The organism is Nesterenkonia rhizosphaerae (genome assembly GCF_039544555.1).
Taxonomy (GTDB): domain Bacteria; phylum Actinomycetota; class Actinomycetes; order Actinomycetales; family Micrococcaceae; genus Nesterenkonia; species Nesterenkonia rhizosphaerae.
In genome coordinates this window covers 215,163-265,732 of the sequence record NZ_BAABLW010000005.1, presented here as the reverse complement: position 1 = coordinate 265,732, position 50,570 = coordinate 215,163, and the positions used below count along the sequence as shown (strand labels likewise).

Annotated in this window: 40 protein-coding genes (1 of these 40 only partly in view); 9 read left to right on the top strand and 31 right to left on the bottom strand. The window is 61.7% G+C overall.

Going from position 1 to position 50,570, the window contains the following annotated elements; translation table 11 throughout:
• The 16 genes from ABEA23_RS05550 to ABEA23_RS05475 all read right to left on the bottom strand — a co-directional run.
• The coding region (locus ABEA23_RS05550; protein WP_345477079.1) for an NAD(P)-binding domain-containing protein at positions 1 to 611 on the bottom strand (611 nt) is incomplete at its 3' end.
• Positions 612 to 663: 52 nt separating this feature from the next.
• The gene (locus ABEA23_RS05545) at positions 664 to 1,191 is read right to left on the bottom strand and encodes a gluconokinase (RefSeq protein WP_345477078.1); all 528 of its coding nucleotides are present in this window, start codon (positions 1,189 to 1,191) and stop codon (positions 664 to 666) included.
• Positions 1,192 to 1,223: 32 nt separating this feature from the next.
• On the bottom strand, positions 1,224 to 2,459 hold the full coding sequence (manD, locus tag ABEA23_RS05540) for a D-mannonate dehydratase ManD (RefSeq protein ID WP_345477076.1): 1,236 nt from the start codon (positions 2,457 to 2,459) through the stop codon (positions 1,224 to 1,226).
• 18 nt (positions 2,460 to 2,477) lie between these two features.
• Positions 2,478 to 4,277 (bottom strand): beta-glucuronidase, encoded by a 1,800-nt coding sequence (gene uidA, locus ABEA23_RS05535; RefSeq protein ID WP_345477075.1) that lies wholly within the window; start codon positions 4,275 to 4,277, stop codon positions 2,478 to 2,480.
• A 284-nt stretch (positions 4,278 to 4,561) separates the two neighbouring features.
• Positions 4,562 to 6,490, bottom strand: a complete 1,929-nt coding sequence (locus ABEA23_RS05530) for an ABC transporter ATP-binding protein (protein ID WP_345477074.1) — start codon at positions 6,488 to 6,490, stop codon at positions 4,562 to 4,564.
• Complete coding sequence (locus tag ABEA23_RS05525; protein ID WP_345477073.1) at positions 6,487 to 8,226, bottom strand: ABC transporter ATP-binding protein; 1,740 nt, start codon at positions 8,224 to 8,226, stop codon at positions 6,487 to 6,489. Before ABEA23_RS05525 ends, ABEA23_RS05530 begins: the two co-directional genes overlap by 4 nt.
• 10 nt (positions 8,227 to 8,236) lie before the next feature.
• Positions 8,237 to 9,673 carry a family 43 glycosylhydrolase gene (locus tag ABEA23_RS05520; protein ID WP_345477072.1) on the bottom strand — a complete coding sequence of 479 codons (1,437 nt, stop codon included), beginning with the start codon at positions 9,671 to 9,673 and terminating at the stop codon, positions 8,237 to 8,239.
• Positions 9,670 to 10,464, bottom strand: coding sequence for an alpha/beta fold hydrolase (locus ABEA23_RS05515; protein WP_345477071.1), 795 nt, complete (start codon positions 10,462 to 10,464; stop codon positions 9,670 to 9,672). The genes ABEA23_RS05520 and ABEA23_RS05515 overlap by 4 nt, the downstream gene beginning before the upstream one ends.
• A 38-nt stretch (positions 10,465 to 10,502) precedes the next feature.
• Positions 10,503 to 11,330: an ATP-binding cassette domain-containing protein gene (locus ABEA23_RS05510; RefSeq protein WP_345477070.1), complete on the bottom strand. Its 828-nt coding sequence runs from the start codon at positions 11,328 to 11,330 to the stop codon at positions 10,503 to 10,505.
• Positions 11,327 to 13,069 (bottom strand): ATP-binding cassette domain-containing protein, encoded by a 1,743-nt coding sequence (locus tag ABEA23_RS05505; RefSeq protein ID WP_345477069.1) that lies wholly within the window; start codon positions 13,067 to 13,069, stop codon positions 11,327 to 11,329. The genes ABEA23_RS05510 and ABEA23_RS05505 overlap by 4 nt, the downstream gene beginning before the upstream one ends.
• A gap of 62 nt (positions 13,070 to 13,131) precedes the next feature.
• Positions 13,132 to 14,073: an ABC transporter permease gene (locus ABEA23_RS05500; RefSeq protein WP_345477068.1), complete on the bottom strand. Its 942-nt coding sequence runs from the start codon at positions 14,071 to 14,073 to the stop codon at positions 13,132 to 13,134.
• A 57-nt stretch (positions 14,074 to 14,130) separates the two neighbouring features.
• Positions 14,131 to 15,678, bottom strand: coding sequence for an ABC transporter substrate-binding protein (locus tag ABEA23_RS05495; RefSeq protein WP_345477067.1), 1,548 nt, complete (start codon positions 15,676 to 15,678; stop codon positions 14,131 to 14,133).
• 164 nt (positions 15,679 to 15,842) lie between these two features.
• Complete coding sequence (locus tag ABEA23_RS05490; RefSeq protein ID WP_345477066.1) at positions 15,843 to 18,296, bottom strand: glycoside hydrolase family 3 N-terminal domain-containing protein; 2,454 nt, start codon at positions 18,294 to 18,296, stop codon at positions 15,843 to 15,845.
• Between the two features lie 139 nt (positions 18,297 to 18,435).
• Entirely contained in the window at positions 18,436 to 19,965 is a 1,530-nt protein-coding gene (locus tag ABEA23_RS05485) for an ABC transporter substrate-binding protein (RefSeq protein WP_345477065.1), read from the bottom strand.
• A gap of 72 nt (positions 19,966 to 20,037) precedes the next feature.
• Entirely contained in the window at positions 20,038 to 21,087 is a 1,050-nt protein-coding gene (locus ABEA23_RS05480; RefSeq protein WP_345477064.1) for a D-2-hydroxyacid dehydrogenase, read from the bottom strand.
• Positions 21,084 to 21,977 (bottom strand): 2-hydroxy-3-oxopropionate reductase, encoded by an 894-nt coding sequence (locus ABEA23_RS05475; protein ID WP_345477063.1) that lies wholly within the window; start codon positions 21,975 to 21,977, stop codon positions 21,084 to 21,086. Before ABEA23_RS05475 ends, ABEA23_RS05480 begins: the two co-directional genes overlap by 4 nt.
• A gap of 182 nt (positions 21,978 to 22,159) precedes the next feature.
• On the opposite strand from ABEA23_RS05475, the gene ABEA23_RS05470 reads away from it, so the two are divergent.
• The gene (locus ABEA23_RS05470) at positions 22,160 to 24,202 is read left to right on the top strand and encodes an alpha-amylase family protein (RefSeq protein WP_345477062.1); all 2,043 of its coding nucleotides are present in this window, start codon (positions 22,160 to 22,162) and stop codon (positions 24,200 to 24,202) included.
• Positions 24,199 to 24,906 carry a FadR/GntR family transcriptional regulator gene (locus ABEA23_RS05465; protein ID WP_345477061.1) on the top strand — a complete coding sequence of 236 codons (708 nt, stop codon included), beginning with the start codon at positions 24,199 to 24,201 and terminating at the stop codon, positions 24,904 to 24,906. The genes ABEA23_RS05470 and ABEA23_RS05465 overlap by 4 nt, the downstream gene beginning before the upstream one ends.
• Before the next feature lie 22 nt (positions 24,907 to 24,928).
• Here ABEA23_RS05465 and ABEA23_RS05460 read toward each other — a convergent pair whose 3' ends face one another.
• On the bottom strand, positions 24,929 to 26,275 hold the full coding sequence (locus tag ABEA23_RS05460) for a mannitol dehydrogenase family protein (RefSeq protein ID WP_345477060.1): 1,347 nt from the start codon (positions 26,273 to 26,275) through the stop codon (positions 24,929 to 24,931).
• On the bottom strand, positions 26,272 to 27,669 hold the full coding sequence (gene uxaC, locus ABEA23_RS05455) for a glucuronate isomerase (RefSeq protein WP_345477059.1): 1,398 nt from the start codon (positions 27,667 to 27,669) through the stop codon (positions 26,272 to 26,274). The genes ABEA23_RS05460 and uxaC overlap by 4 nt, the downstream gene beginning before the upstream one ends.
• A 128-nt stretch (positions 27,670 to 27,797) precedes the next feature.
• Here uxaC and ABEA23_RS05450 point away from each other — a divergent pair, with 128 nt between their 5' ends.
• The gene (locus tag ABEA23_RS05450) at positions 27,798 to 28,832 is read left to right on the top strand and encodes a LacI family DNA-binding transcriptional regulator (RefSeq protein WP_345477058.1); all 1,035 of its coding nucleotides are present in this window, start codon (positions 27,798 to 27,800) and stop codon (positions 28,830 to 28,832) included.
• Positions 28,833 to 28,855: 23 nt separating this feature from the next.
• On the opposite strand, the gene ABEA23_RS05445 is transcribed toward ABEA23_RS05450, so the two are convergent.
• From ABEA23_RS05445 to ABEA23_RS05425, 5 genes are all read right to left on the bottom strand, one after another.
• Positions 28,856 to 29,281: a universal stress protein gene (locus ABEA23_RS05445; protein ID WP_345477057.1), complete on the bottom strand. Its 426-nt coding sequence runs from the start codon at positions 29,279 to 29,281 to the stop codon at positions 28,856 to 28,858.
• Positions 29,282 to 29,413: 132 nt separating this feature from the next.
• Positions 29,414 to 31,960 carry a phenylalanine--tRNA ligase subunit beta gene (gene pheT, locus ABEA23_RS05440; protein ID WP_345477055.1) on the bottom strand — a complete coding sequence of 849 codons (2,547 nt, stop codon included), beginning with the start codon at positions 31,958 to 31,960 and terminating at the stop codon, positions 29,414 to 29,416.
• A 7-nt stretch (positions 31,961 to 31,967) separates the two neighbouring features.
• Positions 31,968 to 33,059 (bottom strand): phenylalanine--tRNA ligase subunit alpha, encoded by a 1,092-nt coding sequence (gene pheS / locus ABEA23_RS05435; protein WP_044496334.1) that lies wholly within the window; start codon positions 33,057 to 33,059, stop codon positions 31,968 to 31,970.
• A gap of 109 nt (positions 33,060 to 33,168) precedes the next feature.
• Entirely contained in the window at positions 33,169 to 33,774 is a 606-nt protein-coding gene (locus ABEA23_RS05430) for a TIGR03085 family metal-binding protein (protein WP_345477054.1), read from the bottom strand.
• Positions 33,775 to 33,821: 47 nt separating this feature from the next.
• Positions 33,822 to 34,346, bottom strand: coding sequence for a gamma carbonic anhydrase family protein (locus ABEA23_RS05425; protein ID WP_345477053.1), 525 nt, complete (start codon positions 34,344 to 34,346; stop codon positions 33,822 to 33,824).
• A gap of 289 nt (positions 34,347 to 34,635) precedes the next feature.
• Here ABEA23_RS05425 and ABEA23_RS05420 point away from each other — a divergent pair, with 289 nt between their 5' ends.
• The 4 genes from ABEA23_RS05420 (at position 34,636) to ABEA23_RS05405 (ending at position 40,973) form a co-directional block, all read left to right on the top strand.
• Positions 34,636 to 37,083, top strand: a complete 2,448-nt coding sequence (locus ABEA23_RS05420) for a right-handed parallel beta-helix repeat-containing protein (RefSeq protein ID WP_345477052.1) — start codon at positions 34,636 to 34,638, stop codon at positions 37,081 to 37,083.
• Between the two features lie 182 nt (positions 37,084 to 37,265).
• Positions 37,266 to 39,200 (top strand): HNH endonuclease signature motif containing protein, encoded by a 1,935-nt coding sequence (locus tag ABEA23_RS05415; protein WP_345477051.1) that lies wholly within the window; start codon positions 37,266 to 37,268, stop codon positions 39,198 to 39,200.
• A gap of 352 nt (positions 39,201 to 39,552) precedes the next feature.
• On the top strand, positions 39,553 to 40,377 hold the full coding sequence (locus ABEA23_RS05410; protein WP_345477050.1) for an aldo/keto reductase: 825 nt from the start codon (positions 39,553 to 39,555) through the stop codon (positions 40,375 to 40,377).
• Positions 40,378 to 40,409: 32 nt separating this feature from the next.
• Complete coding sequence (locus ABEA23_RS05405) at positions 40,410 to 40,973, top strand: GNAT family N-acetyltransferase (protein WP_345477049.1); 564 nt, start codon at positions 40,410 to 40,412, stop codon at positions 40,971 to 40,973.
• 12 nt (positions 40,974 to 40,985) lie between these two features.
• Here ABEA23_RS05405 and ABEA23_RS05400 read toward each other — a convergent pair whose 3' ends face one another.
• A complete protein-coding gene (locus ABEA23_RS05400; protein ID WP_425577124.1) occupies positions 40,986 to 41,591 on the bottom strand; it encodes a YitT family protein in 606 nt (201 codons plus the stop codon).
• Positions 41,592 to 41,741: 150 nt separating this feature from the next.
• On the opposite strand from ABEA23_RS05400, the gene ABEA23_RS05395 reads away from it, so the two are divergent.
• The gene (locus tag ABEA23_RS05395) at positions 41,742 to 43,157 is read left to right on the top strand and encodes an L-serine ammonia-lyase (protein WP_345477047.1); all 1,416 of its coding nucleotides are present in this window, start codon (positions 41,742 to 41,744) and stop codon (positions 43,155 to 43,157) included.
• A gap of 60 nt (positions 43,158 to 43,217) precedes the next feature.
• A complete protein-coding gene (locus tag ABEA23_RS05390; RefSeq protein ID WP_345477046.1) occupies positions 43,218 to 44,900 on the top strand; it encodes a DUF885 domain-containing protein in 1,683 nt (560 codons plus the stop codon).
• A 66-nt stretch (positions 44,901 to 44,966) separates the two neighbouring features.
• On the opposite strand, the gene ABEA23_RS05385 is transcribed toward ABEA23_RS05390, so the two are convergent.
• The 7 genes from ABEA23_RS05385 to ABEA23_RS05355 form a co-directional block, all read right to left on the bottom strand.
• A complete protein-coding gene (locus ABEA23_RS05385; RefSeq protein WP_345477045.1) occupies positions 44,967 to 45,908 on the bottom strand; it encodes an NADP-dependent oxidoreductase in 942 nt (313 codons plus the stop codon).
• Positions 45,909 to 45,946: 38 nt separating this feature from the next.
• Positions 45,947 to 46,882, bottom strand: coding sequence for an aldo/keto reductase (locus ABEA23_RS05380; RefSeq protein WP_345477044.1), 936 nt, complete (start codon positions 46,880 to 46,882; stop codon positions 45,947 to 45,949).
• Between the two features lie 34 nt (positions 46,883 to 46,916).
• Positions 46,917 to 47,297 (bottom strand): CBS domain-containing protein, encoded by a 381-nt coding sequence (locus ABEA23_RS05375; RefSeq protein ID WP_345477043.1) that lies wholly within the window; start codon positions 47,295 to 47,297, stop codon positions 46,917 to 46,919.
• A gap of 54 nt (positions 47,298 to 47,351) precedes the next feature.
• Positions 47,352 to 47,984 carry a DUF2238 domain-containing protein gene (locus ABEA23_RS05370; RefSeq protein ID WP_345477042.1) on the bottom strand — a complete coding sequence of 211 codons (633 nt, stop codon included), beginning with the start codon at positions 47,982 to 47,984 and terminating at the stop codon, positions 47,352 to 47,354.
• Positions 47,981 to 48,793 carry a glycosyltransferase family A protein gene (locus ABEA23_RS05365; protein ID WP_345477041.1) on the bottom strand — a complete coding sequence of 271 codons (813 nt, stop codon included), beginning with the start codon at positions 48,791 to 48,793 and terminating at the stop codon, positions 47,981 to 47,983. Before ABEA23_RS05365 ends, ABEA23_RS05370 begins: the two co-directional genes overlap by 4 nt.
• Before the next feature lie 127 nt (positions 48,794 to 48,920).
• The gene (locus tag ABEA23_RS05360) at positions 48,921 to 49,649 is read right to left on the bottom strand and encodes a sulfite exporter TauE/SafE family protein (RefSeq protein WP_345477040.1); all 729 of its coding nucleotides are present in this window, start codon (positions 49,647 to 49,649) and stop codon (positions 48,921 to 48,923) included.
• A gap of 45 nt (positions 49,650 to 49,694) precedes the next feature.
• Positions 49,695 to 50,570: the 3' portion of an MFS transporter gene (locus tag ABEA23_RS05355; protein ID WP_345477039.1), read on the bottom strand. Its footprint extends 327 nt past the window's final position; only the last 876 of its 1,203 coding nucleotides appear in the window; the start codon falls outside the window, past its right edge — the gene reads right to left on this strand; the stop codon is at positions 49,695 to 49,697.

Genomic DNA, 50,570 nt, shown 5'->3' with positions numbered 1-50,570 from the left:
CGCATCAGATCATAGGCCTCACCGATGACCTGCATATCGGCATACTCAATGCCGTTGTGCACCATCTTCACGTAGTGCCCAGCACCATCAGTGCCCACCCACGCGCAGCAGGGCTCACCGTGGTATTCGGCAGCGATCTTCTCCAGCATCGGGCCCAGCGCCTGGTATGACTCACGAGATCCACCGGGCATAATCGAAGGCCCGTTGAGTGCGCCCTCCTCACCACCGGAGACACCCACACCGACGAAGTGCAGCCCCTTCTCCCGCAGAGCCGCTTCGCGCCGTCGGGTCTCTTCATAGAAGGAGTTACCGGCATCAATGATGATGTCGCCTTCTTCCAGCAGCGGGAGAAGTTCATCAATCACCGCATCCACCGGGGCACCGGCCTTGACCATGATCAGCACCCGGCGCGGACGCTCCAAGGACTGGACCAACTGGGCCAGGGACTCAGTGCGCACAAAGTTGCCCTCGTGCCCATAGCTGTTCAGCAGAGAGTCCGTACGTGCCACAGAACGATTATGCAAAGCTACGGTGTAACCGTTTCGAGCCAGGTTCCGGGCCAGGTTCGCGCCCATGACAGCAAGACCGGTAACTCCAATATCAGCGCTCATGATGAGCTCCTTGATTCATAGATCCGACACTCTAGCCAATTCGTTTGTTCCCTCAGACCATGTGGCTGAGAGATTGCAGGGCGACGGCCACGATCTTCTCGGGCGGGTCTGCGATGTCCACGCGCGCGCCCGGCTCATCCTTCTCAAGCGGCTCCAGGTCTGCCAACTGCGAAATGAGCAGTCCCGGGGGCATGAAGTGCCCTTCGCGGTGTTCTGCTCTGTGCCGCAGCAGCTCATCTGTGCCGTGGAGATGAAGGAATACCGTCGCCGGGGCCTGCTCTCTGATGGCGTCGCGATAACGCCGCTTCAGCGCCGAGCATGCGATCACGCCCCCTGTGTGGGAATCTGCAAGAGTGCGGCCCACAAGCTCCAGCCAAGGCGCACGGTCCTGGTCGTTCAGCGGCATTCCAGCACGCATCTTCTCCACGTTGGCTTTGGGGTGGAGGTCATCAGCATCGTAGAAGGGCACCTTCAGTCGCTCGGCCAACTGGCACCCTACCGTGGACTTCCCTGCTGCAGAGACGCCCATCACCACGATCTGCACCGGGGGCGATTCTTCGGGTGCACTGGTCTCAAGCATGAACCCGCCCATTCTGAGAGACACCGCCGCACTCACCAATCATGAATGGTGCCGTCGGCAAGCCGGTTATACGGAAGATACGCGCGCACATAGGGATATTTACCGGCTTCATCAGTTTCCAGCTCCACACCCAGACCAGGATTGTCGCCGGGGTGCAGCAAGCCGTTGTTCCAGGTAAATGACTGCTGGAAGACCTGGTTCGTCCTCCCCCCGTGCATCATGTACTCCTGGATCCCGAAGTTATGGATCGCCAGCCCCAAGTGCATCGCCGCGGCCATACCCACTGGTGAGATATCGGTCGGCCCATGCATCCCGGACTTGATCTGGAACAGGGAGGCGTAGTCAAGTACCTTCTTGAGGTGTGTGATACCCCCGGTGTGAGTCACGGCACTGCGGACATAGTCAATCAACTGCTCGCTGATGATCTGTTTGTAATCCCAGACCGTGTTGAATATCTCGCCGATGGCCAACGGTGTGGTGGTGTGGTGGCGCACCCAGCGCAGCGCGTCCTGATTCTCCGCCGGGGTGCAATCCTCGAGCCAGAACAGGTCATAGGGCTCCAGCGACTTGCCGAGCTTAGCGGCTTGCATCGGTGTCAGCCGGTGATGGGCGTCGTGCAGCAGCGGCAGCTCAGGACCAAACTCGTTGCGGACAGCTTCGAAGACCCCGGGCACATGACGCAGGTAGGACCGAGTGTCCCAGTCCTCCTCATTGGGCAAGTCTCCCCGCACTGCCGGCTCATGATCGTAGCGCACGCCCTCAGGCTTATCGGCAGTGACCGAGGCGATGCCGTAGATCGACTTCAAGCCCGGCACTCCGGTCTGGATCCGGATGGCCCGGTAGCCGAGCTCAAGGTGCCTATGGACGCTCTCAAAAAGCTCCTCGGTGGTCTTTCCGGATGCGTGCCCGTAGGCGAGCAGCCCGTCCCGGGACGCCCCGCCGAGCAGCTGGTAGACAGGCATGTCCGCTTTTTTGCCCTTGATGTCCCATAACGCCATGTCCACTGAAGCGATTGCCGCCATGGTGACCGGGCCGCGCCGCCAGTAGGCACCGCGGTAGAGGAACTGCCAAGTGTCCTCGATCTTGTCTGCGTCCCTGCCGATCAGCAATGGGACCACGTGGTCCTTCAGGTAGGCGACCACAGAGAGTTCTCGACCGTTGAGAGTGGCATCTCCGAGACCGGTGATTCCCTCGTCCGTGGTGAGCTTCAGAGTGACAAAGTTACGGTCCGGGCTGGTGACGATGACTTCAGCATTGGTGATCTTCAATGGAGGTTCTTTCTGTGCTTAGTCGGTCGGTTCTGTGCTGGTGGGCTTGGCATTTCCTGCGCGGGTCCACCGTTCACGCAGATAGTGCGCAGCCGCTTTGGGCTGCCGGTCCCTGGTGAAGATTCCCTTCTTGTTCCCTCCCACCCGGTGGATCCCGGGCCCGGTCTGGAAGTCAGCGAAGTTCCACACCTGTTCACCGACGAACTGCGGGAAGCTGTCAAAGACCCGATGGTTCATCTCCAGGTACTTGGTCTGGTACTCCTCGGTCCAGGGCGAGTCCCAGACGGAATGCAGACCGGGCTGAGTGTCTGCTCCGTACTCGGTCATCATGATGGGCTTGTCTGTCTTCTTCAGCCAGCCTTCAATCTCCATTCGGAGGTACTGCTCGGCCTTGTCGAGCTGGCCGGAGAAGATGTACCAGCCGTAGTATCGATTGAGGCAGATGACGTCGGCGAGGTCGCTGCACTGGTCTCTATCCGGGGTGGCGAACATGACTGCCGCATAGGTCAGGGGGCGGGTGGGGTCCAGTTCGCGGACCATGTCGAAAAGTGGCTCGAAGTACTCATGCGCTCCGTCCTCATTGGAGGCCGGCTCATTCGCAATGCACCACATGACCACCGAGGGATGGTTCTTGTCCCTGGCGACCAGCTCCCTCAAGTGTTGGGCGTGAGCAGCCTGGGTGTTCTCATTGGCGTAATGCTCAGAGAACGTCGGGAACGGCGGCTTGCCGGTGAGTCCGCCCACCACGCCCATGTTCAGGCCCACTGCGGCAGTCTCGTTGATCACCACGATGCCCTGTCGGTCTGCGTAGTCCAGCACTTCTTCCGCGTAAGGGTAGTGGGAGGTGCGGAAGGAGTTCGCTCCGATCCACTTGATGAGTTCGAAGTCGTGTACCAGGTAGGCGCTGTCGTGCCCTTTGCCGCGCACCGGGGTGTCTTCGTGCTTGCCGAAGCCGGTGAAGTAGAACGGCTCACCGTTGATGAGGAACTCGTGGCCACGCACCTCCACGGTCCGGATGCCCACGTTGAGCGAATAGCTGTCGAGGACGCCGCCGTCCACCAGCTCGGCGGTGAGCTCGTACAGGTACGCCGCGCCGGGCTGCCAGAGGGTGGCGTCCTGGACGGTGAGCTTGCCCTCTGAGCCTTCTCCCTCGGCCACCACGGCGCCCGATTCGTCCCGCAGAGTCACCTTCACCGGGGCGTCGCCGGTCTGTACCACCGTGTAGTTGACGATTCCGGCGGAGCCGGCACGATCAGTGGTCACCGTGATGTCGCTGATGTGCTGCTGGGGCGTGGAGTAGATCCACACGGAGCGTGCAATGCCGCCGTAGTTGTAGAAGTCGTGGAAGTACTTCTGCTCCCTGCGCCCGTCTTCGTGGACTGTCAGCTCCCCCGGGGGGATGGTCTCATTGGTGAGCTCAGCACTGGCCCCAACCGTCAGCCGGAACTCTTCGCCGGCCGATACTCGGTCCGTGATATCGACGTCGAACGGCGTGTACCCTCCAGTGTGCTCGCCCACCAGATCGCCGTTGAGGTAGACGGCGGCCTGGTGCTGCACTGATTCGAAGCGAATCATAATACGTTCGCCCGCCCACCCTCTGGGCACACGTACAGTGCGCTGGTAGTACACCCAGCCGACGTGATCTCGAATCTCTGCGTCTGTAAAGAGGTCATTGAAGCTTGCCGGCACGGCAGCCTCCCGCGATGTCTTGAGCCGCCCCGCCCAGGGTTCGCGTCCGAGATTCGGCTCGGTGTCGAACTGCCAGAGGCCGTCGAGGTTGACCATCTCACGGGTGGCGGTGACTTTGGGTTTCAGCACGTCGGGGTCTCCTACTTGTGTCGCAGAGGGATGGACGGGAATCCAGTGGTGCGTCGATCGGACTCAGCCTAGGTCTAATGCTCCGCTGAAGCTCTCACATCATGGCCAGAAGTCGAGGCAACCGTTTGCTCATCCAGAGCGGGAGACCTTTCGACACGCGATACAGCACTTCAAACCAAATGCCCTGTGTGCCGCATCACACCTTGTCTCAGTAAATCTACAGATTAATAGGACCGGATGTCAATCGGTTGCCAACCCAGGGTGCTTCCCTGCTTAAATATCGCTCATGACGGTTCGCTCTGATCCGTATTCACGGAATCCTGGCTCGCGTATAAGCGAGCATATGCACCTCCGCGCTCCAGCAGCTCACGATGACTCCCCTGCTCCACGACCCGACCGGCGTCCATGACCACAATCAGGTCAGCATCCCGGATCGTGGAGAGCCGGTGGGCGATTACGAAAGCCGTCCGGTCTCTACGCAGGGTGGCCATGGCTCGCTGGATGAGCAGTTCCGTACGCGTGTCTACTGAACTGGTGGCCTCATCCAGGATGAGGATCTCCGGCCCGGAGAGGAAGGCCCTGGCGATGGTCAGCAGTTGCTTCTCCCCGGCTGAAAGCGCCGAGGCGTCGTCGTCGATCAATGTGCCATAGCCCTCAGGGAGGGAACGGACGAAATGGTCCACATACGCTGCGCCGGCGGCCTGCAGGAACTCCTCTTCCGGGGCCTCTGGGTGCCCGTAGCGGATGTTCTCCTCGATGGTGCCAGTGAACAAACAGGTATCCTGCAGCACCATGCCCATCCTGGAGCGCAGCTGTTCGCGTGTGAGATGCCGGATATCGATCCCGTCCACTGTGATGCGCCCACCGGTGACCTCGTAGAAGCGCATCAGCAGATTCACCAGGGTCGTCTTCCCCGCTCCACTGGGGCCGACGATGGCCACCGTCTGCCCAGGCTCTGCCACTAGGCTCAAGTCCCTGATCAGCGGCTGCTCCGGATCGTAGTCAAACTCCACGTCCTCGAAACTCACCCGCCCCTTCAACCCCGCGGGCACCAGCTCTGGACGAGACGGCTGATCCGGCTCCTCCTCCGGACCATCAAGGAGTTCGTACACCCGCTCCACTGAGGCGACGCCGGACTGCAGGAGATTCATCATGGAGGAGATCTGAGCGAGCGGCTGGGAGAACTGGCGCGAGTACTGCAAGAACGCTTGGACCCCTCCGATGCTGAGCCCGCCGGCGATCACATGGAGGGCCCCGAACACTGCCACCAGCACAAAGGTGAGGTTGGAGAGGAAGCTCAGGCTCGGATGCATCGTGGCTGAGATGAACTGGGATGTGGCTGTGGCGGTCCTGACCTCTGCGTTCTTCAGCGCGAAACGCTCAGCCTCTGCTTTCTGCCGCCCGTAAGCGGTGACCACGGCATGCCCAGTCAGCACCTCCTCCACCTGGCCGTTCAGCTCGCCGGTGGTGCGCCACTGATAGACGAAGTGCGGCTGCGCCTTCTTGGCGATGAACACTGCCACCACCACGGAGAGGGGAACCGTGGCCAGGACAACCAGTGCCAGGGACCAGGACATGCTGACCATCATCGCCAGCACGCCGACCACAGTCAGTGCGGCGGTGATGATCTGAGTGAAGGTCTGGTTCGTGGTCTGGGCGATGTTGTCGATGTCATTGGTGACCCGGGAGAGGATGTCTCCCCGGGACTGCTGGTCCAGGTGGCTCAGCGGCGTCCGATGCAGCTTCTCCTCCACGCTGGAGCGGAGACGACGCATGCTTCGTTGGACCACAACCGCCATCAGGCGCCCCTGAATGACACCGAGGAGAAAGGCAACAAGGTAGACCGCCGCGGCGGCGAGAAGGATCCCAGCCAGCTTCTGGTGATCCACTCCTTGTCCCACCAGAAGGCCCGGCATCGCGGCAACCATGTCTGCCTGGCTGTGCTCTCCGGCGGAGCGGAGCGCCTCAGCGGCCGCCTCAGCGCTGAGCCCCTCAGGGAGGTCCCGAGCAAGCTGCCTGCCCATTGCTCCTTCGAAGACGGTATCCGTTGCCCAGGCCAGAATCCTGGGGCCCACCACCGTCATAGCGACGGCGCACACACCGCATACCAAGAGCAGGCCGATAAGTGTTCGTTCCGGGCGCATCGAGGAGAGGAAGCGCTTCAGCGAACGGCTGAACTGCATCGGCTTGTCAGAAGGTCTCAAACCTTTCATCCCAGAGACTCCTCTGCGGGCGCCTGAGATGTGACGATCTCCTGATAAACCCGATTGGTCTCCAAGAGCTCCTGATGCGTGCCCCGCCCTGCGATGACACCATTGTCCAGCACCACGATCTGGTCACAGTCACGCACTGCTGTGATGCGCTGGGCTACCAGCAGAACGCTGGAGTGCCGCGTCCAGCTCTTCAAAGCGCTGCGGAGCAGAGCATCAGTTGTGGCGTCCAACGCAGAGAAGGAGTCGTCGAACAGGTACACCAGCGGCTGGCGAACCAGTGCCCGGGCGATCGCCAGGCGTTGGCGCTGGCCACCGGAGAACGTGGCACCGCCTTGGGCCACCGTCGCGTTCAGCCCTCCGGAAAGACTTCGGACAAAGTCTGCTGCCTGCGCCGCTTCCAGAGCGGACCAGAGCTCCTCATCGGTGGCCTCAGGCTTGCCGTAACGCAGGTTGGAGGCGATAGTGCCGGAGAAGAGAAACGCCTTCTGCGGCACCAGACCGATGTGACTGCGAAGATCCTGAGCAGGAATGTCCCGCAGGTCCACGCCGTCGAAGGTGATACTGCCCGCTGTCACGTCATAGAGCCTGGGAATGAGGCTGAGCAGCGTGGTCTTTCCAGCCCCGGTGGATCCGATGACGGCAGTGGTCGTGCCAGGCTCAACACTGAAGGTGATCCCCGAGAGCACCGGAGATTCGGCCCCCGGGCGGCTCAGCTGAACGTCACTGAACTCCAGCCGCCCTCTGCGCGGCTGCCGGTTCCACGTCGGATGAGGCGCGGAGGGGTTCTTCACGGAGCTGGTGGTGCGGAGCACCTCATCGATCCTGCCGGCAGCCACAGCGGCCCGCGGTATCATCATGAACAGACCGGTGGCCATGGTGACTGCCATGAGGATGAACATGATGTAGCTGAGGAAGGCGATCAGCGAGCCCACTTGGAGGTCCCCGGCGTCGACCGCGAGTCCTCCGAACCAGACGATGGCCACCTGGGAGAGGCTCATGATGAACAGCACTGTGGGAGCGTTCAGAGCCATCAGCTTTCCGGCACTGAGCGAGGTGTCGTAAAGCCTCTGATTCGCTTCCTCAAACCGCTCTGCCTCCCTGCGCTCCTGGGTGAAGGCTCGCACCACCCGCAGCCCAACTACCTGCTCGCGGAGCACCGTATTGACAGTGTCGAGGCGCTGCTGCATCTGTTTAAAGTGCGGAACCATCTTCCAGAGGATCAGGCCGACGCAGACGCCCAGTATGGGGGCCGTGACAATCATGAGCCCAGAGAGGCGCAGGTCTTCGCGCACCGCCATGATGATGCCGCCGACCAACATGATCGGCGACATCACCATGATGTTGAAGACGGAGAGAGTCACCATCTGCACCTGCTGCACATCGTTGGTGCTGCGGGTGATCAGCGTAGGGGCTCCGAACTGCGTCAGTTCCGCGGCTGAGAAGCTCTGTGTGCTGGCGAATAAGTCACGGCGCAGGTCATGCGCCATGGCAGTCGCCACCCGAGAGGAGAGATAGACGGCAGTGAAGGAGCAGGCCACCTGGAAGACGCTGATGAGCAGCATTACACCGCCCAACCGGATGATCAGATCAGGTTGGCCTTCGGCGATCCCCTCATCCACTACGGCGGCGTTGATCGCAGGCAGGACCAAGGAGGTCATAGTCCCCACCACATGGAGGGCCAGCAGCAGGACAACACGTCCTGAGTAGGGCCTGAGGTAACTCGCAACCAGCTTCAACGCTTCAGGGTCAGCTCATCTCAAGTGCTCGAAAGTCAATTGCTCCGGACCCCCGGTAGGTGAAGAACAGGGCCGACACTCCGCTAGGTGCAGCGAAGCCGGCAGATGCCTCGTACCAGTCCTCCGAAGGCTTCACCTGGATCGACGCGATCGCTGGTGCATCCTGGTCTGCTGAGACTTCCAGAGTCCCTTCGCCCGTTCCACGAACGGTAACGGCGATGTGGCTCTCCCCCTGGAAGTCGAAGTGTTTGAAGCCAACCCAAGCGCCGTCCCTCAGGTTTGCGATGTACTGGTCTCCGTCACCTTCACGGTCGTCCCCACTCTGAGTGAAGTAGGGATAGTGCTGCTCATCCTCTTCGGCTTGTTTCGAGTGGGATAGCTCTTTTCCGGAGTTGGAAAGATTGCTGGCTATCCGCGCCTCGTAGCGGCCAGTTCCGGCCAACGGCCCCCCGTTGAGCCCGCAGCTGGTGACTTCCACCTGCGGGATCGTTCCATCCTCACGGACTTCGATCCGTTCAGCGGCAGCTTGCCTGCTGTAAGGGGTTCTGTTGGTGTGCCGATGGTAGAACACGTACCAGCGACCAGCGATCTCAGCCAGACCGCCGTGGGTGTTGCCCAGTGTGTTCCTCGCCTCCTGGTTGCCTTCGAACCCGATGTCACCGATGCTGACGATCGTCCCGCCGAAGGTGAATCCGCCGTCGGGCCTGTCGCTGACGGCATAGCAGAGCTCGTGGCTCATACTCGAGGAGTAGACCAGGTAGTACCGATCGCCGATGCGTCGAGGACTGCTCGCCTCGAAGAACGGATGCTCCTCGAAGCCCGTGCCCTTGGCCGCGGTCGGACCGGGCAATACTGCAACGGGCTCTCCCGATACCGTGAGCATGTCCGACTCCAACTTGATGCAGTAGGCAGCGTCGACGCGCTTCCCAGTGCTGCTGAGCAGCTCAAGCATCCTCCCCTCAGGCGCGAATCCCGAATAGAGGAAGACATGTCCTTCGTCGACCAGTACCCCCGGGTCGAAGTTGTACACCTGTCCCCGCTGCCTCCCATACAACTGCCCAGACGGAGTCCTGACGTGGCCATAGAACTGATACTCGCCCGCTGGAGTGTCGCAGACCGCTACCGAGATGACGGACTCTTTGTGCAGCGCGTAGAAGAGGTAGTACCTGCCATCCGCTCCTTGCACTACGTCCGGAGCGTTCATGCGCTGCTCCCCAGCGGGGTTCAGGGGATCCTGAATCTTCCGGTAGATCACTCCTTCATAGCGCCAGTCAGCCAAATCGCTCACTGGTGCTGACCAGGCCACGTAATCGTTGAGGCAGTAGACGTCGCCTCCGAATCTATCGTGGCTGCCGAAGGCATACACTCGGTCTCCGAAGACGCGCGGTTCTGCGTCGGGGATGTACTCCCAGCTCGGCAGATACGGATTGACTGCTTGTTTCGTCATCGACTAAATGTCTCCTTACGGCACTGCTGAACCAGCAATTCAGCGATCTCTGCAGAATGACTGGCCGGTGCCAGGTGTGCAGCGCCTTCGACTACTACGTGACGCGAACCCTCGATAGCTGAGGCGATGAGCTCCTGCTCTCTCACCGGATTGGCCGGATCGTGTTCTCCGCTAATCAACAGCGTCGGACAGCTGATCGCGCTCAGTGAGGGACGTAGGTCGGATGCGGCCAGCACATCACACGCATTGGCGTAGCCGGCGTCATCGGTGGACAGAAACATCTCGCGGTAGAAATCAATAGTGCCAGGATGGCTGCTGGCGAACTCATCGGTGAACCATCGTTTCATCACGGCATCCACCAGCGGGGCGGCACCGTGTTCGCGAACCTGGGCTCCGCGGTCGATCCACGACTGCTCGTCAAAGCGGGCTGCACAGCACATCGCCGTCACAGACCGCACCCGTTCCGGGACCTGAATCGCCGCTTGCAGCGAGACAAGACCGCCCAGAGACACTCCAGCAACATGAATGTCTCCTGCTCCGGCGATATCTGCGGCCTCGAACACATCATGTGCCAGTGATTTGAGGCTGAACGGCCGCTGCCCGGCCGGGCCACCCCTGTCCCGCTGATCGAACCGGATCACTCGGACGGTCTCCGGCAGATGGCGGACGACGTCGTTCCACAAGTCACTGGTGCAGGCGAGCGAGTTGACCAAGACCAGGTTCGCCTCCGGACTCGCAGCCGAGTTGGCAGGGTCAATCCGAACTGTTCCGGTTCCCACGTGTTCTTCCATTGTTCTCCTGGAGAGTAAGTTCTGTATGTCCTGCCGCATCAAGCATTAGCCGCCAACAGCTCACGGCGCTTCTGACGTTTCTCCTTCTGCTTCACAGGGTCCGCCACCGGTGAGGCCAGCAGCAGCCGCTTCGTGTAGTCGTGCTCTGGTGTCGAGGTCACCTGGGGGGCCGGTCCCGTCTCGACTAGATCACCGCGATAGAGCACTCCTACACGGTGACTGATGTGGCGAATCACTCCTAGGTCATGGGAGATGAAGAGGTATGAGACACCCGTCTCGCGCTGGATGTCGAGGAACAGATCGAGAACACGAGCCTGCGTGGAGAGGTCCAGCGCGGAGACCGGCTCATCGCAGACGATGAGCTTTGGCCCCGGTGCCAGGGCCCGGGCGATGGCCACCCGCTGACGCTGTCCGCCAGAGAACTCCCGTGGCATCCTGTCGATCGAGTCGCTGGGTAGACCCACCTGGTCAAGAAGGGTGCGCACCCTTCCTCGCGCGTGCCCGCTGCTCGCCCCGTGGACGATGAGAGGCTCTGAGAGGATATCCCCGATCGTCATCGAGGGATTCAGCGAGGTGTACGGATCCTGGAAGACCACCTGCAAATGACTTGCCAAGCCGCGCCGCTCCGCTCCCTTCAGCGAGCTGATCTCCTGTCCAGCGAAACGGATGGACCCGCCGGAGGGTCTGACCAACCCCAGGACCGCACGGCCGATCGTGGTCTTTCCTGAACCTGACTCCCCCACCAGTCCCATAGTCTCGCCGTGGCCCACTTCCATGGAGACCCCGTGGAGAATCTCAATCGGCTTGGCCCGAAAGCCTTTCACCGGGTAGCTCACCCTGAGGTCTTCGATTTCCAGCAGGCTCATGATCTTCCACCTTCGACTAGCTGAGCAGGAGCATCCTCGCGCACGGAGTCCTCGTCCAGGATCGAGTCGAGCAGCATCCGTGTGTAGGGGTCCTGGGGATCAGAGAAGATCCTCTCGGTCTTTCCTCTCTCGACGATCTCCCCCTTCTTCATCACCGCGACCTGGTCGCAGATGTCCGCGACGACGCCGAAGTTGTGGGTCACCATCAGGATCGCCATGCCGAACTCCTCCTGGAGGTCGCGAAGCAGATCCAGGATGTCGGCCTGAACCGTCACATCGAGGGCTGTCGTTGGCTCGTCCGCGATCAAGAGCTTAGGACGGCTAGCGACGGCACCGGCGATGAGTACTCGCTGAGCCATACCACCTGAGATCTCGTGCGGGTAAGCATTGAATGTTCGCTCCGGATCAGCGATACCGCATCGCTCCAGCAGCTCCAGCGTTCGTTCTTTAGCCTCTTTGCGCGACAGACCGGAAGAGGAACGTAGTCCCTCCACCAACTGCGCACCCACCTTGAAGGACGGATCCAGATTCGACATGGGCTCCTGGGGGATGTATCCGATCGCGCTCCCCCTCAGAGTCCTCATACCTTTGTCTCCGAGTCCGAGAAGCTCCTGCCCGTCGAACCGGATCGACCCACGTGTGATGACTGCTTCAGGCGGTAGGAGCCCCAAGGTGGCAAAAGCGGTTTGCGATTTACCCGATCCGGACTCGCCTACGAGCCCCAGAATCTCGCGGGGCTTGAGCGAAAGGCTTACCCCGCGGACCACTTCAGAGACTTCATCATCCACACCTGGGTAGGCGATGCCCAGATCGAGAACAGAGAGAATCGCCTCAGGATCCTCCAGTTCGACCTCGGTGGACTTCTCCACCACTTCTGGTGCCGACCCGATTTTGGAGGCTTTCGGCTTGGATCCCTCAAGCGTGTCACGCAGCGAGTTGCCCAGCAGCACCAGGGATGCCGTAATGACTCCCAGCAGCAAGCTGGGCCACAGGAACTGCGTGGGAGCGATATACAGGTTACGGAAGCCCGATGCGATCATCGCGCCGAAGCTGGGGATCTCTGTGGAGCCGACGCCGAGGAATGCGAGCCCTGACTGCACAGAGATAGCAGAACCTGCCATGAATGCTGCGGCAATGATGATGGGGCCGCGAACCACCGACAGAACGTGCCGCCCCAGGATGCGAACGTTCCCCAGACCAGAGACTCTGGCGGCGTCCACATACAGTTCGTTCTTCACTCCGACCACGAGGTTACGGACGATGCGGTAGATCCCCGGAGCCAGCAGGAAGCCGAAGATGAACATGGTGGACCGGTAGTCACCACCGGTGATCGGCATCAGGATGATCAGAAGAAGGACACCGGGCAGAGTCATCAGGAGAGCGAATATCCACTCTGTGACGGTCTGGGTGGTGCGCCCGAAGTAGCCACCGATCAGACCGGCGGCCACTCCTACCACGAGTGCGACGCTTGTACCGATCAGCGCTGATATGGCCGCCGTGTTTATTGAGTGCAGCAGCCGGCTAAATATGTCTCGCCCTGACTCGTCGGCCCCCAGAAGGTGACCCTCAGTGCCAACCGGTGCGTTCACCATGCTGAGGTTAGACTCATTAGGCCCGTACGGGGCGATGAGCGGCGTCAGCGCACCGAAGATGAAGATCACGGCGAGGATAGCCAGGGCAATGGCGGCCTGTGGGTCCCGGAGGATCTTCTTCCAGATCGGCGTGCGCTGAGAACTCACCGACTGAGAGTGCTCAGCATCATCAACACCGGGAGTCGGCAGGTGATTCAATGGGCTCTCGCTCAATGGACTCTCGCTTTCGGATTGAGCCAGCCGTTGACAATGTCAGTGGCTAGATTGACGACTGTCACAAGCACCACGCCGAAGACCGCGATCCCAAGGATCACCGGGATATCGCCTTGCAGCGATGCGTTGAAGGCATAACTCCCGAAGCCTGGCAGAGCGAAAACGTTCTCAATGATCAGAGCGGCTCCGAACATCTGAATGAACTCGAGCGACATCACGGTCAGGGCAGGGCTGCCTGCGTTCCGTAGAGCATGTTTCAGCACAACCTTCCGAGGAGACAGCCCACGCGACCGAAGAGTCCGCACATAGTCCTTATTGAGTTCATCGATCATCTTTCCGCGAACCTGTGCCGCCATGTTCGCGACTCCGGGGATGACGAGGACGATGACAGGCATGATCAGACTGCGAGCCCATCCGGCCGGATCGTCTCCGAACCGCACATAGCCCGTAGCGGGGAGCCACCCCAGCTGCACACCGAATATCGCCACCAACGCAATGGCGATCAGCAGCCCGGGCAGCACGTGGCCCACGAGAGAGATGAGCTGGGCGATCCTGTCCACAATTCCGCCTCGCGACGCTGCCCACACTCCGAGCGACACGGATAGCACGGCTGTGAGAAGCAGCGCAGGGACGATGAGCGACAGGGTCACGGCCAGACGTGCCATGACCTCCGGCAAGACAGCCAGCGAGGTGAAGACCGACTGGCCCAGGTCGCCCTGGACCGCTTGCATGATCCATTCGCCGTACTGCACCAGGATCGGCCTGGCCCATCCTCGGTCCTCCATAAGGGCCTCGGTGGCCTCCGCTGTGGCGCCCTGACCAAGAATGGAACGTGCAGTGTCCTCGAAGGAGCTGCTTATTAGCATGAAGACAATCAGCAAGATAGTCAGCGCAAGCACCAAGCCTGCGGCTAATCGCCTGAATATGTAGGAAGTCATGTCCACGGCTTTCTGGAGTGGAGTACTGAATCTGGAGAATCAGCCCTAGGGGCAGGGTCAGTCTTCGAAGTCGAACGCCAGAATGCTGGACGGGTATCCACCTATATCTGTATGGGTCACGCCGTCACGAGACGCCCAGGTCTGAGACCCGAAGGCAATTGGCGCTTCCAAGGCCTGCTCCACTGCGTGACGGTTGATATCACGGTAGTAGGGCACCGCGTCCTCGTACTCGACGGTGCTGTGAACCTGCTCAAACAGCTCGTCAAGCACGTCGTCGGTGTAATTCTGCGGGTTCGAGAAACCGCCGGGCGCAAAGTGAGACAGCGCATCCGAGGGCTCGCTACCGAATCCTGCCACCTGGAAGTACAGCGGATACTGACCCGAAGACAGGGCTGATTGCACCTGCTGCGGAGGAACAGATACCCACTCGAGCTGCAGTCCCACATCCTGGAAAGCCTGGGACAGCATGGACTCGAAAGTGCTGGTCAGGTAGGTGCTGGGAATCGGAAAGCTCTCACCTTCATACCCGGATTCCTCCACCAGTTCCCGGCCACGTTCTGGATCGTAATCGTAGATGTCCTCCAGCTCAGGATCGTAGACTTCGCCCGAGGGGTTGAAGATCTGGGCGCTCGGTACTCCGCTGCCGAAGAGCAGATTATCCACCACAGCTTCCCGGTCGATCGCGTGGTTGACAGCTTGCCGGACGCGTTCGTCGGCGAGGGCCGGGTACTCCTCACCTGCCCTGTCAAGGAAGTTCAGGGTGAACACAGTGTGCGCCTCGATACTGCTGATGGTGAACGTATCCTCATCCAGCTGGGGAACCAGCCGACTCTCCACGTTGGTCGCGTCGATCTGGCCGGCCTGGAGCGCGTTGAATCTTGCGGTGGAGTCAGGCATGACGTTGACGGTGAAGGTCGAGACCGGAATGTTCTCCGCGTTCCAGTGGTCCTCTCGCTTCCGCATGACGTAGCTGTCACCGAATTCGGTGCTCTGAACGTCGAGCTCAAAGGGACCCGAGCCAATAGGGTTCGTCGCGGTGCCCTCATCCTCTAGAGACTCTGGGTGACCGATCACGCCCGCAGACAGCGACATCTGGGAGATGAACGCCGGATCGAAGCTCTCGAAATGCACCTCGAAGGTGAGATCATCGACGGCCACTATTTCGGAGACCTGCGAGAACTTGCCTGCAGGAGGACCAGGTGTCTCCATGGTGCGCTGCATCGCTGCCACCACTGAATCGGCGTCAACGGGCGAGTCATCACTGTAGGTCATGCCCTCACGCAGGACGAAGGTGAGCACGGTTCCGTCTTCGTTGTACTCCCAGCTTTCTGCGGCGTGAGGAACTAATTCGCCAGTCTCCGAATCCTGAGTCAGCAGGGTGTCGAAAAGCCCGGACCACACGAACATGCCCTGTCCGTCATTGAGCTGGGCCGGGTCCAGACTGTTGGGGCCCGATTGAGTAGCAATGGTGAACTCACGATTCTCATTGCTCTCGGCAGCCTCGGGGGTCCCCCCGCACGCGCTCAAGGTCAGTGCTGCGACAGCCAGAGCAGCCGTGACGGCGGGCGCCTTGGCCCGGCCGGTGTTGCGTCGAACAGCATCCATCAGTTGTCCCTCTTCTTCTCAGTGACTTCACTCTGCGCAACCGATTTCATGTACCGACTGCTGCCTGGCGCATATGACTCATGTCACATTCCCTTTCGACGATATTACCTGGGTCACACAATCTGTCAACCGGTTGCACAAAATCCATCTTGCGGGCCTGACGCTTACTTCGGGTTGGGCAGCCCGACGCCAGCATGCTCCGGCCTTATCGTCACCCTAGGAAGCGACGCGTGCGGCTCCAGGACCTCAAGCCGCCCACCGCCCACGCTCGCCTCTGCACGCAGCGAGAGGTCTTCGGAAGACGTGCCTGCGCGCAGTACATACACACCGGGGTCCACAACGAAGCGTCCGTCTTCACAGGTGTAACCCAGCTGAGCCATCTCAACCTCGAACTCCACTAGTCGACTCTCTCCCGGCAAGAGAGGCACTCGAGCGAACGCGATGAGCTGCCGCTCAGGTCGAGTGATGAGGCGTGCCGGCGCGGAAGCGTATATCTGCACCACTTCCGTGCCGAGAACATCCCCAACGTTCCGGACCAGGACTGATCCCTGGATTGTGCCTGAGGTTTCAAGCGAAGAATCGACAGAGAGTTCGCTGACCTCAAAAGTCGCGTAGCTCAGTCCGTAGCCGAATGGATAGAGAGGGGTGTTCTCCAAATCGACATAAGCAGTGAACTGGTCAGCCGATGTCCTCCTATGACCACTGCCGGTCTTCTGCGCATGATGAATGGGCACCTGTCCCGCATGGCGAGGAACGGTGAATGGCAGCTTTCCGGAGGGATTAGTCTCCCCCACCAGTGCCGAGGCGAGGGCAGCACCGCCCTCCGGGCCCGGAATGAAACCGGTCAGCATCGCCTTGAAACGGCCCTCCAGGTGGCCCAAAGCATACGGCTTGCCCATATAGAGGACTCCGACCATCGGCACACCCTGCTCTGCGAGTCGCTCAACGAGTTCGATCTGCTGCGCAGGAAGCTCCAGCGTGGCCGAGTCCGAGCCCTCCCCTTCTGTGGCGCGCCCGGCGAACGCAGCCGAGCGGCCCCCCAAGGCCACCACCACCACATCCGCACCGTCTGCAGCCCTCAGCGCTTCTGCAATGTCTACGGGTTCATCATCGATCACGCCGACGCCGCACGCCGTGCTGACGTCGACACCGGGAAGCAACTCCCGAAGTGCCCCAGCCAAGGTCTTCGCGCCGTAGCTGGTCCGTGCTGCTACCTCAGGGTCAAGACGCGACAGCGCCTCCATCTTCTTCCTCATCTCGGCCTGCTTCTGGGGATCCGGATTAGAGAGCGCCTGCTCCATGCCGGCCATTCGAGATCTTCCGGTCAGGATGCCCCGTAGCGTCTCCAGGAAAGGCGGGTACGTGTAGTTGGCGAATCCAGACATCACTGTGTCTGCATGGGGGCCGATGACGGCCACCTTCTTCAGGCTGGACGACAGCGGCAGGATTCCTTTGTCGTTCTTCAGCAGAGTCACTGAGGCATGGGTGATTTCTCGCGAGAGCTCCCTCCCGCTGCAGGCTAGTGCTCGGAGCTCCTCTGGAGCACCTTCCGCATAGGGATTCTCAAAGAGCCCCAGCTCGAACTTGTGCGTAAGCGTGCGCCGCACCGCCAGGTTCAGCGCAGCCTCATCAGCCTCACCTCGCGCCAGTCGCTCAACAAGTCCGCTCCCGTAGGCAAACGCCTCAGGCAGCTCGACGTCCAGTCCAGCGTACAGCGCTGCATCGGCGACAGTGTCCTGGTCACCAGCTCCCTGCCGGTTCACAACATAGAAGAGGCTCCGGTAGTCCGAGACGACAGTCCCCTCAAATCCAAGCGTCTCGCGCAGCAGTTGGGTGAGAATCTCACGGCTGGTCGCCACCGGAGCACCGTCGATCTCTGAATAGCTGTTCATCACACTGCGCATACCTGCGACACGAATGGCGGCCTCGAAAGGCGCTGCATGGACGTCTCTGAGCTCGCGCGGACCAAGATGCGTAGCCGCCATGTTCTGCCCGCCTTCAGTTACGGAGTACCCCAAGAAGTGCTTGGCAGTGGCGATGACGCCTTCGCGCAGATCCTCCCCCTGCAGACCCTGGACATAGGCCACTCCGAAGGCTGAGGTGAGAAGAACATCCTCTCCGTACGTCTCATGGATACGTCCCCAACGTGCATCCCGGGCGATATCTAGAACGGGCGCCAGCGCCTGCCGCACGCCGGTAGCCGCCAGCTGCCTTCTAATCAGGTCCGCCATACGCCGGATGCGCTCCGGGTCCCAGGTAGCAGCCAGCCCAATCGGGGTGGGAAATGAGGTGAAGCCTTCGCCCTGAACGCCGTTGAGCGTCTCGTTGTGCAGAATCGCAGGGATGCCCAGACGCGTGTGATCTGACAGATAGCGCTGCACATCATTGGTGAGCCGCGCGAAGGACGCGGCATCGCCCACTGCCGTTCCCACGCTGCAGATATGCCCAATTCCGGCCGAGAGACGCGCGTCCAGCGTGCTGCGCGTCATGCGGTCCGGAGCGCCAATCGCGTGCGGCAGAACACCTACCAGCTGCGCTACCTTCTCCTCAGCAGACATATTGGCAATCAGCAGGTTCGCGCGCTCTGTGGCGGACAACGTGGCATCCATGTGATTCATGACCTTAGTGTGGCTTGAATCACGACGGCATGTCAATCGATTGCCAGCAAAGTACTATGCACCGCTTTCGACCCGTCAGCGAGGGCCCCGGATAGTCGCCCGATCTGGGAGAGCCTCACCCCGGTCCAGCGAGTAGTGTTCAGCCGGTCACCCCGAAGGCTTTGAGATCCTGGGGGAAGAGACCGCCCCCCGTGTACTCAATCCCCTCAGTAGTCGCCCACATGGTGTCTATCCACATCACGGGAGCGAACCACGCCTCGTCCAAACCGAACTGGCTGATCTCCCGGTACAGGGCCGCGACCTCATCAGGCTCGGTCTCAGCAGCAGCTGCTTCGAGGAGTTCATCCAGCTCAGGATCGGTTGTACCGAAGGGGTTGTTAGTCGCATCAGGCTCGAAGTAATAGTCAACGATCCTCGACGGCGCTGCTCCGCCAGAAATGTTCCAATACGCCGACCACTGGCCAGAGTTGCCTGACTCCTGCTGCTGGACCGGATCCCACTGCAGCCTGATCCCGATGTCGGAGAATGCCTGACTCAGTGCAGCCTGGAACTGCATGGAAACCATCGTCGCAGGCATAGCCAAGGTGAATCCGTCGCTGTAGCCGGCCTCCTCCATCAAGCGCCGAGCGTCCTCCAGGTCGTGCTCATATGCTCCCTCAGCTTCGCTGAGGTAGGCGTCACCGGTCGGCGGAAATAGCTGCTCCGTGGGCGACCCATATCCGTACATTAGGGCCTGCAGCATGCCCTCGCGATCCAAAGCCAGGTTGATCGCCTGCCGCACTCTGGTGTCCGCCAGCTCGGGAGTGACCTCGCCCTGGCGGTCCGCCAGCACCAGCTGCGCCAGGGTGGCACCTTCCGCCGGATGTACCGTGAGGCCAGCATTCTCGGCCTGCTCCACGAGCTCACCGTTGACGGTCGCGGCATCAACCTGACCAGCAAGAAGCGCGTTATAGCGAGCCGTGGCGTCCTGGATGGCTTGCACCGTCACAGTAGTGAACGGGTACTCCTCAACATTCCAATGGTCGTCCCGGCGCTCAAGCACATACTCGACACCGTCCTGAGTGCGGTCAGGGTTCAGCGTGTATGGACCTGTGCCCACAGGATTCAACTGAGTCTGCGGATTCTCGATGCTCTCGGGATCCCCGATCACTCCTGCTGCCTGACTGAGCGCATTCAGCAGATTGCCATCAGGCTCGCTGAGGCTGATCACCACAGTACGGTCATCTTCAGCCTCGACGGACTCGATGCTAGCGAGGTTCGCGGCTTGCGGCCCGGGCTCGTTCCGAGTCCAATCCAGTGTGCCCTTCACGTCCTCCGCAGTGACCTCGCGACCGTCAGAGAAGGAGAGATCCTCCCGCAATCGCAGCGTCAGCGTCAGGGCGTCATCCGAGTACTCCCATTCTTCTGCAGCGCCTGGATGGAGCTCACCGGCCTCATCAATGTGAAGAAGTGTGTCAAACAGCGTGCCCCATACGAAACGCTGCTCACCGTCGTGTAGTTCCGAGGGGTGCAGTGAGTTCGGAGGCCGCTGGACGGCGAATTCGAGGGTGACTTCTTCCTGTACCTGGCCCCCAGCTGCTGACTCGTCACCCCCTCCCGAACCACAACTGGTCAGCATCAGGGCGAACACAACAGCGTATGCGCCGAAGGGCAAATGTTTGCGATACATCGGGACTCCTCATCATGGTGTTGTCAACAAATAAGGCGGTGGCACACTTGTTCCGCCGGGGAAGCCGGAAGATCACCGTCGCTTCGGTGCCGGCAGAGTTCCGGTGAAGACATCGCGCGGCGTCATCAGATTCAGGAGGCGCTCTCCTGCCCGGTAACGCCGAATGTTCTCCTGGATCACCTGAATGGAACGACCCGTTCGATCAGGCAGCTTGGGCGTCTGATGGGGCGTGATCAGCACGTTCGGAGCGTCCCACAGAGGGTCGCCGGGCGGCAGCGGCTCCGGGTCTGTGACATCAAGTCCCGCCCCGGCCACAGCCCCGGAATTGAGGGCATCGACTAGTGCCTTCTGGTCGATCAGCCCACCTCGCCCAAGGTTGATGACATATGCACCGGACTGCAGAAGCGCGATCCGCTCCCGGGAGAGAATGTGATAAGTCTCGTCGCTGAGGTTCGCAGCAAGCATGACCACATCACACTGCTCAAGCATCGTGTCGACTGAGTCACCAGCATCTGCAGCAAAAAGCTGATTGACGCTCTCGTCAACCTCCGCCGCCCGTCGTTTGTATGCCAGAACTCGCATCCCGAAGGCCTTGCCCAGCTTGCCCATTTCTCGGCCGGTGTTTCCGTAACCGATGATGCCCAGCGTTTTGCCCCACAGCGCGTCTCGCTCGTTGTACCCGGGGATACCTCCCCATTCGTGGGCACGCTGTTTGTCGATGAGACCAGGGGCATCAAACGTGAGGGCCAGCGCAAAATAGAAGGCATGCTGGGCAAGGGCGGCAGCTGAGCGTCCGGCTGATCCAGTTACTAGGAGCCCCTTCTCGAAGACTTCGGGTCGCGCAGAGCGGGTCAGACCGGCATGATCACAGTGGACCCAACGGAGATTTGGAGCCTTAATGAAACGCTCGTCGATGTCCCCCCAGGTCACAGCGACGTCGGCGTGCTCGAGTTCGCGCTCCAGCTCCTTCTGCTGCCTGGGATGCAGAGCAACGACCTCGGCCGGATAAAATGCCTCCCGGAGCCGGTCGACATCTGGCTTCTCCCAGAGCAACGAAAACACCACTCGACGGATCTCACGCCCTTCTGGGGCTTGAACTGCTCGCTCCCACGCGGTGCTCATTGCTGATCCTTCGCATGCCCTGAGAGCTTCTCAACCTGTAGGAGTAAGGCTGAATGATCCAGGGAGCCTAACCCCTGAGCGCGGGCCGAGGCCATCAATCCTGAGATGACTTGCCCAAGCGGACTCGCCACCCCGGCTTCACGTACTGCGGAACTGTAGATGCCCAGATCTTTATGATGCAGATCGATGCGGAAGCCCGGCTCGAAACTCCGGCCAAGCATCGCCGGACCTTTGCGCTCCAGCACCGTACTCCCGGCCAGTCCGCCCTGGAGGACCTGCACCGCATCTTCTAGCTGCACTCCGTGCGCATCGAGGAAAGTGAGAGCTTCGGCCACCAGTTCGATGGTCCCCGCAACGATGAGCTGATTAGCCGCCTTTACCGTCTGGCCCGCGCCAGCCGGCCCAAGATAGGTCACCGTCTTACCCAGGGCCCCTAGCACGGATGTAGCAACCTCGAAGTCCGACCGCTCTCCCCCCACCATGATGGATAGAGTCGCCTCGATGGCCCCCTGCTCTCCGCCGCTGACAGGAGCGTCAAGAACTGGTACTTCCTTCTCACGCCCCTGGACAAACACCCTTCGAGCAGTCTCCGGGGCGATCGTGCTGAGATCAATCAGCCGGGCACCTGGCTGCATCGCGTCCAGCACACCGCCTTCATCGAGGACAACAGTCTCGATGTCAGGAGAGTCAGGGAGCATGGTGAGCACGAAATCCGCGCCTTGGACAGCCTCCTGGGCGGACGAGGCCTCACGACCCCCCACCTTGAGGAGAGCAGCAGCCTTACCGGGGGAACGGTTATAGCCGGTCACGTCGAACCCGGCACGCTGCAGATTTGCCGCCATGGGCGCCCCCATTACGCCGAGTCCGATGAACGCGATCTTCTGTGACATCAAGTGAACCTCTCTGGTTGGACCAACTTCAATATGTGAACTCCATCACACCTTTAGACGGTCGTCAATAGTCTTCACGAATCCGGGACTTTTGCGCGTGATGCACGTCACGGCAAAGAGCGATAGGCTGAACGAAAGAACAATCTGGTCCATCCAGATGTCCGCGATGAATGGAGCACAATGTGAGCGCCAATGCCCAGGTGGCAGAGAGACCGCAATGGTGGAAGGAACCGTTCGCGGTCTTCCAGACCAATCTGCAGGAGATCGACGCTGACCTCAACGTCGAGAGCACGTTGGACACCGTGCTTGGCCATGGGGCCGACACGTGGATGCTGAATGCTGGCGGGATTCTGTCGTTCTTCCCCACCACTCTCCCTTTTCAGACACCGTCGCCGTATCTCAGCAAGCGGCCGTCCGGGGATCTTCTCGGTGACGCAGTTGAAGCTGCCCATGCACGTGGCGTGCGGGTCATCGCCCGGTTTGACTTCTCCAAAGTCACCAAGTCCATCGCGAATGAACATCCCGAATGGTGCTTCCGGACACAGGACGGAGAGCCCCAGATCTTCAACGGACTCTGGAGTGTGTGCCCCTCCGGGGATTATTACCAGAAGCGCTCCTTTGACATCCTCGATGAGGTGCTCGACCGTTACCCGATCGACGGCGTCTTCTTCAACTGGTTCAACTTCAACATCGTCGACTACAACATGAAGGTGTACGGCATATGCCACTGCGCATCCTGCACTGAGCGTTTCCGCGAATGGAGCGGAGGCGAAGAGCTCCCCACCGATACGAAGAGTCCAAGGGTGCGGGACTGGGTGCGCTTCACCACGGCTGTGCTCGGCGACCTCAACACGAGGATCGCTGAGCACATTCGTGCACGCTCCCACAGCATCCTCGTCATCCAGGGCAAACAGGCTGATATGCGCTATTCAGAGGCGCACAAGATGCCCGGGAAGGAGCTGTGGCCCCACAGCACGGGAGAGGCCATCAGCGAGCTTCAGCATCATGAACCCCCGGTGCCGGCCTTGGTCAATGCGGTGAGCTTCGTTGATGCTCCGTACCGGATGGGCGGCGAAGAGCCCGCCCAGTTTGCGCAGTACCTGGCCCAGGGCATTGCCCGGGGCGGCATGCCCTCGACTTACATCATGGGAGCTCCTGGACGAATCCCCTACCCCTCACTGCCAGTCGCCGGCGAGATCACTCGATTCTTCCGCGCACACACCTCGGACATCTACAGCAAGCTCACCCCAGCCGCCCGCATCGCTGTGGTCAAAGCCCCTTCGGCCCGGCCGGGGTCGCCCCCGTCGGAAGAGTACCTCGGCGTCTACACGATGCTGCAGCGGTCACAGCGGCCCTTCGATGTCATCCCCCTGGATCAGATCACCGCTCTCCACGACGCCGGGCGTCTGTGCCGATTTGACCTCGTCATCCTGCCGGACGTGAGCCGGCTGGGAAGCCAAGCACCGACTCTGGACTCCTATGTCGACGACGGCGGCCATGTGCTGCTCACCGGCGGGACGGGATTCACCGCTGAAGGGAACTCCGAGCTCGTAACCTCACCGGCTCTGCGCCGCGGCGATCGTGTGCGCACCGGCACTGAGCTGAAGTCCGCCTACGCCACCACCGCTCCCCAGCCAGAAGCCTTCTCTGACATCTATCAGGGGCCTCTGGTCCCCGTGATGGGCACGCTGCTCGACTGTGTATGGGCGGACGAGGCGTCCGGACATGGCGCCATTCTTCCTCCGACCTCGTTCGCGCCACCGGAGAAGGCCCATGGGCACCGCCCGTCTGCCGACGAGGCGGCCTATTGGCGCCGGAACGCTCGTTCGGGCGGCAGCGTGACCGTCGTGCCGTGGACCATCGGCCAGTCCTACCGCGAGGTGGAGACCAGCGCTGCCGCCCAGGTGCTGCTGGAGATAGTCGACGGGCTCGCCACACCGCGCCTGGAGATCACTGCGCCCGAAAGCCTGGAAGTGGTGGTGAGCACTGCTGGCGATGACCTCATCCTGCACCTGTTGAACCTCTCCGGTGCCGGCCGCCGCGGATTCCGCCCTCCGGCTCCGCTCACCGCCGTCGGCATTAGACTTCTCGAAGAAGCTCCTTCCGCCGAGGCGAGCGCGCTTGTCTCAGGAATGCGGTTCCGTGATGTCAACAGCACGATGGAGGTCACTGTGAGGGATCATTTCGAAGTCCTGCAGATCCGTGGAGCCGCTGGGCTCGTATGACGCAGACTACCCGTCATAGTGACACTGTCAGCCGACTGCTCACCGCCATCCAGGAGGGACACTACCCGATCGGCTCCGCCCTTCCGTCCGAACGGGAACTGGCAGCCACCTTTGACATCAGCAGAAACACCCTCAGGGAAGCCATTCGCACACTCGCGAATGCGGGCGTGGTAGAGATCAGGCCCCGGTCCGGCACTGTGGTCCTGCCGGGTGCCTCCTCTCGCAATGTGGCGCTGAGAGCGCGGGCGGAAGCCTCGGGCGACCACAGCCCGCTTGATCTCATCGTCGCTCGTCTGGCGCTTGAACCGGTGTGCGCCGAATACGCAGCCGATCATCGCTCAGAGGAGGACCTTCGCAGTCTCGCCGAGGCACTCCACAAGCAAGAAGCCGCAGTGACGCGGGGAGAAGACCCCTCAGAGCCCGACGTGATGTTCCACAGCGCGATCGCCGCAGCGACTCACAACCCGGCTCTGGCCATCCTGCAGAGTCAACTGGCGCAAATGATGCATGGCTCCCTATGGAACGAGCTCAAAGGACATGCCAGGGAGGCGGCCTCGGCGAACGAGAAGTACCTCGACCATCATCGTCTGATCTATGACGCCATCGCGGATCAGGATTCCCGGCGTGCCGGTCACCTGATGACGAGCCACCTCGCGGACATAGAGTCAGCGCTCCGAGCCGAGGCTTATCGAGGACTCGACTAGAGCAATCACCTGGAGGAATTCCTCACCCTCTGCTGACCGGCAGAAGAGAGAGCACATCCAGAGCGTGCCTGACAACCTGCTCCACCTCTGACGGAGCGGGGCCTCCCCAGAGCGCGTGCAGCTCTGGGACTCCGCCCTGCGCAGCCCCACCCATGACCTGCGGGCCGAGAGTGGGCCATTCCACTCCCCCGTACCGGTGGGCAGCGACACAGACGGCGAGCGCACGCGCCGCCCCTTCCGCTCGCCTTCCTGCGGCGATCTCACGCTGAGCAACCGGCAGGATGCGCATCTGCGCCTTGATATCGGAGTCCTGGGCGATCTGAGCGAGACGATGTTCAATACGCGGATTGGAGAACCGCTCGATCAGCGCCTGTCGGTAGGCAGGGACATCAAGCTCCTCCGGAAGATGGCGTGCTGCCTCGTCCCAGAAGCTGTTGACCGCCTCAAGGCATTCGGAGTCGCTGATCGCCTCATGGACGTTTGTGTGCCCACGCAGCAGTCCCAACGATGCCAGAATCGTGTGGGCACCGTTGAGCAGCCACAGCTTCCGCGACTCCCAGGGTGCGAGGTCATTGACAAAGCGAGCACCGGCATCCTCCCAGCGGGGCCTCCCCGCCGGGAACTTTCCTTCCAGAACCCAGTCTGTGAAGGGCTCTGCCACCACCACCGCCTTATCGTGGTGCGCGACTTCCAGCCGCTGCTTCTCCTCAGCGCCCAGACGAGGGGTGATCCGGTCCACCGAGGTCGAGACGAACGAGACATGCTCAGCGATCCACGTGTGCAGATCTGTTCCTGCCGCACCAGCGAAGGCCAGCACAGCGTCACGAATCCGCTCACCGTTGTCCGGCATGTTGTCGCAGGAAACCACCGTCACCGGGCCTGACTCTTCTGCACGTCGCGCCAGCAGCCCCGTCGCCAACTTGCCCACTGCAGTCCTCAGGTCAGCAGAGCGCGCCACACCCTCATGCACCCGCTGGACCACCTCGAGATCGTGTGCGATGTCCGGAGCTTGAAGGTTGAGAGTGCCGGAACCAGTGAGGTGGTAAGCCGCCTCTGTCACCGTCAGCGAGACGATTCTGGTGCGGGGGTCGGCGATGTCCGCAACCAGCTGAGAAACTTCTGAGCCTGGGCGGGCGCGAACAATGCTGGAGATCGGCATGATCCGGTCTTCAGCAGCAGCACGCTCGATGAGATGGTAGGTGCAGCCTTGGGCCTCCAGCACATCTGCCAGCTCCCTGCTGCGCCCGGTGTAGGCGATGATCTCCCACTCCGAAGCGTCTGACGCACGCTGGGTGTAGTAGGCAAGATGCGAACGGCTGAAGGCGCCCAACCCGATGTGGACGATACGTGCGGCTTCTGAGGTGCTCACAGTTTGAAGACTCGTTTCGGCTGGGCTTCCACGCTGTCGTCGATGATCGCCTCGGCGCGGTGCTGCGGGATACGACCTTCGGCCACCAGGCGCGCAAGGAATGCGGCATCGCATCGGCGGGCGGCGTCGTGCCGGGCAGGGATCGACATAAAGGCCCTGGTGTCATCGATGAAACCTGAGCCTCGGGAGAACCCTGCCGTCTCCGTGGTGGCTGACCGGAAGCGAGCGATGGCGTCCGGGGCGTCCAGGAACCACCACGGCGCTCCGATGTAGACGCTCGGATAGAAGCCGCCCAATGGCGCGATCTCCCGGGAATAGACCGTCTCATCCACGGCGAAGAGGACGCAGTGGAAATCCCTGTGCAGACCATACTTCTGCAACAGAGGGCGCATTCCTGTGACGAAATCCGTGCGGACGGGGATGTCGTGGCCGGTGTCCGGTCCGAACTGCTGGAAAGTCTCTGTGCTGTGATTGCGCAGAACCCCCGCATGGACAGTCATCACCATGCCGTCCTCCACACTCATCCGTGCCATCTGCGTCAGCATGTGGCCGCGGAACACCCGACGCTCCTGGGAGTCCGCCTCTCCAGCAAGAACGCGGGTGAAGAGCTGTTCGGCCGCAGCGTCGTCCACGTCAAAGGTGGCGGGCTCCTCCACTCCATGATCCGTGGAGACCGCGCCGTGAGCCCTGAAGTGCTCTCTGCGGGCCTCCAGAGATCTCAGATAGCCGTGGTAAGTGGTGGCCTGACCGCACGCAGAGACAAGCTCCTCCAGATTCTTCACGAAATCTGGCGCATCCGGGTCCAGGTACCGGTCCGGACGGAAGGTGGGGAGAACCCGCGCGGGGAATCCGCTCTGAGCCAGGGCAGCATGCTCGGCCAGACTGTCCAGCGGATCATCCGTGGTGGCCAGCACCTCAATGCCGAATCGCTGGAAGAGCGCGCCCACGCTGTACTCCGGGCGCCCCAGCTTCTCGGAGATCTCGTCATAGATCACGTCCGCGTTGTCTGACGACAGCTCTGCGGTGATTCCCAGCACCTGGGAAAGTTCGTCCTCGATCCAGTACCCAGAGGCCGTTCCGGCGAAGAGGTGCCAGTGCTGAGCGAAGATACGCCACACCTGCCGCGGATCCGCCTCATGCCCACCGAGCCCCAGAGAGGAGAGCTCCACCCCAGAAGCGTGGAGCAGACGAGTCACATAGTGGTCATGGGTGACCAGAAGGTCGGTCGGATCTGTGAAGTTGATGTCCTCGGCAATCCATTGCACCGGCACGTGTCCGTGAGGCGAGATGATCGGACGATCTGCCACACGAGCGTACAAGTCCCGCGCGATGTCACGAGTGCGTGGGTCTGCGGGCAGGAGTCGATCCGGATCGCGATGCAGGAAAGAAGGCATAGGCATATTCCACACAGTGATGAAGCGATTGTCAATCGATTGCCATCTATCGTGGCACGCCCGTGTGCGAAGATTGCTGACTAGACACCGCCGATGATGCACACTCTGATCAGCCGAGGAGCTGCCACATGACTGAGGAACCTGCTGACTCTTCGAACCTGCGCGGCGGCAGGAAGACCAGATCTGCGGTCACCATCTACGACCTTGCTCAGCACCTCAACCTCAGCCCCTCAACAGTCTCCAGAGCGCTCAACAAGCCCGGCAGGATCAGCGCCAAAACCGAAGCACGCATCCGTGAGGCAGCCAAGCAGCTCGGATACCGGCGAAACCCTTTGGCGGGAGCCCTCCCCACCGGCAAGACCCGCATCGTCGCACTGGTGATCTCTGACTTCTCCAACCCTGCGTACTTCGAATACGTCCGCGGTGCTGAGAAAGTGGCATCACAGCTGGGCTACACCTTGGTCTTCACCGAGTCCCAAGAATCGCCGGAGACTGAGATCAACGCGGTGCAGCAGTTGCAGACGTCGGCCGACGGCATTCTGCTGGTGGCCTCACGTCTCAGCGACAGTGATATCCAGGAGCTTGCAGAGACCAAGCCACTCGTGGTGTCCAACCGCCATGTCGCCGGGGTGGCGAGTGTAGCCCCAGAGGTGGCACCGGGCCTCCGGCAAGCGGTTGAACACCTTCACGGTCTGGGTCACCGATATGTCGGCTATCTCTCAGGACCTCCGGCCTCTTGGATGAACCGCCACCGTTGGAACTTGGTACTCAACGAGTGCGTGTCACTAGGCATCTCTATTGTGGAAGTACCCACCGAGGCTCCTACGCATGATAGTGGCGCTCGGGCAATAGACCGTATCCGGGCCTCCGGGGTGACTGCTGTGCTGGCTTACAACGACCTGATGGCGCTGGGACTTCTCAAAGAGTGTCAGCGCCAGGGCGTCGCTGTCCCGGACGAGCTCAGCCTGATCGGTTTCGACAACATCTACGGGGCTGAGCTGACCACCCCCGCACTGACTACAGTGCAGAATCCCCTGCATGCAGTGGGAGAAGCCGCAATGCTTCAGCTGCTGAAGGAAATCGGCGACGAAGCGGGAAACGGCCAGGGCTCTCTGGCCACCCAGCTAGTGGTGCGCGAGTCGACGTCTTCTCCGAGGTTGTGAGCCTTCACCTCCACCAGCACAGTTCAGTCTGCGTAGGTATTCGCGATGTACACATCGCATGTCGCGTTGTGTGACACTGAGTTGGCCACACTTCCCAGCACTCGGCTGACGCCCCGCATCCGCTGATTGCCCACCACGATCAATTGCGCGCCGATCTCCTCAGCATAAGCGATAAGTGCATCCGCAGGGGCACCCTGCCCCGAAGCAGCCACTGCGTCCCCATCGCCGACGACGTTGCGCACCACGCGCTCGGCAGTCTCTTGGGCATCGTCAGCAGTGGATGCCACCCACTCCTCAGTACCGACCTTCATCGGGGTAACAGAGTCCTTCACATAGGCAGTGAAGACATGGAGGGGCGACCCCAGCTTCACCGCAAGATCCCGAGCTACCTCCGCTGCTTTACGGGCAGTGGGGCTGCCGTCAACTCCTACAACGATCGGGGATGCCATGTGAGACTCCTTCATTAGTTGAGCTGCTGGGTCGTCACGCCCAAGTGTATAGCTGGTTCTTTTTCGAAGTGTCCCTCAGCAAAGCGTCAACGACGACTTACCGAGAGACCCTCCGTCTGTATGCAGTGAAGGTTATCGCTGAGCTGCGCTGTGGCGCTGCGCGGCTAGTTCCACCGCAGCCGAACGTGCCGCGGAAGCCTCCTCGGCAGTCAGGGTACGGTCCGCGGCTCGGAAACGCAGTGCGTAGGCCAGCGACTTTTTCCCGTCCTCGATGCCGGTGCCGGAGTAGACGTCGAAGAGGTCGATGCTCTCCAACAGTTCGCCTGCCCCTTCTACCAGGGTGGACTTCAGTGTGGCTGCCGGCAGATCCTCATCCACAATCAGTGCCACGTCCTGCGTGGTGGGCGGGAAGGTGCTGATCGGTTCAGCGCTCACCTGGTCCGGGGAGGCATCGATCAACACCTCCAAGTTCAGCTCCATCGCGCTGGTGCGCGCAGGCAGATCCAGGGAGGCAGCCACCTTCGGATGCAGCTCACCGGCGAAACCGATCAGCTTACCGTCGAAGTGCAGCGCCGCAGTGCGTCCCGGATGGAACGCCTGGTGCCTGCCCTGCTGCACATCCAACTGAACTCCCAGCAGCTCGGCCACCTTGCGGGCAGCCTCCACGGCATCAGCCCAATCACGTGCGCGACCGGCCTGGCCGACTTGATCTGCGGGCTCCTGGCCTGCGAAAGCGGCGGCCACATGCAGGGGCTGGTGCGGGATTCCGGCCTGCAGCTGCGCAATGACCTGCTCCCCCGGATAGGCGCCAATCCCTGGGATCTCCGCGGTACCGTGCTGCTCACCGGGAAGAAACACCGAGCCGGCTTCAAAAAGGGCGAGATCCCCGAAGCCGCGAGAAACATTGCGGCGCAGCGCATCCAGAAGCCCCGGCAGGATGCTGGTACGCAGCGTGGGGTACTGGCTGGCAATAGGGTTCACCAGCCGGATCACCGGCATGGGCTCCTCAGACTCCTCGGGGCGGCCGAACAAGGTATTGGCCTCCTCGGACAGGAACGGATAGGACAGCACCTCCGTCAGTCCTGCCGCAGCCAAACCTGAATACACCTGACGACGACGCTGCTGAGCCTTGGTCAATCCCCGGCCAGCCGGTGCCACCGGAAGCCGCGACGGGATCTGGTCATAGCCGACCAGGCGCGCGATCTCCTCCACCAGCGACTCGGGGAACGTCAGATCCGGTCGCCAGCTGGGCGGGGTCACTTTCAGCACACCACTCTGCTGGGCTTCCACCACGGCGCCGATGGCGCTGAGCGACTCGGTGATCTGATCCAGCCCGTAGGGCACACCGGTGAGACGCTGGGGCAGCTCAGTATTGAGCTCGATGACCTCAGGAAGAGCCGGATCTCCCACCTGAGTCACCGTTCCGGCATCAGTGCCACCGGCAAGTTCCACCAGAAGGTCAGCGACCCGCTGGGCGGCAATGGCGGGAAGCACCGGATCCACGCCGCGCTCGAAGCGTTTGGCGGCTTCGGAGGGCAACCGGTGGCGACGCTTCGAACGGCCAACGCTGATCGGATCGAAGTGCGCGGCTTCCACCACTATGGTCGAGGTGCTGCTGGAGACCTCCGCGCGGGCACCGCCCATCACCCCGGCAATACCGAGGGCGCCGTCGTCGTCGGCGATCACAAGATCCTCAGCGTGCAGCTCGCGCTCCTTATCATCAAGGGTCACCAGCTTCTCGCCGGGCTGCGCTCGCCGCACCCGAATGGCGCCGCTGAGCTTATCGGCGTCATAACAGTGGTTGGGCTGCCCCAGCTCCAGCATGACGTAGTTGGAGATATCCACTGGCAGGCTGATGGGGCGCATACCCGCCAGCCGCAGCCGCGAGGCCATCCATGTGGGGGTCGGAGCGTCCGGGTTCACACCGGTCACAGTCCGTGCCACGAAGCTGTCGCATCCCGGGGTGCCGTAGATGGGAGCGTGGTCCTCCAGGACGACCTCATAGCCCGGTGCCGCAACCTCCCCGACGGTGACCTGCGATGCCGGATCCGTGAAGCTGGTCGCTGTGGCGTGAGAGTACTCGCGGGCCACGCCTCGAATGCTGAAGGCATAGCCGCGGTCGGGCGTCACGTTGATCTCGGCAGCCGAATCATCGAGTCCCAGAAGCTCGATGGCATCGGTGCCCGGCTCTGGGTCCAGGCCGAGAGTTCCAAGAACCAGGATGCCGTCGTGGTCTTCGCCGATGCCGAGTTCGCGCACGGAAGCGATCATTCCGGCCGAGACATGCCCGTAGGTCTTGCGCGGAGTGATGCGGAAGTCCCCGGGAAGTACCGCACCGGGCAGAGTGACGATGACTTTGTCACCGACCTCGAAGTTGTGGGCACCGCAGACAATGCCCTGCACGCCCGAGGGATCGATGCCCTCACCGGTCAGCGGCTGAGGCTGCCCTTCGGGTGCCACACGGACCTGGCACCAGTTGATCGTCTTGCCGTTCTTCTGCGGCTCAGGGTGCTTCTCCAGCACTTCGCCGACCACAATAGGCCCGCTCAGCTGGTCGGAGGGACGGTGGACGTCCTCCTCCTCCAGCCCGACCTTGACCAGATCGGCCATGAGGTCTTCCGCCGTCGCGTCAGCGGGGAACTGGGTGTACTCCCGAATCCAGGAAAGTGGGATGCGCATAGGGTCCTCAGACCTCCATTCCGAAGTGCTGGCTGAAGCGGATATCGCCTTCGATCATGTCCCGCATGTCCGGGACGCCGTTGCGGAACATCAAGGTACGTTCCACACCCATGCCGAAGGCGAAACCGGTGTACTCATCCGGGTCGATTCCAGCGGCTCGCAGCACATTGGGGTTCATCATCCCGCAGCCGCCCCACTCGATCCACCGCGGCCCGCCCTTTGCGTTGACATCCCAGACGTCCATCTCCGCCGAGGGCTCGGTGAAGGGGAAGTATGCCGGGCGGAGTCGGATCTTGGCTTCATGTCCGAACATCTGCCGGGCGAAGTGCTCCAACGTGCCCTTCAGATCTGCCATAGTCAGGCCCTTGTCCACAGCGATGCCCTCAAACTGATGGAAGACCGGAGTGTGAGTGGCATCGAGCTCATCAGTACGGTACGTCCGGCCAGGGCACAGCACATAGGCCGGCAGCTCGCGATCCAGCAGGGCTCGGATCTGCACCGGTGAGGTGTGAGTACGCAGCACCAGATGCGCGTCTTGGGGCTCCACGTAGAAGGTGTCCTGCATTTCACGCGCCGGGTGATCAGGAGCGATATTGAGCGCGTCGAAGTTGAACCACTCGGACTCGACCTCGGGGCCTTCGGCGATCTCCCACCCCATACCGATGAAGACATCGGCGACTTTCTCCTGCAGAACGTTCAGGGGGTGGCGAGCACCGAGAGTACGACGCCGCGGAGCCGCGGTGACATCTACGGTCTCTTCAACCAGGATCCGTTCAGCGTGCTCGGCCTCGAGGACTTCGGTCCGCGCAGCAAGGGCCTTCTGGATCTGCCCGCGGGCCGCGCCGAGGATCTTTCCCGCTGCGGACTTGTCCTCCTTGGCGAGGTCCTTGATCTGCCGGTTGGCGAGCACGATGGGGGCTTTGTCACCGGTGTGGGCCAGTCGGGCTGATTTCAGCTCTTCCAGGTCGGCGGCGGCGTCGAACGCTGCCAGTGCCTCACTGACACACCGCTGAACGGCGGTCTCGTCAAGTGGATGGGGAGCGGCGACGTCGGCCCTCTCCCCCTGGTTCTCTGCCTCGCTGTTTTCGGGCGTGGACATTGTGCTCCCGTACGTGAATGGATGCTGGACAATCCCCGCTAGTTTATGCGGTGTGCGACTGCCCTGCCGACTTCAGCCCGGCTCGTCTCATTCTTCAGCACGGCTCGTCTCAATCCGCGGTGAGCTGAACCTCTGCGGCACCCTCTCGCCCTGAAGCCCACAGCACGAGATCTTCGACGTCGCCTTCGATATGCGCCGGCGGGTCTGCGCGGCGCCCGAGGGTCACCGGGCCGAATCCTGGTGCCCGATAGGTCAGCCTGTGGCGCTGTTTGCGGGCGGCAAGCGCAAAGAACGTTTTGGTTGATTGGTTCCACAGCTTTCGCCGTAGTGCCTCAGAGATCGGGCGTTTCTGCTGCGGACTATAAGCAGGCTGAGCGCGCAGCACATCTTCGGTGTGGATATAGAACTCTGCACTGTTCATTAAGTCGTTGACGACTCGACGGCTGCTCGGCGACCCGCGTCCGGGACCCTCCGCTACTCGGTCCACCAGCTCGTCGTAGCTCAGCGCTTCCAGAGGTGCGAGGCGCCGTCGTCCCAGGCCACTGAGCAGCGGAAGCTGCGTGCTGAGTAGCGCATCTGGCCTGCGATCGCGGGTGACGATGTGCAGGGCGAGGTCCCGGGCTGCCCACCCCTCGCACAGAGTAGGTGCATCCGGGCTGACCTGGGAGAGCGCGGTGGCCAGTGAATGGCGCTCGCGTGCTGCAGTCGATTCCACAGCCCCAGTGTAGGCCCGGGACCACAGCCCGGGAATGTTTCCGGTGCTCAGTCGGCGGACTGGGCCATCAGGTGCGCATCCTTGTAGCCGAGGTAGCGCTCAGCATTGGCGTGCAGAGCGCGCACTTCCTCATCAGTCAGGCTGCGGCGCACCTTGGCCGGAACTCCTGCCACCAGCGAGCGCGCAGGGACTTCAGTTCCCTCCAGCACGACCGCCCCGGCCGCTACCAGGGACTCAGCCCCGATGACCGCCCGACTCATCACTGTGGCTGACATACCGATCAGGCAGTGGTTCCCAACGGTGCATCCGTGAACGACGGCGCTGTGGCCAACCGAGACGCCGTCGCCGAGCACACAGGGCGAGCCAGCATCGGTGTGCAGCACCACGTTGTCCTGAAGGTTGGTGCCCTCGCCGATTTCTATTCGGTCACTATCTCCCCGAACTGAGACGCCGTAGAAGGCCGAGGAGTTGTCACCGAAGGTCACGTCCCCGGTGATTGCTGCCGTGGGAGCGAGGAACACGCCTTGTCCGATCGTTGGGGTCTTGCCGTTGATAGTGAGCACGTGGGCCAAGGTTCACTCCTCCAGCTGATGGATTGCACAAGCGCCGTCGCGGATACGGTACGCACGGCTCATTCCGATAATGCCAGAAGACGATCCGGGCCAACTGCGTTTATTTGTTGTTCCGGCTGGGTTGATTCGCATGCCTGGGCCATCAAAAGCATCACTCGATGCTTGATCTGCACCACTGGACCGACAATTTCCTCATAGTGTGAGGTGTATCACTCTCTGCTTGAGTGAGCCGGCAGACAATACCTGAGGGAAGCTGATGACGGATATATCGAGTCAACAATCCGAGACGATGTCGCACACGAACTCTTGGCGGCGTCATGGCCGCGCACTTGCCCGAAGCGGGGTTCATGGAGCTCCCGCCGGTACACCTCGGCGCCGCCGCCGGCGCGCCGCCGTCGGGGCGGCCGCACTGCTCAGTGCACTACTTCTCCCCTGGTCAGCAGCACATGCTGCTCCCAGCGAAAGCGCAGACGAACCGGCGCCTTCCAGCACTGGCGACGCCGCGCAGCTGGAATGGCATGAGATCACCTTTGGACAGTCGACCGACTTGAACTTCTCCTCAAATGTTCTGCCGGAGAAAGTCGGGGTCAATCACGCCTCTCCGGAAAATCCCGGGACCATTGAGGGTGAGATCTTTATGGAAAGTCGCGGCGGAAAGCTTGCCCCCGGCCATGATGGGCTCACCTTCTACCACGTGAACCTCGACCCGCATGAGCACAATTTTGTGCTCGAAGCGGATATGACAATTCACCAGTTCGGCCCAGAGACCGGCGCCAGCCCCAGTGGTCAGGAAGGCGCAGGGCTTATGGTCCGCGACCTCAATGGTGGCGCGCGCCAAGATCCCATGCTGGACGGCTTTGAGGAAGTCCCAGCAGCGTCGAACTATGCATCCACTACGGTTCTGCGTCAGGGAGCAGTCGCAATGACTCGAACAGGTGTCACGGAGCCCTGGGGCACTGTGGGTTCAGAACGCCGGACCGAGAGCTTGGGCTCCTACGGTGTTCTCCTTGAGACGCCTATCAGCATGAGACTGGAACGGACCGATGACTCCTTCGTCATGTCCACCACCTATACCCACGCCGGGGAACCCGAAACATACACCCGTGAACTCCAAGGAGCGGATTGGGTCCAGGACATCGAACCGGATCTGATGACGGTCGGGTTCTTCGTCTCCCGAAATGCTGCGGTCACGTTCTCTAACGCTTCGCTAACGTTAAGCGAAGCCAACACCCAGCCGCGTCCGGCAACCCCGGAACAAGTGACCCCGGTGGACTTCAACCTGAGAGCCCCCGAGCGATCGGGCACCACCGACTACCCCTTTGCGGCCACCGCTACCTACTCGGGCACTGTGGATATCTCGGTAGATGGCACAGCGGTTGCTCAGGGACTTGAGATCAGCCCAGAGTCTGAACTCCAGAGGCAGATCGAACTGCCGGTGGGAACCTCTACGGTCGCTGCGACATACTCCCCTGCCGCTGGCCCAGATCTGAGCCCCATCACGCGCTCCGTGCAGGTAACAGTTCGCGAGTTCCACCACGATGACCCGTTGATTGTGAGCCCGGAAGGTTCTCCCGAGGGGAACGGCACTGCCGAATCCCCGCTAGACATCATGACGGCAATCGAACACGTAATTCCGGGGCAGGCTGTGGAACTGCTGGAGGGCACCTACCAGCCGTCCAGCACCATTCGCATCAACCCGGCCTATGCGGGCACCGAGGAGGCGCCTAAGACTCTGACCGCACGGGAAGGCGCCGAAGTCATCATCGACGGTCGCTCAGCGATCTCCGAGATCATGCGAGCCGACGCCGACCACTGGGTCATCTCGCACCTGGAACTCACCCGAGCAGCCGGTAACGGCATGCGCTCATCGGGGTCCCACAATGTCTTCGACTCCATGGTCTTCAGCTATAACGGCGGAACCGGATTCCAGCTCAGCGGCAGCGGCGACCCCGAGGAGTGGCCGGCACATAATTTGGTCACTAACTCCACTGCCCACGACAACCGCGATCCAGCGGACATCAATGCCGATGGCTTCGCCGCGAAGCTCGGCGTCGGCCCGGGGAATGTCTTCCGCGGCAACGTCGCCCACCACAACATCGACGACGGATGGGATCTGTACAACCGAACCGACGAGGGACCCAACTTCCCCGTAGTGATGGAAGACAATATCGCCCATCACAATGGACAGCTCTCCGATGGTTACAACGCGGACTCCAATGTAGGAACGGGCTTCAAAGTAGGCGGTGAAGGACTGCCCGTGGACCATGTCCTGACCGGCAACCTCGCATACGCGAACAATCTGGATGGGTTCTCGGACAACTTCAATCCTGGCCAGATTCAGCTGACCAATAACACTGCGGTGGATAACAAGCGCTTCAACTTCATCTTCCGCACCAACCCCTATTTCGAGCCCCATGAACAGGGTGTCTTCCGGAACAACCTTTCGGTCTTCACTACGGATCGCGCCCGGGCAGACCAGATCTCAGGGGACGTCGACTCCAGCAACATCCTGTTCACCGGAACCGAATCCCGCGCCGAGGGCGGCAAGCGCTTGGTGTTCCCCCGGGACTTCGTCTCACTCGAGCAGCCCGACGGACACGCGCGCGCTGAGGACGGTTCGCTGATTTTCGGTGAATTTGCTCAGCCGACGTTCCGCTCCATCCTGGCCGACGGCGGCACTGACGGGGATCATATTGGCGCTATCACCCCCACCCCTCACCCGAGTGGCAAGCGCTGAGTCGCCCCTTTCTGATTGTCGGATGCGGTAGTCATAGCGGTGGCGTTGGAGACTTGCATGGTCTTCAGCGCCACCGTTTTCTTCCGGACCGAGGAGTCCTCCCGCAGCACCGGTCAACCTCACCATCATGTGTTGAGCAGTTGACCGAGTTTTGTGTCAGACCCTGTCTTTAGGGTTGAAGTATGGACATCAACGCAGCAGCACGCGCTGCAGGGCGGGCTCGTGCCGGGGGAAGCCTGGCAGAGTCAGTGCTGCGTGGCGCTGCGGAGTTCTTCTTCAGCTCTGCTGCGAGAACGCCGCGGAGCTCAACACCAGCTGCTGCAGACCATGCCCGTCAGGAGTGGGGGCCGGTCGATTTCTTCGCACTCGGGGTCCTGCCCGTGGTGGTTGCTCCCACTCGGCTGGAGACGCCGCTGAACCTTGATGCTGCCTTCATGGGAACGGGCCCTGCCGAGGGCGCGGCTGCCTCTGGCGGCAGGCCAGCACCTAGTGGCAAGTCAGCACCTGGTGAAGAATCAATGCCTAGTCAAGCGTCAACGTCTGAGGAGCATGTAGGTCTTTCTTCGGATCTTCCTTGGGAACTTGTCAGGGCAGGACAGGTCCAGGTCCAGGAACGTCGGATGGCTGCTGAAAAGATCTCGCTGCTGCTGCAGTATCGTCAGCGTCAGAGCCTTCAGGCGCAGGTGGTCTATGCCGATCATCGGCAGAGGAAGATCCAGCTGCAGGAAGCTGATCGGGCGGTGATCAGGGAAATAGCCCAGGTTCTCGGTCATGGTGAACAGGCCACCACCGCTGTGCTGCATGCTGCCGGGTTCGCCCAGCACCAGCTGCCGAAAGTGTGGCAGGCGTTTATGGCAGGCGAACTGGATCTGGTCAGGGTCCGGAAGATCGTGACCGCCGCTGCTGTGCTGAGCGATTCCGATGCCACCGGCGGGGCTGCTGCGCTGAGTCAGTTCGATGATGTCGCGGCCCGGTGTTCAGCGCAGAAGAATCTGGGGCAGTTGCGGGGCTGGCTCAATAGAGTGGTAGCAGCACTATCGCCTGATGCGTTCGAGCAGCAGTGTGCTCAGGCCAGGGAGTCTCGGTGTGTGCGGTTTTTTCATCGTGATGATGGGATGTCTGAGGTGTGGGCGCTGCTGCCGACGGTGGCAGCTGCTGCGATACAAAAACGACTGCACCAAGCAGCCCACACACCCAACCAACCCGACCAGCCCAACCCAACAGGTCAGCCGAACCCGGGCCAGCCGAACCCATCAAGTCAGCCGAACCGGTCGGAGCAGACATATCCGCCTCATAACGCTGCCAACGGCGATGCCCCCGCCCACGACACCAACACCAGCACGAGCACCAGCACCGGTGATGATGGTTCTGGATCAGATGCCACCCCCAGTACTGCGCCTGAGTTGGCGGCGCTGCTGGCATCCGCAGTCGGGTTCGGGGTCCTACAGGATGACACCAGCGAAGGTGCTGATTCCTCAGCTACCAGCAGCGGCCATGAGCCGGCTGATGAGCGGACAGTAGCCCAGCGGGAAGCAGACATTCTTACTGCTTGGCTTACTGGTGGGACCGGATCGGGGCCTGAGGCTGGTATCAGTGCCTCGATTGGGCTGATGATCCCTTGGGAGACGGTGATGGGGGTCTCGGATGAGCCTGGGGTCTCCTGCGATAGGCAATGGGCGGTTCCTGCTGATCAAGCCCGTGCTCTGGTTGCTGATACCGGGGCTAGGCGTCGTTGGTACAGCCTGTACTACGGGCCACCACCGGACAACGCCCGGGGTCCGGCCGGGCCAGATGGGCCGAGTGGGTCAGATGGGCCGAGTGAGTCAGCCGGGTCCGGTGATTGGACTGCGGATCCACTGGTTCCTGGTGACCTGTTGGCTGCTGTGTATGAGGGCCATGATCCACCATTGGCACTGCGGGAAGTACTCGCTTTCAGAGATGGTACGTGTCAGGAACCTGGTTGCTCGGTGGCTGCTGAGCGCTGCGATCTTGATCATCATGTGCCCTGGCCTGCAGGCGAAACCAGGGCCAGTAATCTTCAGCACCTCTGCCGCAGGCACCACCGGCAGAAATCCCACGGCCACCTCAGCCCACCCACACCAAAAACTGCTCCATAAGAACGTCTCAAAGGGAACCCACCACCGCTGCCCTCGCGTGCCAGCTCTTAGCCCCTCCACAGTGAAAGATCGCCCGGGTCGAAGTGATGTTCTGACAGAAAACTCACAGGAAAAATCATCGAACACACCTTCGAGAAATCGCACTGAACCACTTGCGGTGCGCTAGAAGACGTGTTCTACTTGAGATTGCGCGATGGGAAGCGCGATGCGCGTAGAAGCCCTCCTCACTGCTTCTACGCGCATCACCCATTTCTAGGGCCGGACAGCCCTCTACAGAGCCGCCGCAAGGCTACGTTTCTCACGTTGTGGATCGTTCAGGCAGTTCTCAGCTGGCGCGGCATAGGATCGCCCCATGGAACTTCTGCAGCTGAACTCCGGTACCGCTATCCCCCAGCTCGGGCTGGGAACCTCCAAGTCAGGCGAGCCCGACCGCGCCGTCGCCTCAGGACTCGAGGTGGGATACCGCCATATCGACACCGCACAGATGTACCAGAACGAGACTGCTGTCGGTGAAGGGATCCGCGTCTCCGGCGTTCCCCGGGACGAGATCTTCCTGACCACCAAACTGCATAACCCCCATCATGCCCCTGAAGACGTCCACCGGACATTCGAAGAGTCGCTGCAGCGCCTCGGCGTCGACTACGTCGACCTGTTCCTGATCCACTGGCCGATGCCGTTCGATAAGACCGATTATGTAGACACCTGGCGCACCATGATCGAGCTGCGTGACTCCGGTAGGGCCCGCGCCATCGGCGTGTCGAACTTCGTTCAAGACCACCTGGACCGGATCATCGAAGCTACCGGTGTCACCCCTGCGGTGAACCAGATTGAAGTCCACCCGACCTTCGCCAATAACGAGCTGCGGCAGTACTGCCGGGAGCGCGGCATCGTCGTGACAGCGTGGAGCCCACTGGGCAAGGGAGATGAACTCAACCTCCCTGCCGTCCGCGAGATCGCAGAACGTCACGACCGGACACCGGCGCAGGTGATCCTGCGGTGGCATCTCCAGCGTGGTGACGTAGTGATTCCCAAGTCAGATAACCCTGAGCGACAGCGTTCCAACTTCGATGTCTTCAGCTTTGAGCTTTCCCCCAACGATATGGATGCTCTCGACGCCCTGGACCGCGGCGAGGATGGCCGCCGGAGCCCACACCCGAATGACTTCGGCAAGGAATAACCTGGCGCCGAGGAAGCAAAAAAGGTGAGACGGTGAGTGCCACCCACCTGCGCCCTTTACACGGTGATGATGCTGCCGATGTGCTGAGCGCCTTTGCTGCGGACCCAGAAATGTCCCGGCAGGGCGATGTCACAGACCTGGAGTCGGCCGAGGCCTACATTAGGCAGCTGACCGACCGGAGCCAGGACAATCTGGCCTTCGCGGTTGTCGACCGAGGCCGCTGCGTGGGCGTCGTCGCGATTAATGGGTCACGTCAACATCAGCTGGGCTGGTTCTTCTACTGGGTGCATCCTGGCACCCGCGGCCGCGGAGTGATGTCTCAGGCGGCAGCCACAGTGGCCAATTGGGCGCTGGGACATGGTGAAGATGACGACGGCGGCTTCTACCGTCTAGAGCTGGGTCACCGTGAAAACAACCCCGCCTCTGGACGGATTGCGGCGGCGGCTGGGTTCCTGCAGGAAGGCCTGGAAAGGGAGAAGTTCGAGGTCGGCGGGGAACGAGTAGACGTGCTCACCTACGGCCGACTGCGAAGTGACCCGCCCGCCGTCGTCGGGCATCTACCCCTGAGATGTCAGCAGGAAGTGACCTGCAGTTAAGGACCTGTCGCGCTAACCGCGGTAGCGTCCGGGCCGGTGATTCAGGGCCAGGACCATGTTGAGCACCACAGCACCCACCGCGGAGATGAGCACATTCATCGGAGCCACCACAGTCAGGGCGATGAGAATCACGATCACATCAAGGCTCATCTGCACGTAGCCGGCGCGCATATTGAACTGCTCCTGCGCGATGAGCGCCAGAATATTGAACCCGCCCAGCGATGAGCCGTGACGGAACACTGCCAGCAACGAAACCCCCAGCAGCAGGTTCCCAGCGATGACCCCATAGATCTGGTCCATCTCCGGGAGCGGAATCCAGTGCTGGTTGAGTTCGGTGAACAACGAGACCAGTGCCACTGACACCAGGGTCTTCACCGTGAATCTCCAACCCTTGCGCCACAGTGCCAGGGCAAAGAAGGGCACGTTGACCAAGAAGAACAGCCAGCCGAAGCTCAACGGAGTGGCATATGTCAGCAGCAGCGCTACACCTGCTGTACCGCCAGTGACCGCCTCGGCCTGCTCGAGCATGTACAGACCAAGCGCTGCGAGGAACGTTCCGGTGAGGACACCGAAGACATCCTCAGGGACACTATGCGGAAGGGTCGGATCAGTGGCCATCGGCCGCGGGTCATGCTTCTGAGTCACCCGGATACTCTAGACCCCTCATATGAAAGTCCTGTGACAGAGCCCCAATCGTGCACCACGGCTCGCGCACTGCACAGAGCTACAGTCTGCTGCGTGTAGCTTCCCTACGCGTAGTCTTAAAGGGTGACCATCAGTGTCTTCGACCTCTTCAGCGTCGGTGTGGGGCCTTCTTCATCCCACACCGTAGGGCCTATGCGCGCTGCCCGGCGCTTTGTCCAGGAGCTGCTGGTTCAGCCCGAGGGCGGCGCTGTCGTTGAAGACGTCGCTGCTGTGCAGGTGGAGCTTTTCGGGTCACTTTCAGCCACCGGATCCGGACACGGCACCTTCACTGCCATTCTGCTGGGGCTCGAAGGGTGGGCTGCTGAAGAGATCCTGCCTGAGCAGGTTGATGAGCGGATCGCGGCCATGGAAGCCACCGGCATCGTTCAGCTAGGCGCCCAGCTTGGTCACCGCAATGACATCACCCTTCGGGTAGCGGACTTCATCCAGCGTCCGCTGACCCATTTGGAACGGCACTCCAATGCCATGACTCTTCGTGCCGTGGACGCGCAGGACAAACTGCTGGCCGAGGAGACCTACTACTCAGTGGGCGGAGGTTTCGTCGTCGCTGATTCGGAGAACTCCAGCACCGAACTCTCAACCGGCGACCCACAGGTCCCCTACCCGTTTCGCACCTCTGCAGAGCTGATGGCCCACTGCCGCGACGCCGGCCTCTCCGTCTCCGAGGTGATGCTGGCCAATGAGCGTGCCCACCGCAGCGAGGATGAGATACTCGACGGCATCTGGCACCTCTGGGAGGTGATGGAGGCCTGCAAGAATTCCGCTCTCCAGCGCGAAGGCCCCCTTCCGGGCGGGCTCAAAGTGCGCAGGCGCGCCCCTGATTGGCATGCCAAGCTCTGGCGTGAGGATCCTGACCGCAGTTATGCCTATTGGCAGGAGTGGGTGAATCTGGTGGCCCTGGCGGTCAATGAGGAGAACGCTTCCGGCGGCAGAGTGGTCACCGCGCCCACCAACGGTGCCGCAGGTATCATTCCAGCAGTCGGGTTCTATGCCACCCACTACGGGCCAGGCGCCACTTTCGCCAAACCCGAGGATAAGCGCCGCATTGTCACCACCTACCTGCTCACTGCGGCAGCAATCGGTGTGCTGTATAAGGAGCAGGCCTCCATCTCAGGAGCAGAGGTCGGCTGCCAGGGCGAAGTCGGTTCCGCCTCTTCCATGGCCGCAGCGGGGCTCTGCGAGATCCTGGGCGGCACGCCCCAGCAGGTGGAGAATGCCGCCGAGATTGCCATGGAGCACAACCTCGGACTGACCTGCGATCCCATCAGCGGACTAGTGCAGGTGCCCTGTATCGAGCGCAACGCGATCGCCGCGACCAAGGCCATCAATGCCGCGCGGATGGCGCTGATGGGTGATGGCGAGCACCGCGTCACACTGGATGACGTCATCAACACCATGCGCGAAACCGGCAAGGACATGTCTCATAAGTACAAAGAGACGGCCTTGGGTGGTCTTGCCGTCAATGTTGTGGAGTGCTGAACGCACGACGACGCCGTCACGTCATGTCGCTGTCACATACTGTGAGACAGAATGTTGCCTATGACAACTAGTTTCGCGGCTGCTGCCACCCCCAGAGAACTCGCCGACGCCTATGTTCATCGCCTTGCCGAGCTGGATCCCTCCGTATCCACGGGACTCGGGCTCAACCCGCAGGACGACCGGATGCCGGACCACTCCCCCGCCGCGGCGGAGGCACAGGATGAGCTGATGCGCGCCGTGCTGGCCCGCCTCGATGAGCTTCAGGCCCAAGCCGGGGACTTCGAGGAGATCGAAGCGCGTTGTGCGGTGCTGCTGCGCGACCGGCTCGGCGTCCAGTTGGAAGCCCATGAGGCAGGTGAGCACCTGCGCCCGCTGCGCAATATCGCCTCCCCCGTCCACGGTGCCCGTTCGATCTTCCTGATGATGCCTGCCGCCACCGCGCAGGATTGGTCCGTGATCGCCCGTCGGATGGCGAAGTTCCCGGGCTGCTATGACTCGCTGATCCAAGCGCTGGACGAGGGGCGTCGTCGTGGGCTGTATGCCGCACCGCTGCAGGTGGAAACTATCATCGGGCAGCTGGATGAGTGGATCGCCTCAGAGACCACCTGGTTCCACGAGTTTGTGAGCAAAGGCCCAAAGAGCCTGGCCACCGATTTAAAGGACGCAGCCGACGGCGCCGCAGCTGCTGTGCGCACCATGCGCAACTACCTCTCAGAGACCTACCTGCCAGAGGCCGCAGGAACCCCCGATGCCGCCGGCCGTGAACGATACCTGCTCAACGCTCGGCGCTGGATGGGAGCCAGCATCGACCCAGAAGAGGTCTATGCCTGGGGCTGGGAGGAGTACAAGCGGCTTGCCGCCCAGATGCGGGAGTTGGCAGAGCAGATCAAACCCGGGGCAACGCCGGTTGAAGCCATGCGCTGGTTGGATGAGCACGGACGGCGCGTGGAGGGGGTCGAGGAAGTCCGGCAGTGGCTGCAGGACATGATGGACCGCAGCATTGAGGAACTCGACGGCACCCACTTCGACATCGCCGAACCCATCAAGACGGTTGAAGCGATGATCGCGCCCTCAGGCAGTGCCGCAGCACCCTACTATTCCCGTCCATCTGTGGACTTCTCGCGGCCGGGCCGGACTTGGCTGCCCACCCTGGGCCGAACGGTCTTCCCGGTCTATGACCTGGTCAGCACCTGGTACCACGAGGGAGTGCCGGGACATCACCTGCAACTGGCGCAATGGGTGCACGTCAAGGACGATCTCTCGCTGTTCCAGACCACTATCGGTTCATCCTCCGGCGCCACCGAAGGGTGGGCCCTCTACGCCGAGCGCCTGATGGACGAGCTGGGGTATCTCGATGCTGAGGAGCGCATGGGCTACTTGGACTGCCAGATGATGCGCGCCGTCCGGGTGGTCATTGATCTAGGGATGCACCTTCAGCTGGAGGTCCCGCAGGACTCGCCCATCGGTGCCGGTGAGACCTGGACACCGGAGCTGGCTCTGGAGTTCTTCGCCGCTCACTCGGGTCGGCCACGGGACTTCCTGGAGTCTGAGATCGTGCGTTATCTGGGCTGGCCGGGACAGGCCATCAGTTACAAGCTGGGCGAGCGCGCCTGGCTCAATGGCCGTGCTGCGGCACAGGGTGCCCATGGAGAGAACTTCAGCCTCAAGGACTGGCATATGAAGGCGTTGTCGCTGGGCGCACTGGGTCTGGACGACCTGGAGAAGGAACTTTCGGCGCTCTAGGTCAAAACAGTGAGCGGGCCCGCAGCACATCTGCTCCGGGCCCGCTCACTGTAAATGCACTGCCGCCTACCGGCTGACGTCGATGATGATCTTGCCGCGAGCACCGTTCTTGTTGTGATCCATCGCCGCTGCCGCCTCGGCCAGCGGATAGACGGTGTCAATATCCACCTTGAGCTTGCCGTCGCTGATCTTCTGCAGCAGCGACTCCAGGCGTGCACCATCGGGACGCACCCAGATCAGCTGTCCGGCGTGCTCGAGCACCTCCGAATCTGTGACGGATACGTGACGGCCCCCCTCGCCCAGCAGCGCCAGGGTGTCGGCAAGAACTCCGCCCACAAAGTCAGCAACCGCTGTGACACCCTCGGGCGCTACCTCGCGGACCCGCTCCTGCAGGCCCTCCCCGTAGGTCACCGGGGTGACACCGATGTCACGCAGGGCATCATGATTCTTCTCCGAAGCAGTACCGATCACCGTGGCGCCCATCTCTACGGCCAGCTGCGCGGCCAGATGGCCCACACCGCCGGAGGCTGCGTGGATCAGCAGGGTGTCCTCGCTGGAGAGTTTCAGGGCTTCCAATGAACGCAGTGCGGTCAGCCCCGCCAGCGGAAGTCCGGCGGCGCTGTCGGAGTCGACGTCATCGGGCACATGGGCTACATCGACTGCGCGTATCGAGACGTATTCGGCATAGGTCCCGCCCTGCACAAAGTCCTTACGGGCGTAGGCAGCCACCCGGTCGCCGGGCTTGAACTCCGGCACATCAGGGCCTGTTGCTTCGATTGTTCCGGCTACGTCCCAACCCGGCACCACGGGGAAGACAACATCCAGCAGGGGGTCCAGCCCGCCGGCCATCAGTTTCCAGTCCACCGGATTGACCGCCGCACGCTCCACTTTGATGAGCACCGATCCCGGGGCCACCTTAGGAGTGGGCAGCTCGGTCAGGGACAGAACGTTGGTATCTCCATATTCAGAGTAAGCAATCGCACGCATGTCGGTCCCAACAATGATCACCGGCTGCTCATTCCAGCCAGTCTGGCACCCGCTGGACCCTAAGGAACCGTATGGCCGGCGGCCCTCAGCAGCTGGAACCACTCGGCGCGACTGAGCCGCACCTGTGCCCCGGCAGCAGCTTCCTGCACCCGCCCCGGCTGGGTGGTTCCCAGCACCACCTGGATGTCGGCGGGGTGCCTGGTGATCCAGGCGGTGGCGATGCCGGTAGGTGTCACGCCGTGTTTCTTCGCCAGCTCCTCCAGCGCGGCATTGAGTTCGGGGTAGTCCGGATTGTCAATGAAAACCCCGGTGGGTGACTGATACGGCGACCATGCCTGGAGACTGATGCCGTGCATCCGGCAGTATTCCACGACGCCTGCTCCATCCGGTGACACCTCCGGTGAGGCACCCAGTGTGTTAGCCAGGATGCCCTCGGTCACAATGGCGGCATGCGGCAGCGACAGCTGCAACTGGTTCACGCTCAACGGCTGGTTCAAGGACCTGCGCAGCAGCTCCAGCTGAGCTGACGTGTGGTTAGAGACTCCAAAATGCCGCACTTTGCCGGATCCCTCGAGCTCCTCGAAGGCGCGGGCTACTTCATCCGGCTCAACCAGCGGGTCTGGCCGATGCAGCAGCAGCACGTCGAGGTACTCGGTGTTCAGCGCGCGAAGCGACGCTTCCACACTGGAGATGATGTGCTGGTAGGAGAAGTCGTAGAAGGGGCCGTCCTTGACGATGCCGACCTTGGTCTGCAGCGTGACTTTCTCCCGCTCGGTGGGGCTGAGCTGCATGGCCTGGGCGAAGCGCCGCTCACATGCATGCAGGCTCAGGCCCGGACTATAGATATCGGCGTGATCGAAGTAGTCGATTCCGACGTCGCGGGCCGCATTCACCAGGGCGCGCACGGCGTCGTCGTCCATCTCCGCGATACGCATCATTCCCAGAATGACCTGCGGCGCGGACAGACCGGTCTGAGGCATCTGCACAGTACGCATTTCTCCAGCCTATATCCGAGCGGGGTGCGGTAAGTCAGGCGGCGAACTGCTGACGCTGCTGGGTGAGCGCCGCTGCTGAGACCCAGCCGATGATGTCCGCCTCGTCACTCACCAGTAGCGCGTGGTGGATCTCGAAGGTGCTCATCTGGATATCCTCCAGCAGGGTTTCTCCGGGGATGACTCCTGGTGAGTCCGGAAGCGCGCAGGCGCAACGCTTTTTCCGCCAGTTCTCGGGATACGCAGCACGCCAGTGCTGCAATAGCGCGTCAGTGATCACTCCCACCGGCCGCCCACAGAGATTGAGCACGACGACGCCCCCGCCGTCAGGTCCGATCTGCTCAGCAGCGTCTGCCAGTGAGTGGGTCACAAAGAGCGACCCACGGGGCTTGCGCATGATGTCACGGACGGTCCTCATGGCTGGCCTCCGGGGTTAAGGCAGCTGCTGAACGGACTGCCATATTAGCGGTTATCACGCGTGCAAGGAAGGGTCCTCGGCTGAACTCCCAGCAGGTTTTTGCAGGTCAGGTAGTACTGCGTCAGCGCGTATCAGCGTGGTTTTGGCCACAATGATCCCGGCGCAGGCAGCGCCGAACCCGCCAGCTGCCATATCGCTGATCGTGTCGTGGTACGTGACGTAAATATCCTGGGTAATGAACACGAATCCGATCCACTCCACTATCTCCCACAGCGCACTCAACGCTAGCCCTATGGCCGCGGTGATACTGATTGTCAGCGCGGTGGGAGTGATCTCAGCGGAGGCGACGACGCCGCGGCGCTCAGCCCAGGAGTGCAGCACCGCAGCCAGGACTCCGGTGCACAGCACATGAATCAGGATGTCCCACCAGCTGATCCGCGTGTAAAGGTCAAAGACGTTGCTCCACGCCGCGATCAGAAGAATGCTGCAACAGGAGATGTCAGCAGCAGGCCGCAGCCCGATGAACCGTGCACCGAAGAGGCCAGGCAAGGCGAAGGCGAGGATTCCCGCATCGGTGGGGGCGTACCAGATGGCTGCTATGAGGACACTGAGCATCCCGAGCCCACGCAGCGCATCGGCGGCGAGTTCAGCCGGTCCTCGGGCCGGTCGGAGGAAGTTCGCAATCATTGTGCCCACCCCTGCTGCGCCAGGGGGCCTGCGGGATTCCGCGTTGCTGAGCGCGCAGCGGCTATTCGGCGCCAGCGGTAGGGCGGGAAGTCCTGCGGCCACTGTGAAGTCACCGTGTGCACCGCGCGCCGGAAGCGCAGCCGGAACCCGTTGGCGCTGTAGAAGGGTCTCATGGAGATCTGCATGCTGGGGCGGCCCAGGCGGTGGATGGGGCTGAGAGCCCCTACGGGGTAGGACAGTGCCAGGTCATCGTGGACATCAGTATCGCTGCGGTCGATCTGGTCTCGTACCTGTTCCCATACGTCGCGGCGCAGTCCCATATTTGAGCCGAAAAGGGGCCAGTGGCCCAGCGCGAGCACTCCAGCAATCCGGTATGCACCCAGGTACAGCACAGCCAGCGGGATGCGTAGCGGTTGTGGCCCGTCGTAGAAGGTGGCGCCGCCGGTCACCGCTCCTGCCCGTGGATGATTCGCGAACGCAGCGACCATATTCTCCGCCCAGTGGTGTTCTGGCAGAGAGTCTGCGTCGATACGCAGGATAAGGTCTCCGCCAGCCTGGTCGTAGCCGGCGGAGGCCGCTGCTGGTATACCGGGCTGGGCACAGAAGACCACCTCGGCACCGAAGGCGCGGGCAACATCCGCGGAGTGATCGGCGGAGTTGTTGTCTACCACGATGATTTGTTCGGGCAGCAGGCTTTGGCCGCTCAGGGCCTGCAGGCAGCGGCGCAGTTCCTCGGCGTCGTCTTTGACTGGGATGACCACGCTGACCTTCGGCCCGCTGACTGCCTCCGGGACATCATCTACCTGCATAGCCGCTCCCTTCAGCGATTGACGCGGGCGTCGTCGTCCTACGCCCCGGGCATCACAAGCCTCTGACCTGGTGTTTCTGTCTCCGATCCGAACTGTACCGGCTTATTCCTGGCCCCGGCTGAATACCTCACAGCAGCAGATACACCGCACCGGCTGCTGTGAAGCACAGGACAAGGATCTCAAAAGCCCGCTGAGGGATGCGGGAAGCCATCCAGCGCCCAGCGAAGGCAGACAGCACCACCAGCGGAACAAGCAGCACCACGATGCTGAGGACTTCCAGGTTCAGCAGGCCCAGACCCACGTGGAAGGGCACCTTGATGAGATTGATGGCGAAGAAGAAATAGGCGGCGGTGCCGAGGAAGGTCTTCACGTCCAGCCGCATGCCCAGCAGATACAGACTCATGACGGGGCCTCCGGCATTTGCCACCATGGTGGTGAATCCGCCGAGCCAGCCGAACCCGTAGCCAGCGGTCCGGCCGAGACGGACTTTTGCCTGTCTGCGTCGCCACATAGTGACGCCCAGCAGTCCCAGCAGAATGGCGCCGATGACGCGACGGACCATCGCATCGGAGGCCACCCCAAGGAAGAAGGTTCCGATCGCGACCCCGGCCAGCACCGGCCATACCAGGCGCCTTAAGATCCCCCAGTCCACGGTGCGCCGGTACATCCAGATCGCGAAGAGATCACCGATGATCAGCAGCACCAGAAGCGCGGCGGTGGACTCTCGAGCAGGAAGAGCGGAGGCAAAGAAGATGACCGCCAATGTTCCGGCACCTGGCACAGCAGTCTTCGCCAGCCCCACAGTGAGGGCGCCGAGGCTCAGCAGCAGCCAGCTGGTCAGGGTCAGTTCATCCATCGACTCAGCCTATAGGCGGATGAACGCCACATAAGGGGCCTTCGATTATCTGGCCTTTGTCGCGAGATTCATCGCCACCGCACTGACAACTAGCGCTGCCGCTAACACGATCATCCCTGCCGAGTACCCCAGTGACGAATCAGCACACCATCCGACCACTGCGGGGCCTGCGGCCCGTCCAACTGCGATTGCTATGGCTTGGAACCCCATCAGAGCTCCGAAGCGCGGCCCAGAGTACCAATCGCTCATCAGCACTGCCCGTAGCGGCATAAACGCCCCAAAAACCAGCCCGAAGAGAATGAAATGCCCGTATAGCTCCCAGGATTCAGTGCCTCTGACTGCCAGCAGCACCGCAGGGAGGATCAGTGCCGTCAGCGCCAGCCATATGCTGCTGGAACGGTACCGGTTAGCCAGTACCGGCAGCAGATAGCGGCCTGGCAGGCTGAGCAGCCCCACAGCGACTGCCCACCACCCCAGCATGATGGGATCAAAACCGTTGTCCTCGAATCGCGCAATGCGATGGACGTTGAAAGCTTCCAACACCGCCATAGTCACCGCAATGCAGATGGTGAGCGGGAGAAACCCTGCCGGCAGTGCTCTCCACGTGGACTTGAACTCTGGTCCAGAGGCTTGCGCTGTGCCTGTGGCGGCATTTCCCCCTGGAGCAGCACGCAGAGCCCATGCGCTGGTCACCAGGTTGACTCCTAGTACAGCAGCGCCCAGCAGAACTGCTGTCCACCGCCACCCGAGACAGGTATTTGCATACGTCACTGCTGGGATGAAAATCGGTCCGGCCAGCCCCGTGAGCAATGTGAGGACCCCTGCTGCTCGATTGCGCTGTTCCCGGCTGAACCACTGCTGGATCGCGATGAAGGCGGGTTCAAAGAGCACCATTGCGCTCCCTGGGCCGATAAAGACCCA

Coding starts and splice junctions, on each gene's coding strand:
- ABEA23_RS05545 (WP_345477078.1), bottom strand. CDS start 1,191: ATGCTTGAGACCAGTGCACCCGAAGAATCGCCCCCGGTGCAGATCGTG.
- ABEA23_RS05530 (WP_345477074.1), bottom strand. CDS start 6,490: ATGAAAGGTTTGAGACCTTCTGACAAGCCGATGCAGTTCAGCCGTTCG.
- ABEA23_RS05520 (WP_345477072.1), bottom strand. CDS start 9,673: ATGACGAAACAAGCAGTCAATCCGTATCTGCCGAGCTGGGAGTACATC.
- ABEA23_RS05515 (WP_345477071.1), bottom strand. CDS start 10,464: ATGGAAGAACACGTGGGAACCGGAACAGTTCGGATTGACCCTGCCAAC.
- ABEA23_RS05510 (WP_345477070.1), bottom strand. CDS start 11,330: ATGAGCCTGCTGGAAATCGAAGACCTCAGGGTGAGCTACCCGGTGAAA.
- ABEA23_RS05500 (WP_345477068.1), bottom strand. CDS start 14,073: ATGACTTCCTACATATTCAGGCGATTAGCCGCAGGCTTGGTGCTTGCG.
- ABEA23_RS05495 (WP_345477067.1), bottom strand. CDS start 15,678: ATGGATGCTGTTCGACGCAACACCGGCCGGGCCAAGGCGCCCGCCGTC.
- ABEA23_RS05490 (WP_345477066.1), bottom strand. CDS start 18,296: ATGAATCACATGGATGCCACGTTGTCCGCCACAGAGCGCGCGAACCTG.
- ABEA23_RS05485 (WP_345477065.1), bottom strand. CDS start 19,965: ATGTATCGCAAACATTTGCCCTTCGGCGCATACGCTGTTGTGTTCGCC.
- ABEA23_RS05480 (WP_345477064.1), bottom strand. CDS start 21,087: ATGAGCACCGCGTGGGAGCGAGCAGTTCAAGCCCCAGAAGGGCGTGAG.
- ABEA23_RS05475 (WP_345477063.1), bottom strand. CDS start 21,977: ATGTCACAGAAGATCGCGTTCATCGGACTCGGCGTAATGGGGGCGCCC.
- ABEA23_RS05465 (WP_345477061.1), top strand. CDS start 24,199: ATGACGCAGACTACCCGTCATAGTGACACTGTCAGCCGACTGCTCACC.
- uxaC (WP_345477059.1), bottom strand. CDS start 27,669: ATGCCTTCTTTCCTGCATCGCGATCCGGATCGACTCCTGCCCGCAGAC.
- ABEA23_RS05450 (WP_345477058.1), top strand. CDS start 27,798: ATGACTGAGGAACCTGCTGACTCTTCGAACCTGCGCGGCGGCAGGAAG.
- ABEA23_RS05445 (WP_345477057.1), bottom strand. CDS start 29,281: ATGGCATCCCCGATCGTTGTAGGAGTTGACGGCAGCCCCACTGCCCGT.
- pheT (WP_345477055.1), bottom strand. CDS start 31,960: ATGCGCATCCCACTTTCCTGGATTCGGGAGTACACCCAGTTCCCCGCT.
- pheS (WP_044496334.1), bottom strand. CDS start 33,059: ATGTCCACGCCCGAAAACAGCGAGGCAGAGAACCAGGGGGAGAGGGCC.
- ABEA23_RS05420 (WP_345477052.1), top strand. CDS start 34,636: ATGTCGCACACGAACTCTTGGCGGCGTCATGGCCGCGCACTTGCCCGA.
- ABEA23_RS05415 (WP_345477051.1), top strand. CDS start 37,266: ATGGACATCAACGCAGCAGCACGCGCTGCAGGGCGGGCTCGTGCCGGG.
- ABEA23_RS05410 (WP_345477050.1), top strand. CDS start 39,553: ATGGAACTTCTGCAGCTGAACTCCGGTACCGCTATCCCCCAGCTCGGG.
- ABEA23_RS05400 (WP_425577124.1), bottom strand. CDS start 41,591: ATGGCCACTGATCCGACCCTTCCGCATAGTGTCCCTGAGGATGTCTTC.
- ABEA23_RS05390 (WP_345477046.1), top strand. CDS start 43,218: ATGACAACTAGTTTCGCGGCTGCTGCCACCCCCAGAGAACTCGCCGAC.
- ABEA23_RS05380 (WP_345477044.1), bottom strand. CDS start 46,882: ATGCGTACTGTGCAGATGCCTCAGACCGGTCTGTCCGCGCCGCAGGTC.
- ABEA23_RS05375 (WP_345477043.1), bottom strand. CDS start 47,297: ATGAGGACCGTCCGTGACATCATGCGCAAGCCCCGTGGGTCGCTCTTT.
- ABEA23_RS05370 (WP_345477042.1), bottom strand. CDS start 47,984: ATGATTGCGAACTTCCTCCGACCGGCCCGAGGACCGGCTGAACTCGCC.
- ABEA23_RS05365 (WP_345477041.1), bottom strand. CDS start 48,793: ATGCAGGTAGATGATGTCCCGGAGGCAGTCAGCGGGCCGAAGGTCAGC.
- ABEA23_RS05360 (WP_345477040.1), bottom strand. CDS start 49,649: ATGGATGAACTGACCCTGACCAGCTGGCTGCTGCTGAGCCTCGGCGCC.